This window comes from Myroides sp. WP-1, assembly GCF_014145635.1.
Classification (GTDB): Bacteria; Bacteroidota; Bacteroidia; order Flavobacteriales; family Flavobacteriaceae; genus Flavobacterium.
In genome coordinates this window covers 1-57,671 of record NZ_JACHTC010000008.1, presented here as the reverse complement: position 1 = coordinate 57,671, position 57,671 = coordinate 1, and the positions used below count along the sequence as shown (strand labels likewise).

The 57,671-nt window shown below is 35.1% G+C and carries 42 protein-coding genes (1 of these 42 running past the window's edge); 33 read left to right on the top strand and 9 right to left on the bottom strand.

All coding sequences use genetic code 11. From position 1 onward, the window contains the following. Positions 1-347 carry the 5' portion of an AAA family ATPase gene (locus H4K33_RS09365; protein WP_182648232.1) on the bottom strand. It extends 187 nt beyond the left edge of the window, so only the first 347 of its 534 coding nucleotides appear in the window; the start codon lies at positions 345-347; its stop codon lies off the left edge, out of view. 594 nt (positions 348-941) lie between these two features. Between H4K33_RS09365 and H4K33_RS09360 the strand changes: the two genes are divergently transcribed. The 3 genes from H4K33_RS09360 (at position 942) to murA (ending at position 3,333) form a co-directional block, all read left to right on the top strand. After that, a complete protein-coding gene (locus H4K33_RS09360; RefSeq protein WP_182648230.1) occupies positions 942-1,226 on the top strand; it encodes a DUF493 family protein in 285 nt (94 codons plus the stop codon). A gap of 74 nt (positions 1,227-1,300) precedes the next feature. Further along, a complete protein-coding gene (locus tag H4K33_RS09355; protein WP_182648228.1) occupies positions 1,301-2,023 on the top strand; it encodes a DUF4290 domain-containing protein in 723 nt (240 codons plus the stop codon). Further along, on the top strand, positions 2,020-3,333 hold the full coding sequence (murA, locus tag H4K33_RS09350) for a UDP-N-acetylglucosamine 1-carboxyvinyltransferase (RefSeq protein WP_182648227.1): 1,314 nt from the start codon (positions 2,020-2,022) through the stop codon (positions 3,331-3,333). The genes H4K33_RS09355 and murA overlap by 4 nt, the downstream gene beginning before the upstream one ends. 199 nt (positions 3,334-3,532) lie before the next feature. Here murA and H4K33_RS09345 read toward each other — a convergent pair whose 3' ends face one another. Beyond that, positions 3,533-5,953 (bottom strand): S9 family peptidase, encoded by a 2,421-nt coding sequence (locus H4K33_RS09345; protein ID WP_182648226.1) that lies wholly within the window; start codon positions 5,951-5,953, stop codon positions 3,533-3,535. A 128-nt stretch (positions 5,954-6,081) separates the two neighbouring features. Between H4K33_RS09345 and H4K33_RS09340 the strand changes: the two genes are divergently transcribed. Together H4K33_RS09340 and H4K33_RS09335 are read left to right on the top strand one after the other, a co-directional pair. After that, complete coding sequence (locus H4K33_RS09340) at positions 6,082-7,086, top strand: 3-oxoacyl-ACP synthase III family protein (protein WP_182648225.1); 1,005 nt, start codon at positions 6,082-6,084, stop codon at positions 7,084-7,086. 36 nt (positions 7,087-7,122) lie between these two features. Beyond that, positions 7,123-7,797, top strand: a complete 675-nt coding sequence (locus H4K33_RS09335; protein ID WP_182648224.1) for a sterol desaturase family protein — start codon at positions 7,123-7,125, stop codon at positions 7,795-7,797. Between the two features lie 1,018 nt (positions 7,798-8,815). Here the strand turns inward: H4K33_RS09335 and H4K33_RS09330 are convergent. The 5 genes from H4K33_RS09330 to H4K33_RS09310 form a co-directional block, all read right to left on the bottom strand. Further along, positions 8,816-9,703: an endonuclease I family protein gene (locus H4K33_RS09330; RefSeq protein WP_182648223.1), complete on the bottom strand. Its 888-nt coding sequence runs from the start codon at positions 9,701-9,703 to the stop codon at positions 8,816-8,818. A gap of 22 nt (positions 9,704-9,725) precedes the next feature. Continuing rightward, the gene (locus H4K33_RS09325; protein WP_182648222.1) at positions 9,726-10,940 is read right to left on the bottom strand and encodes an RsmB/NOP family class I SAM-dependent RNA methyltransferase; all 1,215 of its coding nucleotides are present in this window, start codon (positions 10,938-10,940) and stop codon (positions 9,726-9,728) included. 83 nt (positions 10,941-11,023) lie between these two features. After that, positions 11,024-11,458, bottom strand: coding sequence for a hypothetical protein (locus H4K33_RS09320; RefSeq protein WP_255493635.1), 435 nt, complete (start codon positions 11,456-11,458; stop codon positions 11,024-11,026). A gap of 5 nt (positions 11,459-11,463) precedes the next feature. Continuing rightward, the gene (locus H4K33_RS09315; RefSeq protein ID WP_255493634.1) at positions 11,464-11,880 is read right to left on the bottom strand and encodes a hypothetical protein; all 417 of its coding nucleotides are present in this window, start codon (positions 11,878-11,880) and stop codon (positions 11,464-11,466) included. A gap of 50 nt (positions 11,881-11,930) precedes the next feature. After that, positions 11,931-12,479 carry an RNA polymerase sigma factor gene (locus H4K33_RS09310; RefSeq protein ID WP_182648219.1) on the bottom strand — a complete coding sequence of 183 codons (549 nt, stop codon included), beginning with the start codon at positions 12,477-12,479 and terminating at the stop codon, positions 11,931-11,933. Between the two features lie 166 nt (positions 12,480-12,645). On the opposite strand from H4K33_RS09310, the gene H4K33_RS09305 reads away from it, so the two are divergent. The 4 genes from H4K33_RS09305 (at position 12,646) to ung (ending at position 15,943) form a co-directional block, all read left to right on the top strand. Further along, the gene (locus H4K33_RS09305; protein ID WP_182648217.1) at positions 12,646-13,317 is read left to right on the top strand and encodes an HAD family phosphatase; all 672 of its coding nucleotides are present in this window, start codon (positions 12,646-12,648) and stop codon (positions 13,315-13,317) included. Between the two features lie 475 nt (positions 13,318-13,792). Continuing rightward, positions 13,793-14,308, top strand: a complete 516-nt coding sequence (locus H4K33_RS09300) for a DUF2892 domain-containing protein (protein ID WP_182648215.1) — start codon at positions 13,793-13,795, stop codon at positions 14,306-14,308. 223 nt (positions 14,309-14,531) lie between these two features. Beyond that, positions 14,532-15,272: a hypothetical protein gene (locus tag H4K33_RS09295; RefSeq protein WP_182648214.1), complete on the top strand. Its 741-nt coding sequence runs from the start codon at positions 14,532-14,534 to the stop codon at positions 15,270-15,272. Beyond that, a complete protein-coding gene (ung, locus tag H4K33_RS09290) occupies positions 15,272-15,943 on the top strand; it encodes a uracil-DNA glycosylase (RefSeq protein WP_182648212.1) in 672 nt (223 codons plus the stop codon). Before H4K33_RS09295 ends, ung begins: the two co-directional genes overlap by 1 nt. Before the next feature lie 45 nt (positions 15,944-15,988). Here the strand turns inward: ung and H4K33_RS09285 are convergent, their stop codons facing one another. Both H4K33_RS09285 and H4K33_RS09280 read right to left on the bottom strand, forming a co-directional pair. Then, entirely contained in the window at positions 15,989-17,764 is a 1,776-nt protein-coding gene (locus H4K33_RS09285) for an aminopeptidase P family protein (RefSeq protein WP_182648210.1), read from the bottom strand. A gap of 98 nt (positions 17,765-17,862) precedes the next feature. Beyond that, positions 17,863-18,771 (bottom strand): lysophospholipid acyltransferase family protein, encoded by a 909-nt coding sequence (locus H4K33_RS09280; protein WP_182648208.1) that lies wholly within the window; start codon positions 18,769-18,771, stop codon positions 17,863-17,865. A gap of 101 nt (positions 18,772-18,872) precedes the next feature. On the opposite strand from H4K33_RS09280, the gene H4K33_RS09275 reads away from it, so the two are divergent. From H4K33_RS09275 to H4K33_RS09160, 24 genes are all read left to right on the top strand, one after another. Then, positions 18,873-19,520, top strand: coding sequence for a rhomboid family intramembrane serine protease (locus tag H4K33_RS09275; RefSeq protein WP_182648206.1), 648 nt, complete (start codon positions 18,873-18,875; stop codon positions 19,518-19,520). A gap of 91 nt (positions 19,521-19,611) precedes the next feature. After that, positions 19,612-20,307, top strand: coding sequence for an SIMPL domain-containing protein (locus H4K33_RS09270; RefSeq protein ID WP_182648204.1), 696 nt, complete (start codon positions 19,612-19,614; stop codon positions 20,305-20,307). A 939-nt stretch (positions 20,308-21,246) separates the two neighbouring features. Continuing rightward, positions 21,247-21,885: a helix-turn-helix domain-containing protein gene (locus tag H4K33_RS09265; RefSeq protein WP_182648201.1), complete on the top strand. Its 639-nt coding sequence runs from the start codon at positions 21,247-21,249 to the stop codon at positions 21,883-21,885. A gap of 834 nt (positions 21,886-22,719) precedes the next feature. After that, on the top strand, positions 22,720-23,358 hold the full coding sequence (locus H4K33_RS09260) for a helix-turn-helix domain-containing protein (protein ID WP_182648198.1): 639 nt from the start codon (positions 22,720-22,722) through the stop codon (positions 23,356-23,358). Between the two features lie 485 nt (positions 23,359-23,843). Beyond that, positions 23,844-25,457: a hypothetical protein gene (locus tag H4K33_RS09255; RefSeq protein WP_182648196.1), complete on the top strand. Its 1,614-nt coding sequence runs from the start codon at positions 23,844-23,846 to the stop codon at positions 25,455-25,457. A gap of 37 nt (positions 25,458-25,494) precedes the next feature. Next, positions 25,495-27,153, top strand: a complete 1,659-nt coding sequence (locus H4K33_RS09250; protein WP_220485310.1) for a hypothetical protein — start codon at positions 25,495-25,497, stop codon at positions 27,151-27,153. 11 nt (positions 27,154-27,164) lie between these two features. After that, positions 27,165-28,031 (top strand): hypothetical protein, encoded by an 867-nt coding sequence (locus tag H4K33_RS09245; protein ID WP_182648192.1) that lies wholly within the window; start codon positions 27,165-27,167, stop codon positions 28,029-28,031. A gap of 153 nt (positions 28,032-28,184) precedes the next feature. Then, a complete protein-coding gene (locus H4K33_RS09240) occupies positions 28,185-29,621 on the top strand; it encodes a hypothetical protein (protein WP_182648190.1) in 1,437 nt (478 codons plus the stop codon). A gap of 20 nt (positions 29,622-29,641) precedes the next feature. After that, the gene (locus tag H4K33_RS09235; RefSeq protein WP_220485309.1) at positions 29,642-32,314 is read left to right on the top strand and encodes a hypothetical protein; all 2,673 of its coding nucleotides are present in this window, start codon (positions 29,642-29,644) and stop codon (positions 32,312-32,314) included. A gap of 211 nt (positions 32,315-32,525) precedes the next feature. Continuing rightward, positions 32,526-35,162, top strand: coding sequence for a hypothetical protein (locus tag H4K33_RS09230; RefSeq protein WP_220485308.1), 2,637 nt, complete (start codon positions 32,526-32,528; stop codon positions 35,160-35,162). A gap of 312 nt (positions 35,163-35,474) precedes the next feature. Next, positions 35,475-36,782 (top strand): gliding motility-associated C-terminal domain-containing protein, encoded by a 1,308-nt coding sequence (locus H4K33_RS09225; protein WP_182648188.1) that lies wholly within the window; start codon positions 35,475-35,477, stop codon positions 36,780-36,782. Positions 36,783-37,177: 395 nt separating this feature from the next. Next, positions 37,178-38,734, top strand: coding sequence for a hypothetical protein (locus tag H4K33_RS09220; protein ID WP_182648186.1), 1,557 nt, complete (start codon positions 37,178-37,180; stop codon positions 38,732-38,734). A gap of 724 nt (positions 38,735-39,458) precedes the next feature. Beyond that, a complete protein-coding gene (locus tag H4K33_RS09215) occupies positions 39,459-40,049 on the top strand; it encodes a PKD domain-containing protein (protein ID WP_182648184.1) in 591 nt (196 codons plus the stop codon). Between the two features lie 40 nt (positions 40,050-40,089). Next, positions 40,090-41,646, top strand: a complete 1,557-nt coding sequence (locus tag H4K33_RS09210; RefSeq protein ID WP_182648182.1) for a PKD domain-containing protein — start codon at positions 40,090-40,092, stop codon at positions 41,644-41,646. A 31-nt stretch (positions 41,647-41,677) separates the two neighbouring features. Continuing rightward, a complete protein-coding gene (locus H4K33_RS09205) occupies positions 41,678-42,409 on the top strand; it encodes a hypothetical protein (protein WP_182648179.1) in 732 nt (243 codons plus the stop codon). Positions 42,410-42,433: 24 nt separating this feature from the next. Next, entirely contained in the window at positions 42,434-43,174 is a 741-nt protein-coding gene (locus H4K33_RS09200; RefSeq protein WP_182648177.1) for a hypothetical protein, read from the top strand. A gap of 1,058 nt (positions 43,175-44,232) precedes the next feature. Further along, a complete protein-coding gene (locus tag H4K33_RS09195; protein ID WP_182648174.1) occupies positions 44,233-47,520 on the top strand; it encodes a hypothetical protein in 3,288 nt (1,095 codons plus the stop codon). A gap of 38 nt (positions 47,521-47,558) precedes the next feature. Next, positions 47,559-48,287 (top strand): hypothetical protein, encoded by a 729-nt coding sequence (locus tag H4K33_RS09190; RefSeq protein ID WP_182648173.1) that lies wholly within the window; start codon positions 47,559-47,561, stop codon positions 48,285-48,287. An 8-nt stretch (positions 48,288-48,295) separates the two neighbouring features. Then, a complete protein-coding gene (locus tag H4K33_RS09185; RefSeq protein ID WP_182648171.1) occupies positions 48,296-49,003 on the top strand; it encodes a hypothetical protein in 708 nt (235 codons plus the stop codon). A gap of 4 nt (positions 49,004-49,007) precedes the next feature. Next, positions 49,008-49,733: a hypothetical protein gene (locus H4K33_RS09180; RefSeq protein WP_182648170.1), complete on the top strand. Its 726-nt coding sequence runs from the start codon at positions 49,008-49,010 to the stop codon at positions 49,731-49,733. 53 nt (positions 49,734-49,786) lie between these two features. After that, positions 49,787-51,088 (top strand): gliding motility-associated C-terminal domain-containing protein, encoded by a 1,302-nt coding sequence (locus tag H4K33_RS09175; protein WP_182648167.1) that lies wholly within the window; start codon positions 49,787-49,789, stop codon positions 51,086-51,088. Between the two features lie 11 nt (positions 51,089-51,099). Next, positions 51,100-52,032 carry a type IX secretion system membrane protein PorP/SprF gene (locus tag H4K33_RS09170; protein WP_182648165.1) on the top strand — a complete coding sequence of 311 codons (933 nt, stop codon included), beginning with the start codon at positions 51,100-51,102 and terminating at the stop codon, positions 52,030-52,032. Positions 52,033-52,044: 12 nt separating this feature from the next. Then, positions 52,045-53,997, top strand: coding sequence for an OmpA family protein (locus H4K33_RS09165; RefSeq protein WP_182648163.1), 1,953 nt, complete (start codon positions 52,045-52,047; stop codon positions 53,995-53,997). Positions 53,998-54,779: 782 nt separating this feature from the next. After that, positions 54,780-57,671: hypothetical protein (locus tag H4K33_RS09160; protein ID WP_182648161.1), on the top strand; the 2,892-nt coding region annotated here is incomplete at its 3' end.

Sequence of the window (57,671 nt, the reverse complement as noted above, 5' to 3'; positions counted from 1 at the left end):
TGATGATATAAGTGGTTTTTACAAGCCAAATCAAAGCTTTCGGGATAAACATCCCCCTTGTAATGCATATAAGCGAGTACATCGGGAATTCCGCGATCAATGAAAACAATTGAAGCTTCTTCTTCAACGGCATTTTTATGCTGATCAATTCTACCTTCTAGTAATAGTTGACTAAATAACAACGGTTCTGTTAAGAAAAGTTGATCAATTCCCTTCTCCTGTGCTTTTTTTGTAACCTCTCTTGATATTTCAGGATAACAAGTATAACCCTTCGCAATTAATTCATTGATTATGGTTGTTTTACCAGATCCTGGGCCACCGATTATTAAAACGAGTTTTGTATTCATTTCTACTTAAAAATAAGAAAGGGGCAAAAGTAGTACAAAAAGTCGGGATAACATGACGTTTCTGAGATTCTTTATTATAAGATAAGGTTAAAATAGGGTGATGAGGTGTTGAGGTGATGAGGTGATGAGGTGATGAGGTGATGAGGTGATGAGGTGATGGTGATGGTGAAATCGAAACGCAGTGTAGATTCATCGAACACCAAAACAAATATAAACTAGGTGAGATAGGTGATGAGGTGTTGAGGTGATGAGGTGTTGAGGTGTTGAGGTGATGAGGTGTTGAGGTGTTGAGGTGAGGTGAGGTGAGGTGAGGGTGAAATCGAAACGCAGTGAAGATTCATCGAACACTAAAACCAATATAAAATAGGTGAGATATATTCATCGAACACCAAAACAAATATAAACTAGGTGAGATAGGTGATGAGGTGGTGAGTAAGTGGTCACTGCGTTTCGATTTCTTTCTTTCTTCTTTCCTCTTTCTTCTTTCATTCCTCTTTCCTCTTTCCTCTTTCCTCTTTCATTCCTCTCTCCCTTTTCCCTTTTCCCATACACTATTTACCAATCAAAATACATATATTTGCATCAAAATATTTTATGGATACGAAGACGAAAGAATTTTACGAGAGCTTGAAAGAAAAGCTTGAGTTTGAAAGAACTTGGCCAAACGAATACTTGTTTAAATTTATTGTTCCAGCAGATGAGCGTAAGATTGCTCAAATTGAGCGTGCTTTTGATGGAATGAATCCCGTGATAAACTTCAGAAATTCAAGTAAAGGAACGTTTACTAGTGTATCGATAAAAGTTCATATGACAAGTGCACAAGCGATTGTAGATAAGTATATTGAACTATCGACAATTGAAGGGTTATTGTCCTTGTAAAAATTGCTTTATCCTAGAAACTTTCTTACTTTTATAGCTAGGACAATGAGCCAAACTTAGTAAACACCAATTAGATGAAATTCAACTCCGCAGAAGCAGTAACACACTTAGGCTATAATACAGCCTCCAATAAATTAGTAATTCCCGATTACGGTCGTCATCTTCAGTTAATGATTGAGCATATCATGTCAATTGAAAACAGAGAAGAACGAAATAAAGCGGCAAATTTTGCTATCCGAATTATGGGAGATATGAATCCTCATTTACGCGATGTGCCTGATTTTCAGCATAAATTATGGGATCAGCTTTTTATGATATCAGATTTTAAATTAGATGTTGATTGCCCATTTCCTATTGCAACAAGAGAAACGGTGTACGCAAAACCGGAGGTATTGCCTTATCCCAAAAAACAGCTAAATTATCGTTATTATGGGAACAATATCAAGAGTATGATTGCAGAAGCGTTGAAATTTGAAGAAGGGGAGATGAAAGATGCATTGATTATTGTTATTGCAAATCACATGAAAAAAAGTTACCTCAGTTGGAACAAAGACAATGTAAAAGATGAGGTTATTTTTGAGCATTTAAGTGAACTTTCAGGAGGGAAAATAAATTTATCTAAACAAGAAGAGGAGTTGTCTACTACGGCGAATTTGATTCAAGTAAATCGAAAACAGTCGAATAAAAGTAATTATTCCAATAATACAAATGCGAATAATAACAACCAGAAAAACAACAACAATAACAACAAGAAGTATAATAAGCATAATTTTCAAGCAAAAGGTAAAAAGCAATGAGTACATTTAGAATTGAAGGAGGTCATCAATTAAAAGGTGAAGTGCATGCACAAGGTGCTAAAAATGAAGCTTTACAAGTACTTTGCGCAGTATTATTAACTAAAGAAAAAGTTGTAATTTCCAATATTCCCGATATTATTGATGTCAATAAATTAATTGAACTATTGGAATCTTTAGGGGTGAAAATTGAGCGTTTAGCCCCAAATAAAATGTCTTTTCAGGCAGATGAACTCAATATGGATTATTTGACTTCTGACGATTTTAAAGCAGGAGGAAAAGCATTGAGAGGATCTATTATGATGGTTGGTCCACTATTAGGGCGTTTTGGTAAAGGTTATATTCCTAAACCAGGCGGTGATAAGATTGGAAGACGTCGTTTAGATACTCACTTTGAAGGGTTTATTAAATTAGGCGCGACATTTCGATACAATAGAGAAGAATATTTTTACGGCGTTGAAGCAGAACAATTAGTGGGTGCAGATATGTTGTTGGAAGAAGCGTCTGTTACAGGAACAGCTAATATTGTGATGGCTGCCGTATTGGCAAAAGGAATAACAACAATTTACAATGCTGCCTGTGAACCTTACCTGCAACAACTTTGTAAAATGCTAAATAGCATGGGAGCAAAGATCACAGGCGTAGGGTCTAACTTCTTAACTATTGAGGGAGTAGACGAATTACATGGTTGTGAACACGGAATCCTACCTGATATGATTGAAATTGGGTCGTGGATTGGATTAGCTGCTATGACCAAAAGTGAATTAACCATTAAAAATGTCGGCTGGGAACATTTAGGAGTAATTCCAAATACTTTTAGACGTTTGGGTATTCAGTTGGAAAAAAGAGGAGATGATATCTACATTCCAGCTCACACACAAGGATACGAAATACAAAGTTTTATCGATGGCTCTATCTTGACCATTGCCGATGCACCATGGCCAGGATTAACACCAGACTTATTGAGTGTTATTTTGGTAGTGGCAACTCAAGCAAGAGGAGAAGTATTGATTCATCAAAAAATGTTTGAAAGCCGTTTGTTCTTTGTAGATAAATTAATTGATATGGGAGCGAAGATTATCTTGTGTGACCCGCATAGAGCAGTTGTTATCGGTCATGATTTTAAATCACAACTAAAAGCAACTCGTATGTCATCACCCGATATTCGCGCAGGGATTTCTCTGTTAATTGCTGCCCTATCAGCGCAAGGAACAAGTGTTATTCAAAACATCGATCAAATCGATCGTGGATATGAAAGAATAGACGAGCGTTTACGTGCTTTAGGTGTAAAGATAGAACGCGTTGACGAATAGGTTAATGGAGAGAAGAAAGAAGAAAGATTAACAAGATAAAAAAAGCTTGCGTTTTTTAACGCAAGCTTTTTTTTTATCTTGTGGTTTGTTGAGGTATTGAGTTTTTGTTTAAAGGAAGTTTCTTCTCTATTCGTAAAATCTACTCTTCTCTTCTTTCCACTTTCCTCTCTCCAAAAAAAGACCCTTTGGGGTCTTTTCGTTATTTATTTTTCAAGTATTTTTCCAAGAATTGATCTTGTTCCCATAAAAGGTGGAAGATGTTTTCTTTGGCTACATAACTGTGACTTTCTTTAGGTAGGATCACCATGCGAACTGGAGCTCCCAATCCTTTTAGCGCTTGGAAGTAACGCTCTGTTTGTAGCGTAAATGTACCTGGATTGTTGTCTGCTTCTCCGTGAACCAATAGCATTGGCGTTTTCATCTTATCTGCATTCATAAAAGGAGACATCGTGTTGTATACTTGTGGAACTTCCCAATAGTTTCGTTGTTCTGTTTGGAATCCAAAAGGTGTTAACGTTCTATTATATGCCCCACTTCTCGCAATACCTACTGCAAATAGATCTGAATGTGTCAACAAGTTTGCCGTCATAAAAGCACCATACGAATGTCCGCCAACTCCAACTTTAGAACGGTCAATATAACCCAATGCATCAACAGCATCAATGGCTGCTTTACCATTAGCAACTAATTGTTCAATATAGGTGTCGTTGGGTTCTTCTGTACCTTCACCAACAATAGGGAATGCAGCATCATCTAATACGGCATAACCTTTAGTAACCCAATAGACAAACGATCCGTAGTAAGGAAAGGTAAACTCACTGGAGTTAGAAGTAACCTGTCCAGCACTGTTTTTGTCTTTGTATTCTGTTGGATAAGCCCAAATCAATAAAGGTAATTTTTCGGTTTTATTCTTTCTGTCGTAATTGGCAGGTAAATATAAAGTTCCCGATAGTTCTAAACCATCCGCTCTTTTATAAGTAATAACTTCTTTGTACACGCCCTTCAAGCTTTCAAATGGATTTTTGAATGCTGTAATCGGTTGAATGTCATTTTTCTTTTTGATGTTTCTAAAGTAGTAGTTTGGATATTCAGTAGGTGACTGAATAGAAACCAAGACCAATCCTTTTTTGATATCTTCAATCGATTGAATGTTTTCTTTTTTAGTTGTGTACGTAGATTGATATAAACGTTTTGTTTTTAATGTAGTTAGATCGAACTCGTCAATAAACGGAAATTGCCCTTTAGGGGTATATCCATCACCAATTAAAAACATTTTGTTGTTGTCTATCGCTAAAGTATAACGGCCAAATTCGTTTCGTTTCGTTTCGAATGTTCCCGGATCACTATACACGTCTTGTTCATTTCTATCCTCTATTTTGATCGGACTCGGGTTGTTTGTTGATGGATTGATTAAGAATTTTCTTGTGTTTCTCGTATCATACCATTGATCAGAAACAAGAGCTACTTGGTCATTACCCCACGTAATTCCCGCATAACGTTGACCTAGTTTTACAAGCGATTTAGGAGCCGTATTGAATGGAGCTTCCCAAGTGAATACTTCATCTCTATATTGTGATTCTTTGGCAGGATCACCACCATCTAATGCCTCAACAAAAGATAGCGTAGCTGGTTGATCTGCACGCCATTGCATACTTCTCTTGCCTTCTCTAACAGCCATAAATCCTTTAGGCATGATTTCGTTTAGAGGAATATCATTTACTTCCTTCACAAGAGTCCCATCCATGTTGTATACAATTGTTTTCATCGGAAAACGATTCAAAGGTACAAGGTAAGAGAAGGGTTTTTCAAGTGTAGTTAACATTATGTAGTTCCCGTCAGGCGAAATAGATTCACTAGCGTACATCGCTGCTTCTTTGAATAGCTTTTTATTGCCATTTAAATCAACAAGATAGAGCTCAGAAGTTACTAATGTTTCAAAATTAGCTTCATCCGTTTTGTTTTTTAGTAAATCTTGATAAGTTCTATTTTGAGAAACAACACCTTCTTCGCTAACTGAAACGATAGGTCCGGTTGGTAAGTTCTTTTTCGTATCTATTAAAGCAGCTCTATTTGCTGGAATTACACTAACTAAGAGCTGTTTATTATCTCTCAACCAAGTAATAGGATTACCTAAATTGGCATTTAAATTAGCGTCCGTTAGCTTTTTGGCTTCCGCAGTACGGAAATCAAGGACCCATAATTCAACTCCAGTGGCAACGGTGTTGGTAAAAGCAATTTTTGTTTGATCAGGCGAAACGGTTAAATTCGAGATTCTCGCATTAGCGGGTAAACCTTTAACTTGAATTTCATTTTTGTCTTTTACCTTTCTAACTTTTAAATTGTCAATATAGGTTAATGTACTTGAAATGTTTGTGTTTACATCGATTCGTAAACCACCTAATCGCATCTCTTCAACATTCAAATCATCCAATGTTTTGTAGGTACTTCTGTAACTCAAAAGCATGTATTCCATTTTACTATCCATAAAAATAGAAGGGGCACGTTCAAACTCTGCCAGTTGCAAAATTTCTTGTGAAGGCTTTTGATAGGTTACATTTTCTTGTGCATACATAGATGTAATTAAAAAAAGAGAGAATAAAGAAGTTTTTAAAATCTTCATTTTTGTTTGTTTTAGTTTATTTGGGCAATATACGTGGAATATTTAAAAAAGATAGCGTTTTTTTAGTTGATGTTTTTTAAAATACACAAAAAACTTACCTTTGCTTTAACAAATTAAATCAGATAAATATGTTTAGATCAAAGATTTCGGGTCTAGGTTATTATGTGCCCGATAACGTAGTAACCAATGACGATTTGTCAAAAGTGATGGATACGAATCACGAGTGGATTGTCGAAAGAACAGGAATTCACGAGCGTAGACACAAAGTTTTGGAAGAAGATACTACTTCAGGAATGGGGGTGAAGGCTGCAAAAATAGCAATGGAACGTGCTGGAGTAGAAGCAAAAGATATTGATTTTGTTGTATTTGCAACACTGAGTCCTGATTATTATTTTCCAGGACCAGGGGTCATGTTACAAAAAGCATTAGGTTTAAATACCGTTGCAGCCTTAGATATTAGAGCGCAGTGTTCTGGATTTATTTACGCCTTGTCTGTAGCTGATCAATACATTAAAACAGGAATGTATAAAACGGTTTTGGTGGTAGGTTCTGAAGTGCATTCTGCAGGATTGGATATGACAACAAGAGGAAGAGCGGTGTCTGTAATCTTTGGTGATGGAGCAGGAGCAGCGATTTTAACGCGATCTGAAGACGAGACAGGAATTCTATCTACTCATATTCACTCACAAGGAGAACATGCAGAAGAATTGGCTCTACTAGCACCAGGTATGGGAGGAAGATGGGTGTCGGATATTTTAAAAGACAATGATCCGGACGATTTAAGTTATATGCCTTATATGAATGGACAGTTTGTATTTAAAAACGCAGTAGTACGCTTTAGTGAAGTTATTATGGAAGGATTAGAGGCTAACAAACTACAAGTTTCAGATATCGACATGTTGATTCCACACCAAGCTAATTTGAGAATCTCTCAATTCATTCAACAAAAATTTGGTTTATCAGATGATCAAGTGTACAGCAACATCCAAAAATACGGAAATACAACAGCTGCTTCAGTGCCTATCGCTTTGACAGAAGCTTGGGAACAAGGTAAAATCAAGACAGGAGATGTTGTGGTTTTAGCTGCTTTTGGAAGTGGTTTTACTTGGGGAAGTGTTGTGTTAAAATGGTAATTTTTTATATCTTAGCTAGAAAAGTAGTTAAGACATATGAAATTTGATAAGATAAATAACAAAGGACAGGCAAGACTATTTGAGAATTCTTATTTAGAAATGTTGACTAAAGGACATCCCGCAATAATATGGGGAATGTATCTTCCGATCTTGTCTTACATCCTATACATCGGTTACACAGACTATAATTTATCCGTTCAGAACCTCGTATTTCTTTTTATCGGAGGTATGTTGTTCTGGACGTTTTTTGAATATTTAGCACATCGATATTTGTTTCATCTGATTAGCGAGAAATCAAGCTTACAGCGATTGGCTTATATTATGCATGGCAATCACCATCATTATCCAAGAGATAGACAACGTTTGTTTATGCCTCCCGTACCGAGTATTGTTCTAGCTTCTTTGCTTTTTGGTTTACAATATCTTTTTTTAAACACATACACCTTTGGCTTTTATCCCGGTTTTATTATCGGTTATCTTCTTTATGCTTCGATGCATTACGCTATACACGCGTTTGCCCCTCCTTTTAAGTTTATGAAACCTCTTTGGCGCAATCATCACTTGCATCACTACAAAGATGAAAACCTCGGTTTTGGAGTCAGTAATACGTTTTGGGACCGCATTTTTGGTACAATGTTCGACCTGAATAAAGAGAAAGAAGATAAGGAAAAGGTAAAGGAGTTGATGTTTGATAAAGGAAAAAGGAAATGAAATGGTTTACGGTTGACAGTTAACAGTTGACAGTTAACGGTGATTTTTCTATACTAAGAGAGTACCTTTCACCACCTATCTCACCTCAACATCTATCTCACCTATTTTATATTGGTTTTTGTGCTCGATGAATCTTCACTGCGTTTCGATTTCACCACCTCAACATCTATCTCACTTAGTTTATATTTGTTTTGGTGTTCGATGAATATATCTCACCTAGTTTATATTTGTTTTGGTGTTCGATGAATATATCTCACCCATTTTATATTGGTTTTTGTGTTCGATGAATATATCTCACCTATTTTATATTGGTTTTAGTGTTCGATGAATCTTCACTGCGTTTCGATTTTCACTGCGTTTCGATTTCACCACCTCACCATCTCACCACCTCATCGTCTCAACATCTCAACATCTATCTCACCTAGTTTATATTTGTTTTAGTGTTCGATGAATATATCTCACCCATTTTATATTGGTTTTTGTGTTCGATGAATCTTCACTGCGTTTCGATTTTCACTTCGTTTCGATTTCACCACCTCAACATCTCACCACCTCAACACCTCAACATCTATCTCACCTAGTTTATATTTGTTTTGGTGTTCGATGAATATATCTCACCTATTTTATATTGGTTTTAGTGTTCGATGAATATATCTCACCTATTTTATATTGGTTTTAGTGTTCGATGAATCTTCACTTCGTTTCGATTTTCACTTCGTTTCGATTTCACCACCTCAACATCTCAACATCTCAACATCTCAACATCTCAACACCTCATCGTCTCACCACCTCACCACCTCATCGTCTCATCGTCTCATCGTCTCACCACCTCACCACCTCACCACCTCACCACCTCATCACCTCATCACCTCATCACCTCACCACCTCATCACCTCATCACCTCATCACCTCATCACCTCACCACCTCATCACCTCACCAAACACCAAACAAAAAAAAACCACCCCTAAAAAGGAATGGTTTATTTATATCGATAATCTGCTGTAAACCGTTAACCAATTACCATCTATTTTCCGCTTCCGGGCCACCCCAGAGTAGCGTAGCAAGATGAGGGTTATCGATAAAAGGGTTTCGATTCCCTTGAACATCAGGTTTACTCAAATATTCATTGCGTTGAATTTCAAGCGAAGATACAGGATCTTCGGCGTTCCATTGGAGCAAGAGATTGATCATGTGTTGATCTTTATTGTTTATTTCTCCCACAGCAACATTAGAAGGTAAGCATTGCGTTGGATAACGCAAGTACATATAAAGCATCATACGAGCTACATCTCCCTTCCATTCATCTCCTGGATACCAACCATCTTTGACATCACCAGCGCTTCCTGAGCCTTGAGCGAATTTCTTATTGCCGCGTTGAGCATTCCACTGTACATCAGCGGGTCTGATGTGATGAGCATCTTCATTGGCGCCAGAACTCGATTGCTCAAGTTTAGGTGTTCCTAGTGATCGAGCATAGGTGTGTTCTCTATTCCATTGATTTTGGCGTCCTCCATTTTGATTTTTACCTCTTGTATAGGCTTGTTTTCCTTTCAGTAAACCTTTTTCTCCATAGAGTAAATACACCTCGTTGGCTGCAACAGTTAGATCTGTAGCTTTCAATACGTGCCATAAATCATTATAGGTGAGATAATGGCTGTGTTTTTGAATAGTTAATGCACCTAGATCTTTCTGTAAGCTAGCATTAGAAGTAGAGAAATCAATCCCATTATAGTAGGATTGTACCGTTTTGGGAATCGTATAATGAACGCTTTGATTCTCCTCCGTTGTTGAGGTTTGCGTCGTGTTTTCTTGACTAAAACCTGTGATGGGTTGCGTTTTGTTCTTCGTACAGCCACAACTCAAAAAGACGGAAGCTAATAAAATAACAACCAGATTCTTTCTCATATCCTAATTTGAATCCCTTTAATTACTTGATACGCTCTAATAAAGCCATGTAAAAACCATCAAAACCAGATTGGTGAGCCAATACTTTGTGGTCTTTGATGAATTTAAACTGTTGTCCTTGTTCTGATGCTAAGAATTTTTCAATTTGTTTTTCATTTTCAGATGGCAAGATTGAGCAAGTCGCGTATACAACCTGTCCACCTACTTTGACAATTTTGGTATAATCTTGTAGGATTTGTTGTTGTACTTTTTTGATTTCTTCTACAAATTCGGGTTGTAATTTCCATTTTGTATCTGGATTGCGCTTGATTACTCCTAAACCACTACAAGGCGCATCGATCAATACGCGATCTGCTTTTTCGTGTAGTTTTTTTATGGTTTTCGTTCCTTCGATAATGCGGTATTCAATGTTGAATGCGCTATTTCTTTTCGCTCTAATTTTTAGTTGTTTTTGCTTGCTTTCATAGATATCCATGGCAATGATTTGTCCTTTGTTTTCCATTAAAGCAGCCATGTGAAGTGTTTTTCCTCCCGCACCAGCACAAGTGTCTACAACGCGCATACCTGGTTGAATCCCCAAGAAAGGAGCCACAAGTTGAGAAGAGGCATCTTGTACTTCAAACAATCCTTCTTTAAAAGCATCAGTTAAAAATACATTTGCTCTTTCTTTTAAGATTAAAGCATCGGGGTATTCTTCTGGTTGAATGGTTTCAATGTCTAAATCCATTAAAATAGCATGCAATTTTTTGCGTGTTGTTTTTAACGTATTGACGCGTAAAATAACTTGAGCTTGTTGATTTTGAGCCGCAATTTCTTTTGACCAAAGTTCTTCACCCAATTCTTTTACCCCCAATTCATCCATCCAATCCGGAATAGCTTCTTTGAATTTTCTAATTTTACTTAGTTCGTCAAATCTACCTTTGATTCTGCGAAGTGGAGCATTCTCAAAATACTTCCAATCCGGTAAGTTATATCCTCTTAATACAGCCCAAACCGTAAAAATACGCCAAGCATCATCGCGTGTATAAGGCTCTTTTACCTCGGCGATTTCAGTGTATAACCTCTTCCAACGCACAATTTCATAAATCGTCTCTGCAACAAATTTACGATCTGCACTTCCCCAACGTTTGTCCTTTTTTAAGGCTTTCGCAACTACTTTGTCTGCGTATTCTCCTTCGTTGAAAATTAATAAGATAGAGTCAATAACGGTAAAAACTAAGTTTCTGTGTAATCTCATTATATAATTAAATAAAATAGCCTACAAATATAGGTCTTTTGTAGGCTAGGTTTGGTAGGTTTTATTATTTTTTATTTTATCGCTTATTTTTTGTCCTTGTACTTCTTGAGTAACTTGCGATTAAATTCATCTTCTGCTTTCTTTAGTAAGAGTATCTTTTTGTTCGATAGTATCTTTTTACAATCAATAATAAACTGATTTCTCAAAGTGTAATACTCTTCTTCGAAAGAAACTAAATCCTGAACTTTTTCCGTTGCTTGTTTCTCAGTTAACTTCTCAATGTCTTGAGTTTCATGTGATTTAATGTAGTGAATAACCTCTGAATGTCTCAGTTTAGAGAGTTTGTTGTCGTATGTATTGTAAATAGGCCAAAATTTCTCTGCTTCTTCACTTGTCAAATTTAAGACAGAAGAGATATGTGCTATTTTTAAGGATTTTATTTGATCCGATGAGTGCTGCGCATAACCGAAGAATGACGCACTAAGCAAGAACAGTAACAATAGATATCTTTTCATCATGATAATTAGTAATTTAAGTAATACTCAAGATCTATATTGGTTTGAACGTATTCATTGATCTCCTTTTGGTTGATTTGAATTCCTTGCTCGAGTTCTTTGATATCACTTTCATCAAAGGCTTGAATAAATTCATTGGATAACGTGTAGGAAGAAGGATTGTATTCAAGATAATATTCCAATGCTTCTTCGCTTAGCGAAGCAGTTAGCTGTGTTTTGATAAAGACTCCCAAACCTACTAAAAGAACAATAGCAGCAGCGATACGCATTAATTTTTTAGGCGTCAAGGAAATGATATCTTTAGATCGGGATACTTGTTTTTGCTTGGCATTTAATCGCTCACAAAAACGTTCATCAAAGGATTCTAGATAACCTTCGGGTATCTTGAAACCATCTTTTCTATTGTTTTGATCCTTGTGATTCATTGTCATTTTTATAAACTTCTATTACTTAGACTGAATTTTAATACAAAGGTTTAATGTGATTGCAAAAATACTTCGATTTTTTTTACTGCGTGATGATATGAAGCTTTTAATGCGCCAACAGAAGTATTGAGAATAGAGGCTATGCTGTTGTAATCTAGTTCTTGAAAATAACGCATCTTAAAAACTAATTGTTGTTTTTCTGGCAAACTAGCAATGGCCTTATGCAATAAGAGTGTGGCTTGATCTCCGTTAAAAAAGGGATCAGCCTCTAATTGTTCCGCCCTTTGTTGACTGTATTGGTCTGAGGTGAGGTTTTGTAATTTGCTTTTTTGTTTTAGAAAATCTAAAGCGTGATTGGTAGCAATGCGATACAACCAAGAAGAAAGCTTGCTATTGCCTTTAAATCCCTCTATGTTTTCATACGCTTTAATAAAGGTTTCTTGTAGGATATCATCCGTATCATCATGATTCAAAACAAGGGATCGAATATGATAGTACAGTCTCGCTTTGTTTTGAGTAACAAGCTCTTGAAATGCACGATCTTTCGTTTTAGCGTTTTGCAGTTCTTCGACAAATTGTTCTTCTTCAGCTACAGACAAGGTTGTGAGGTATTAATTTTTAGGTAAGGTGTAAACGTAAAAATACTAAAAAGCACGGAAGCAACATCGATAATTTACGTATTATTTAATTAATGTTTTTGCAATTCAAGACTGTGTGCGATTAGATGATAAAAAACAACTTACCTTTGCACAAAAAACAGAAGATATGTTACGTACGGTTATTTTTGATATGGATGGGGTGATTGTAGATACAGAACCTGTTCATCGTTATGCTTATTTTCAACATTTTGATGAATTGGGAATTGATGTCTCAGAAGATATGTATACCTCTTTTACGGGGTTCTCAACTAAAAATACTTATCAAAAAGTAAAAGATCACTTTCAACTTAACCAGGAGGTTGCAGATTTGGTGTTGCGTAAACGAGCTATATTCAATGAATCTTTTGATACAAAACCAGATTTAGAACTTATTGATGGAGTAAGAAAGTTGATTGTCGATTTACATCAACAAGATATCGAGTTAATCTTGGGATCGTCAGCTTCTAAAAGTACAATTAACCGTGTGTTTAACCGTTTTGAATTATTTCCCTATTTCACTCATATTGTCAGTGGAGAGGATTTTCCGCAGTCGAAACCCAATCCTGCAATTTTTAATCACGCCGCTTCTTTAGCGAAGATGAATCACAAAGCGCATTGTTTGGTGATTGAAGATAGTACCAACGGAATAAAAGCAGCCAATGCCGCAGGAATAAAAGTACTGGGATATAAGAGTCAGCATTCAAAACAACAAGATTACAGTACGGCAGATTTCGTAGTAGAATCTTTTTTGGATGTAGATACACGCGAATTATGCCGTCTCATGAATTTTGAGAAGTAAGAGAAGGTTGTTGTTTGTACTTTGTGAGGTTTGTACTTTGTGAGGTTTGTACTTTGTGAGGTTTGTACTTTGTGAGGTTTGTACTTTGTGAGGTTTGTGCTTTGTGAGGTTTGTACTTTGTGAGGTTTGTGCTTTGTGAGGTTTGTGCTTTGTGAGGTTTGTGCTTTGTGAGGTTTGTACTTTGCAGAGAATTTACGACTTCACAAAGAGCAAAGAACAAAGAGCAAAGAACAAAGAGCAAAGAACAAAGAGCAAAGAACAAAGAGCAAAGAACAAAGAACAAAGAGCAAAGAGCAAAGAGCAAAGAACAAAGAGCAAAGAACAAAGAGCAAAGAGCAAAGAGCAAAGAACAAAGAGCAAAGAACAAAGAGCAAAGAGCAAAAAAACAGAAAAGCAAAATAGGTTTTTGAGGAATAATTTTTATACTACGCTTATTTTTTTAATTTTGCATTCTTAATGAAGTTAATTATAGCATATGTTTCATAGGTATATTAAATTAGGTATCGCAGCACTATTATTGGCAATGGCTGTTTGGCAATTTTCGGAATCAAATATTGGAAATGGAATTTTCTTATTGTTCTTAATGGGGCTTGTAATACTGTTGTATTTTAAAAATGAGTTCATCCTATTGTCTTTTTTAAAGTTGAGAAAACAAGATTTTGAAGGAGCAGAGAAATGGTTGAAGAAAATTAAAAATCCTGAAACAGCTTTAGTTAGAAAGCAAAATGGATATTATAATTATCTAATGGGAATTATGACTTCTCAAACGAATTTAAATGCTTCGGAAAAATACATGAAGAAAGCAATTGAATTAGGTTTGAACATGGATCAAGATTTAGCGATGGCCAAACTGCAATTAGCGGGTATATCGATGACAAAGCGCAGAAAGTTAGAAGCGACGAAGTTATTAGGAGAAGCGCAGAAATTGGATAAACAAGGCATGTTGAAAGATCAGATCAAAATGATGAAAGAACAAATGAAACGCTTGTAAGCGTCTGAAGATAAAAGAAAAACCACATGTTGAGAAGCATGTGGTTTTTTTGTTAACAGTTAATAGTTGACGGTTGACAGCTTGTTGTTATCTGTAAGATTACTCACAACCAACAACCAACGACGACCAACGACCAATTCCCATTAAAATAAAATAAATCGCATAAAGTAAATAATATTTAAAAAGTTTTATATTTTTGATTTCTTAATAAAATATTAAAAACATGAAATTATATCTGTCGGTCTTTTTACTTTTTTTAAGTATTGTGAAAATAAATGCGCAATGTTTAGATGAAAGTAAGGTAAAAATAGGGGGGAGTTATCAAAGTGATTTGTTTATAGATCCATGTCCTTATTACAATTACTTTGTTGATGCTGAAAAATCTTCAACAGGTTATCACTATAGTAACAGACCGATCGATTTAGTGCCGACGGGTTTTGCTGAAATTAAGAAAAACCTTGAAGATTTACTGGTTACTAAAGTGGGAGCGGAGATGGTTAGCAAATTAAAGTTTAAAGGAGTTAGCATTAGTGCTTACGATAGTATCCGTAAATTTGAGTCGAGATATCCTGTTGTTGATATGGGAAAATGTTTGACGAAATACTTCTTTTACTATGACTTTGAACCTGCTAAAGGAGTGAGTTATTGTTTAGGGATTGCATTAAATGATTATCAACAAATCATTTCACCATTGCTTTTACCCGAAACACAGGAGAAGTTAGCCTTAGATTATTCATTGGATGTCTGCAAGATTTTGCAAATTGCCAAAGCAACAGAAACAAAATTTGAGCCTGTTGATTTTGTCTCTTTTGAGTTCGATCCTGATAAAAAGGAATTTTTCTGGGTAGTTCGTCAGAAAATTGTAAATCCAAAGAAAGGATTAAACGAATACAATCAAATATTAATAGAAGCGAGAGATGCAACACAAGTTGTATCTTATAGAAGAACGGTTTATATAGAATAATGAGTTTTAGATTACAACATACAAGTTGGAATAAGGTTTTACAAGGAGAGTTTGAAAAACCTTATTTTAGCGAATTACAGAAATTTGTTGCCCAAGAGCGCCAAACAAAAACAATTTATCCACCTGAAGAACAGGTGTTTAAAGCTTTAGAGGTAGTTGACTTTTCAGCGGTTAAGGTAGTGATCTTAGGACAAGATCCTTATCATGGTGAGTTTCAGGCTAATGGACTAGCTTTTTCTGTACATAAAGGAGTGAAATTTCCTCCGAGTTTAAAGAATATATTTAAGGAATTAGAAGACGATTTAGGGATTCGCAACATTCATAACGGCGATTTATCCCCTTGGGCAGAACAAGGCGTTCTATTACTCAATGCTACCTTAACAGTTGAAGCATCAAAAGCGGGATCTCATCAAAAAAAAGGATGGGAAGTCTTTACAGATCAAGTGATTGAATGCGTGGCAACACAGCGAGAGCATGTGGTGTTTGTTTTGTGGGGGAGTTATGCACAAAAGAAAGGAAAAATGATTGATAGAGCAAAACATTTCGTTATAGAAACAGCTCATCCTTCTCCCTTATCTGTTTATCGAGGTTTTTACGGGAGTAAGCCTTTTTCAAAGATTAATGAATACTTAGTTAGCGTTGGTCAAGAACCCATTGATTGGCAAGTATAATATAGTGTATAAAAAAAACCGTCTATGTAGACGGTTTTTTTTATATTAAATAGCTTTTGTTTTCTCTCTTAACCAAGAAGCTTCTTCTGTAGATAACAATGCTTTTAGGCTGTTGTATACCCATTCATTGTATTGGTTTAACCAATCGATATGGGTTTGTTCTAGCCATTTTTTGTCTACTAAGTCAGTAGCAATATAGCAAATCGTCAAGGTCTCGAAATCCATGAAATCACCAAATTGGTTTGAATCTAGCTCTTTTGCAAGTACTAAGTTTTCAATTCGAATTCCGTGTTTTCCTTCGCGGTATAAACCTGGTTCGATAGAGGTAATCATTCCTTTTTCTATGGCAATATCCGTCGGAGTTGGGTTGAAGACATGAGGACCTTCGTGAACATTTAGGAAAAATCCAACACCATGTCCAGTACCATGTCCGTAATTTCTTAAGGTAGCCCAAATAGGTCTTCTTGTAATGGCATCAATTTGGTAGCCACGTGTACCTTTCGTATAGATTGCCATTGAACCTTCAATTGTGCCTCTTAATACGATTGTATAATCGTCTTTTTCCTCTTGTGTAGGCGTACCTAAAGCAACGACACGTGTAATATCTGTTGTTCCTGTTTCGTATTGCCCTCCTGAATCAACCAAGAGTAAACCTTCTGTTTTTAGGTCATAACTACTTTTCTCATCTGCAGAATAGTGAGGTAAAGCCCCGTGATCTTTATATCCTGCAATTGTGTTGAAGCTAATATCTTTAAAACCAGGTTGAGCAGCGCGTAAATCGAGTAAGTGATCTGCAATATTCAATTCAGTTAAAGTGCCAGAAGCTACATTTTCTTCAATCCACTTAAAGAATTTTGTCATTGCAACACCATCATTGATCATAGCTTGTCTTTCATGGGCAATTTCAACTTCGTTTTTAATTGCTTTTAGCAAAGTTGAAGGATTCATGTCTTCCTTGATCGTTACCGTTGCAGGTACACTGTCATAGGTTGCAAAACACGTGCGTTTTGGATCCAATAAAATTGTACTTCCCGCAGGAATAGCTGCAATTGCTTGAGGTACACTAGTGTAGTCGGCAATTGAAACCCCAAAACTTTGAAGTTCTTGTTTGGTTTTGTCGTCTAATTTAGTGGCATCGATAAATAAGGTAGCTTTTTCAGCATCCAAGTAAACGAAGCTTAGAGTTACGGGGTTACAAGGTACATCCGTTCCTCTTATATTCAATAACCACGCAATATCGTCTAGGGAAGATACAAGATGGCACGTTGCTCTTTTTTGTTTGAGCATGGCGCGTACTTTCGCTAATTTATCGGCTGTATTTTGTCCTGTAATTGATACAGGAAGCGTATAAGCAGGTGCTGTAGGAAGCGTAGGTCTATTGTTCCAAATCGGAGACAATAGGTCTACATGTCCGTTGATTGTAAATCCAATAGGAGATAACGTAGATTGAATAGCATTAGCAACTGCTAAAGAGGCCAAATTCCCATCAAAAGCAACAACACCCGTTTCAAATTGGGTTGCAATCCAATCAACATATTCTGGCATATGTTGAACTTTCAATTTTACCAATTCGAAACCACTCTGTGCTAATTGATCATTTGCCTGAACGAAGTAGCGAGAATCTGTCCATAAACCTGCAAAATTTTGAGTAATAACTAGTGTTCCTGCAGATCCAGTAAAACCAGATGTCCACGCAATACACTTATAGTATTCAGGAAGATATTCACTAATATGAGGATCCGAAGAAGGAATAATATAAGCATCTATCTTTTGTTCTTTCATTAAAGAGCGGATAGCGCTAAGTTTTTCTATATGTGTCATAATAGGTGTAATTTCAGTTAAAGGTACGAAATGCAATTTTTAAACCAGAGATAATTAACGGGTTTTTGAAGTTAAAATAAATACAGTAAGCGGTGTTTCTAGTGGAAAGATTTAATATTCGCAGGTTTTTTTCCGCGGTGTTTCCATCGTTTATGCGTCCAAAAATAGTACGCAGGAGCTTCATTGATTTGTTTTTCTACCTCTTGTAAAAAGCGATTCGTCAATTCATAATTAGGTACTTCTTTCACTTGTTCATCTGCTTGAAGAAGCGGCACAAAAGTAGCTTGATAGTGTCCGCGTTTGATGTACTCCACTTTGAGATACATGGGTTCCATAGTAAATTTCTTGCACAAAGCTTCCCCACCCGTAAAAACGGGTACTTCGATGCCCATAAAGTTTTGCCAGTAATTAGCATCGCCAATCATGGGTGATTGATCGCTAATAAAGGCATAAATTCCATGGTTTTTATTGACCTCATTTTGACGAATTACGCGAATCGTCTCTTTCATTTCGATCAAGCGCGTATTAAATCGCGTTCTTATTTTCAAAAATAAATCGTTGAAATGAGGATTGGCTATTTTTTTATATACCGCATAGCCCTGAAAACTGATGAATTTATCTAAAATAATCAACCACTCCCAATTGGCGTAGTGGGCGCAAAAAAGCATGACGCTTTTTCCTTGCTTTTCTACGTTTAGGATGGTATCTAGATTGGTAAATTGAAAGCGCTTTTTTAATTCTTCTTCAGAAATGGTAATGGTTTTGATCATTTCTAAGAAAATGTCACATAGGTGTTTGTAGAATTGCTTGACAGTTTCTTTTACTTCTTGATTTGACAAATGAGGCATCGTTAATCGGATATTTTCAGTAACCGCTTTACGGCGATATCTCACGATATAATATAGAAGTACGAAAAAACAATCCGATACAAAGTAAAAGACTGGAAAGGGTAATTTAGAAATAAGCCATAAGATAGGATAGGCGATATAGTAAATTAGTAACTTCATTATTTAGGATTAATTTACTAGCAAAGATAAGGGATTTAGACTATTTTTAACCCGCTAATCGATACATAAATTACAGTCGATAGCATGTAAAAACGTTCAGTATGGATATAGCCCCTATTATTTTAGTTATTTTAATTGGAACAGGAATTGTGACCTATAAAGGTTTACAAGACTATTCTTTCTTCGCCAAGTACAATTTTGATTTGGATCAGATTCGTCAAGGAGCGTGGTATCGCCTTTTTACATCAGGATTTTTACATGTTGATTGGATGCATTTTGCGTTTAATATGTTTACGCTCTATATGTTTTCGAGTATAGTCGTTATGCTTAGTGGAAGTTTTTATTTCGTATTGATTTACCTATTAAGCATCGTTATTGGCAATGTTTTGACCTATCAATTATACAGTAAACGAAGACAGTATTACGCCGTAGGTGCATCTGGAGGAGTAACAGGTATTGTTTATGCTTCCATCTTGTTGTATCCTGATTTAGAGCTCTACTTGTTCTTTATTCCCATTGGAATAAAAGGATATATTTTCGCTTTAGGTTATTTGCTATATAGCTTGTATGGAATGAAAAAGAACGCAGATAATATTGGTCATGCGGCTCATTTTGGAGGGGCAATAGGAGGTTTAGTACTCACTTTAGTGCGCTATCCTGCACTGTTTCAACAGCAAGCTTTTTTAATCGTTTTATTGCTGATTCCCATTGTTTTGCTTCTGATTTTAGCTAAAACAAACAAAATATAGTTGTTAAAGGTTTATTATAAAAAAGAATGGAATCTTTTTTTTGTGAACGAGATCGTTATATTTGTTTGAAATGATTTAGAAAATTAATAAAATGAAAAAGAGTTTTATAGTAGCGAGTATGTGTTTAGCTTTGGGTGTTGCTGCTCAAGCACAAACAGCAGGAACGAGTGTTCCTCAAATTCAAGTACAAGGAGTTGGAAAAGTAAAAGCTGTGCCAGATCAAGTTGTTGTTCGATTGGGAATTGAAAACAAAGGAAAGACTGCAGAAGAGGTGAAAAATACAAACGACGCCATTGTTGCTAGTGTTTTGAAATATTTGAAAGAAGCGAAAGTTCCTGAAAAAAATATTCAAACGCAACGAGTTAGTTTTTATTCTTACAAAGACTATACGGATAAAAAAGATTATTATCAAGCGAGTCAGACCATTACCTTGACTTTAGAAGATTTATCGAAGTATGAGACTTTAATCGCAGGGGTTATGAGTAAGGGAGTAAATCGAATTGATGGAGTGGAGTATAAATCTTCTCAAATAGCAACTTATCAAACTGAAGCTAGAACTTTAGCTGTACAGGAAGCCAAGAAAAAAGCGACAGATTATGCTAATGCTTTAGGACAAAAAGTAGGTAAGGTAATTTTAGTTGCAGATGGAGGAGGATCAACCCCTCCTGTATTTAGACCCATGTATTCATTAAAGAGCTCAACTGCGGATGAATCAGGTGACCAAACACTTGCAGTAGGTGAAATAGAAATTAACACATCGGTTTCTATAAGTTTTGAATTAGAATAAAAAAATAAATGTATTTTTACAAACGTCAGGTGATTTTAGCCTGACGTTTTTTTTTATTCGAAAATTGAAGGGAAAAAGGGGCTAAAAAAACGTTTTTTGAAAGGCTTCTTTATTCTCTAAAATGAGTAAAAAAGATAAATGTAATTGTCTTTTTAGCACTATTTCTGCCTCCTTTTACGAGGAATTTATCCAAAAGTAATTTTTTTTATCCCAAATGGGGTTGTATTTTCTTTAAAAACCCTTATTCAGTTATTTATCTACAAAACGTCATATTTAAACTATTTATATTCAATAAAATAGAAGAAACACTCAATACGAGAAAATCAAACGTATAAAAGTGGTGAATCTAGTGTTCTTAGAACAGTTTTAAATTGTTTGATTTGAGTATTTAAAGTTAAATTATATTTATTTATTGTATTTTTTTATCTTAAAAAAAGACTTAATAGTAAAAGTATCAGTTATATTCCGTTTCTTTTGTGTAAAGTGTAAATTTGCTTTATTGCACTTGAAGACGAAATTAATTGTATCCTATACAACATAAAGTGTGGCTGTTCTGAATTTGTATTAGTGAGCGTATAATAAACCCTCAAAATAGGAATTCTAGTTCTTTAATGGACATTGAATGACTGTTTCTGAACAAACCTTATACTACAATTTGAGATTTTTTTCAAGTCAATTATATCCTTTTTTGAGGTTTTCAGTAGTACTAAAGCCTGATTTTTTATTTGATAATTTAAAGTTTTTTGTTAATAAAAAGCTAAATAAGAAGACGAAAGTTTTTTTGTTATGTATCACTATGTCAGGTTGTTATGTTATTATTGGTCGCTAATAGAATAGGTTTTTTTGAATAAAAATAAAAATTGCGATTTTTCTGGCAAGATAATTGATTTTTGAGAACAGAAGAAGATGTAGAATTAAGAAAAAAGAAAGAAGAAAGTTATGTTACAAGCAAACGAAGTAATTAAAAGACTGAAGCAACTACTTGGCTACAAGAATGATTTAGAGTTAGCCAATTTATTGGAGATTAAGCCCAATACCTTATCGTCGTGGAAGGTTCGTGAAACCATGCGTTATGATAAAATTATAGCTATTTGTAAAAAGCATAAAATCGATTTGAATGATTTGTTTTTAGCACACCCTAATTCAGTTTTAAATGTTGACTTGGAAAACAGAAGAGTAAAAATGATTTCTGTTGATCACCATATTGAATATTTCTTGAATCCTGAAAAATGCTGTGGAACATCTCCAACTTGTGTTTTTCCAACTGAAGAAGAAATAGATATGGCTTTTCAGATTGGCGTGGAAAATATGTATCCGACAATTAAGGTAAGTTCTTATGTGTTAACGAAGCAGATTGATTTAAGTGAAATCAAACCTTGGCACATCTATTTATTAGTTGTGGAAGGAAAAGGAATTCTGTGCTATCGCTTTAAACGTTACACACATGAAGGCGAATTATTGTTTATTAGCGATAATCCGGCGTTTGATTCCTTTTTAGTTGATCCTAAAGATGTGCGTGAAGTATTTTGTATTCGCGGAGCATTTTTACCTAATATTAAAAATCTTACCGATTATTAAGTCATACACATGGGGTATGCGAAGTGAATTACTTGTGTTGTATCAGACAACAGTAAAAACTCACTCAGGTCAAAAGAAAAAATAGTTAATGAGCTGGATAATGGAAGTACTAAACGGAAGTTTCACAGCAGAAGAAAGGGAGTATTCCTTGTGTAAATAAAAAGCGATTAAGCTTATCTATAGTGAAAGGCTTACTAGTAATGCACAACGAAGAATACTCCCTTTGTTACATATTTTTGAATCACGTTAGTTAATCTAACAATATTTCCAGCTAGGATAAAGAATACTTCTTCTTTATCCTAGCTGTTTTTTTTTGTTCATTTCTGACCTTTTTGAAAACACAAGAAAAATAAATTAATTCAATAGAGGTATATAGGGAGACTCTTGAATATTAAAAACAAACAAGAGAATTTCCTCACCATCTATCTCACCACCTCACCAAACAACAAACGACAAACAACAATCATCAAATACCACCTCACCATCTATCTCACCACCTCACCACCTCACCAAACACCAATCAAAACAATTGATCAGGAAAAAAATAGAATACAGAATAAAGAAAAAACGTGTTTTTCGCATGATGAGAATTTTCAGTTGAAAAACATAGACCTTATCTAGTGCTCTGGTGTATAATTTAGTTTTGTATTTGGATAATTAAATTTTTTTAAAAAAAAGATAAAAAAATTAATGTATTTAAATAATTGATTTTCAATACATTATGTTTTTATTGTTTAATTTTTTGGGAAAAATATTTGTTTTGAGAACTTTTTGGCAAGGTAGTTGATTTTTGGAGAACAGTTAAAATTGTTTGTATATAAATAAGAAGATATTATGTTAAAAGCAACTGAAGTAATTAGGAGATTAAAGCAAATGTTAGATTACAAAAATGATTTACAGTTGGCTCAAGTGTTAGAAATAAAACCCAATACATTATCTACCTGGAAGAAAAGAGAGTCCTTAGATTACAATAAAATAATGGAGGTATGTCGAAATCACAAAATTGATTTAAATACGTTGTTTTTGGCTGAATCAAATAGTAGTCTGACTAAAAACATGGAAACTCGCAGAGTGAAGATGATTGCTGTGGATCAACATCTCGCTTATTTTTTGAATCCAGAAAAATGTTACGGTACTGCACCTGCTAGTGTGTTTCCTCTCGAAGAAGATATCAATATAGCCTTTCAAATTGGAATCGAAAATATGTATCCAACAATTAAAGTTAGCTCTTATGTATTAGCTCAAAAAACAAAAATTGAAGAAATGCAGCTGTGGCAAATCTACTTGCTTGTAGTAGAAGGTAGAGGAATTATATGCTATCGTTTCAAAGAGCTCAACGCCAAAGGCAATTTACTTTTACAAAGTGATAATGACGTTTTTGGACAATTAGAACTTAATCCAAGCGAAATTCGAGAAGTTTATAGTGTGCGAGGTGCATTTATGCCTGCAATTAAAAATTTGATTGGAAACTAACTTTAGTTACACAAAAAAACAAACAAAAAAACAGGCGCATTAGCGGCAATAATAGCCCTTTTTAAAGGGCAGAAATTTGCAGGTTTCTATTGTAAACAGTCAACGAGCTGACGTTTTTACACTACTTTTTTTCTAATAAGGATTCTAAAAAGAAAAAATGGAGGTGAGAATAACACAATGTTTGGTATGAAAGACCTAATTCGCTAATTGTGAATAGTAGTTTTTATTCTAATTCGATTTGTTTCGAAAAATTGATCATTTAAGAAGTATTTAGAATTAAAAGGTATTATTTGAGATTTTAATCTGAATAATTAGAATGACTTTTATTTGTTTAAAGTGTTTGTTTTTTAATTTTAATTCGTATAATTAACGCTTATTGTTTCGTTATTCTTAATAATATAGGGTATGTTTTAGAATTAATGTAAAGTTCGCTAATTTTGTTTTACTAAATTTTAATTAAATAAATGATAATAAAAAGAATCGTTATGATGAATAAAACTTTACTAACAATTGGCCTAATCAGTTTAGGTGTTTTAAGTGCTCAAGCGCAAGAATTGGGATTTAGTATTGGAGGTCACGTACCTAATCCTGCTACAGTCTTAGATATCCAAGCAACAAACAAAGGGGTATTAATACCTCGTATCAATTTAGAAGAATCTACAGTATTACAAGGAGGAACGAATCCAGAAGGGGTTATTGTTTACAATAGCGGTACTGTTTTAGCGCCAGGATTTTACTACTGGAATGGTACAAAATGGGATATGCTAACGAATACAGGCTATGTTTCAAATGAATTATCAGAATTAGAAACAAGAATTGATACCCAAATTAACAATATTATCAATGGAGGTCAAACAGAAGAAACTGACATTAGTTACCTCGTTTCTTACAGCCCTGATACAAAGGTTTACAGTTATCTTAAACCCAATGAAAACGGTGGATACGATAAAATGAATATCGACCTTATTGAAGCGGTACAAGTAGCAGAGACCAATACGTTTATTAGACCCGTTTACACGATTGTTAACGAAGGTACTCCAGAAGTAAAACAAGTTGTGTCTGCTTATGTGTATTTCTCAGAAGACGCAATTAAAGCTTGGAAACTCTTACACCCTGAAGGAAACCCTCAAGACGATATGGATGTTGATTTAGGAGTTAGAATTGATGTTTTAGGTGTGGTAAACAACAACTTCCGCGAGATTTTTGAAAATGCAACCAACAACGAAATTATCAACGAGATCATTAAAGAATCTCCAAATAACGTTTGGGTTGAAGATAGAGGAGATCAAGGGAAGTTTTTAGTGTATTTTGATGCAGATAAAGTAAAACACGAAGTGAACTTAGAACACCAAGAAACGCAAACAGAAATGTTTAAACACGTTGTTACTGCAGATGGTACACCTGGTGATCCTCAAGTGATAGAAACATTAAACACGGCTGAATTAAAAGATGGTGGTATTTACTACTCTTACAAAGCAGAGCACGGAAAGACGTTCTATATCAATATGACCAATGACGTGATCAACTCGATTCAAAATAGTGAAACCTTGAAAAAGGAGATCTTCAATACGATCAATGAATACAATACAACGGGTGGAAACGTGTATTACGGAAAGATAGAAGAAAATGGAGAAGATGTATTGTATGTAATCAAAAACGATGTGCCAGAGCGCATTGATATTTCTCAAGATATTTTGAAAGTAATTGAAAACGTAACTAATGAGGCAATTATTGAGAAAATTTTAGAGCGTACAGAAATTAAAATAGTTACTGGAAGTGAAACTAAATTAAATGAAACGATTGACGGATATGTTGTATACAAAGCAAAATACGATGCTGAGGTAGTGGCTTTTTCACAAGCAGCACCTTACAACACACATTTTGATACAGGGTTTAGAATTAAGAACTTAAAAACGTTGTTGAATGTAAAAATTTTAAAAGGAGTTGAATTGGTTCAAAGTTCTGTAACAGAAGTAAAATATGAAGGAGACGCGTTGAGCTTTAAGTTTGGAATGGGAAGTCTTTGTTCAACACTGATGAGTGGAGATTATCAGGTGATCATTGAGTATGTTTCAAACGAAGTAAAAGTAAACGAGTAATTTAAACCAAACACATTGTTACATTTTAAAAGATAAGATGATGAAAAAAAGAGTATTTTCTATATTGTTCCTGACTGTATCAGTAGTCATGTTTGCCCAAGATAAACCAGGTGTTGGAATCGGAGGAAAGAGAATTGACAAAGCAGCAATGCTTGATATCCAAGCGACAAACAAAGGGGTGTTAATACCTCGTATCAGCTTAGAAGAAACGACAGTATTACACGGAGGAACAAATCCAGAAGGGATTATTGTGTACAACAATGGTACTGCTTTAGCACCAGGGTTTTACTACTGGAATGGTACGAAATGGGATATGTTAACCAACACGGAGTATGTTTCAAATGAATTATCAGAATTAGAAACAAGAATTGATACCCAAATTAACAATATTATCAATGGAGGTCAAACAGAAGAAACAGACATTAGTTACCTCGTTTCTTACAACCCTGATACAAAGGTTTACAGTTATCTTAAACCCAATGAAAACGGTGGATATGATAAAATGAATATCGACCTTATTGAAGCGGTACAAGTAGCAGAGACCAATACGTTTATTAGACCCGTTTACACGACTGTTGGCGAAGGTACTTCTGAAGCAAAACAAGTTGTGTCTGCTTATGTGTATTTCTCAGAAGACGCAATTAAAGCTTGGAAACTCTTACACCCTGAAGGAAACCCTCAAGACGATATGGATGTTGATTTAGGTGTTAGAATCGATGTTTTAGGTGTGGTAAACAACAACTTCCGCGAGATTTTTGAAAATGCAACCAACAATGAAATTATCAACGAGATCATTAAAGAATCTCCAAATAACGTTTGGGTTGAAGATAGAGGCGATCAAGGGAAGTTTTTAGTGTATTTTGATGCAGATAAAGTAAAACACGAAGTAAGCTTAGAACACCAAGAAACGCAAACAGAAATGTTTAAACACGTTGTTACTGCATATGGTACACCTGGTGATCCTCAAGTGATAGAAACATTAAACACGGCTGAATTAAAAGATGGTGGTATTTACTACTCTTACAAAGCAGAGCACGGAAAGACGTTCTATATCAATATGACCAATGACGTGATCAACTCGATTCAAAATAGTGAAACCTTGAAAAAGGAGATCTTCAATACGATCAATGAATACAATACAACGGGTGGAAATGTGTACTACGGAAAGATAGAAGAAAATGGAGAAGATGTATTGTATGTAATCAAAAACGATGTGCCAGAGCGTATTGATATTTCTCAAGATATTTTGAAAGTAATTGAAAACGTAACAAATGAGGCAATTATTGAGAAAATTTTAGAGCGTACAGAAGTGACCATCAACGTAGATGTGGCAGATGTTGCAATTGGAACTTCAATTGATGGAAGTAAAATTTACAAAGGAAAAAGAAGTGCAACGGTATTTCATGAGGATGGATATGACGTAACATTTAAAGCGCCTATTACGGCAAAACCAGCTAAAAAAGTACACGTACAAGGTTCGGATCAAGTAACATATGAACCGACAAATGAATCAATAGAAACGCTACTTTCTGCAACAATTATCGATAAAACAACCAAACAGGTTGTATCAACAAATATAACGGATGTTGTAATTGGAGCGAATAATACGGTAACCTTTAATTTTGGGTTAGGTACGATGTATACGGCTTTAGAAAATAAAGATTATGAAGTTGTGATTGAGTATACAGCGAAATAAAAACGTAAAGGATGAGAAAGCTATTATTTGTTTTGTTTTTACTATGGGGGTGCTTTAGCGGGTACTCCCAAGTAGGAATAGGAATCAAAGATCCATCGCCTTCGGCTATGTTAGATATTTATAGCGCACGTGGAAATAGAGGGGTATTGATGCCTAAAGTTGAATTGCTCGACAAACAATCGTATGCACCAATTTTAGGAGACGGAAATGATCCTCATAATATCGGACTGATAGTATATAATATGACGAAGAATATATCCGAAGAATTGACACAAGGCTACTACTATTGGACTGGAAGTACTTGGACAAGGTTAGCAGATGTAGATACAATTATGGATTTGATCGGTAAGCCAACCGCGAATGAAGGAGGTGTTTACTACGGTAAAATTAATGGAGGAGCAAAAGAAGTGCTGTACTTCAAGAAGAAAGAGGCTAATGGAACCGTGGTAGATGTTGAAATCGATCTTGTTGGTGCTTTGCTAGACGACTTTGCGAATCTATCCGAAGAAAATATTTTCAATCTGCGAAAAGTCTTTGGCTATGATATTACAGAACGAGTTGTTTTTACAGGAAAGCGCATACAAGGAAAATATCATTACAGTGTTTACGGTAGAACAGCAATTGAAGACGGAAATGCTGAAGTTCAAGGGATGCGATTAAATCCCAGCTCTTTACAGTTGTTAGAAGAAGGGAACGTATTTAAGATTTACTTGTTAAATCAAAATCAACAAGTTATCGATATGGGAATTACGGATATAGAAGTTACTACTGGTGGAATGTTGAAATTTAGTTTAGGGTCTAGTAGTGTGTATTATACTCTACCTGCAGGTCAGTATGGTGTAATTGTTGAATTTTTAAGCACAAGAGAACTGTTTTAATTAACTAGTTGCTTCAAATGCTTTAGATATAAAATCTCACAATTGAAAGTAGTACAGTAAGTAGACAATGGACAGACTAAAAATATATAGCAAAATAGGTAAAAATTGTCTACTGCGTATGCAGGAGAATAAAATGTGAAAAAAAAAGAACAAATGAAACAAAAGTTAACAATTATTATCGCCTGTTTGTTTTTCGGACTTGGAGCTAAAGCTCAAAAAGGCCAAAGTATCGGTATAGGTGTGTCTATTCCTGATCCGAGTGCGGTACTACACATAGAATCTGATACGAAAGGGGTTTTGATTCCTCAAGTAAAAATAACAGATTTAACGCAAAAAACACCTATCGAAGCGGAGGCAAAAGAAAGCTTGTTGGTGTATAATATTGCAGAAAGCGAAGGAATTTCTAAAGGATATTACTATTGGACAATAACTCCTTCAAATCCAAAAGGAAAATGGGTGAGAGTATTGACAAGCGAAGATCACGATACGATTCTTGAAGGACAAATTCAAGAATCATTTGTTGAAGAAACAACAACAGAAAATGGGGAAGAAGTAGGTACAGGAGTATTTGTTTATACACCTGATAAAACAATGGCAACAGATCCCAATGCCCCTGGACGATTGGTTCTAGATATTCCCGATTTAGTGGTTAAAAACCAAACCGTAACTAGTTTTGAATTGAAACAATTTGAATTATATCACTATTCGAATGGAGATGTAACTCGCGAACCCAAAACGGATCAAGAATTAATTACCGAAAACATTCGACTAAATAAAAAGACAACAGAATTAGAATTGGTATATACAGATGAGGATGAAAAAGTATTCAATTTTGCCGTTAAAGATTTATTAGGAGGAAGTAATGATAGTATTCCAGCTATCACAAATCTAAAACTTAATAGCAGTTTAACGGGATTAGTGTATACAAATGAGAAAGGACAAAACACAGATATCGATTTAGTTGATGTAATTAAGAAAAATGAAACGGTTACTAGTATGACTATTGATGCGGATGATAATCTGATTTTTATCAATGAGAAAGAGGCAAGACAGCAAGTAAACATCAGAAGTGTGGTAAAAGAACCTTGGAGAGTAGCTGAAGACAATACAGAATCAACCAAAGTAACAGATAATATTTTTCACAATGGTTGGGTAGGTGTAGGGCTTACTTCAGCGCAAGCTAGTACAGCAATAAACAGTTTGAAACCCGATGAAAAATTACGCGTCAATGGAAGTATTTATGCCCGTAATAGCTACTATGCGGATTATGTATTTGACAACTATTTTACCAACGAAGTTTCAGCCTTACATGCGGACTATAATTTTAAAGATTTGGCAACCGTTGAATCTTTTATCAAAGCAAATTATCACTTACCGGGTATTACTCCTATTGGAGATTTGGAACAATCTAAAGAGGAAGGGTATTTGATTAATGTATCCGAACTTTCTATTCAATTACTAGAAAAAGTAGAAGAATTGTATTTGCATACGATTGAACAACACAAAGTTATTGAAAGTCAAAAAGCGGCATTAGATAAACTACAGGAACAATTTAACCAACTAGAAAACTTGGTCAAAGGAAACAAGTAATTAGTATAATGGACGAAGTTATGAAGAGAATATTACACTATACAATCCTAATCTGTTTACTCGTATGGAATATTGGTACCGGATATGGACAAATAACAAAATCAGTAGGGACGCGTATTACAGATAATACTGCGGAAAAAGAGTTGAGAACCAATGCTATTTTAGACTTGGAAAGTACAAGCAAAGGGTTTTTCTTACCTCGTATGACCACAGTACAACGCGATGCCCTCGTACAAGATAACAACAAAGACAACGGATTGTCTATTTACAATATTGACAATGATTGTGTAGAATACTGGAGTGCCCGCGTCAATAAGTGGATGAGCCTATGCGGAAGTTTACCACCAGCAACCATCGAAATTGAAGCGGGAAGCTGTGACAATATTTCGTTTGGTGGAGGCTTTACAATGGTAGGGGATAAACCCCAACTTCAACAAGGAACAGCTTTAACGCCCGATACACAGTTTATTGCACTGCGCGTTAAGGTTGATCAAATTGGAACCTATGACATTTCAGCCCTAACCGATAACGGATATTTCTTTTCTGGTGAAGGTCAATTTCAGGCTATAGGTACTTATCAAATTGTATTGAAGGGAATGGGAACTCCGGTTAATGGATATAATAACGGAGGTAGTGATACTTTGAAGTTTATGATTAATGGAAAAGAATCTACGGTTTGTACAAATACGCAAATCTTGGTGATTCCAGCGGATTTGAAATTTAAAATTACATCGAGTACACATCAAGCGCAAGGGAAATACTATGTAGGAGTAGGTGCGAAAACGGCAAATAACAATAAAATTGTAGTAGATATTCAAGTATTCAATGGAGGTACAGCCACGATTAAGGCGAGTAATCCAACCGTTGGCTTGGCGTTTAAGGGAACAAAAGAGCTAGAAAGTAATACAACTACGCAAATGGTATTAGAACCCGTAAGTGGGGAAAATATACCAAGTGAAAATACACAGACAAGCTATCCCTTAACCTTTGAAGTAAATACGCTAGATCCTGCGGAGACAATTGATAGCAAACAAGCTAGTGTAGTGATTGAACAAACGAAGATTCAGGCTCAATATGCTGAGGCTACTTTTGGTTTAGAACCCTATTATCAAGATGGGGTATTAACAGAAAATCACAGTATTGAACTACCTCTAAAAGTGCTTGGATCAGGAAAAACCAATTTGTTTCTCAAAGGAGCTGGAGGTATTGAGTTCAAAGCTGAAGAGGTGATGTTAAAAATGCCTGAAGAAGAAGATGAATTGCAGTATGTCGTTTTCAAAGGTGTAAGTGGAGCACTCCCAGAAACAACGGGAATTGAATTAACGTTAAGCGGAGACGCTGCGAGATTCTCTGTTGAAAATGGAAACAAAATGCAGCTGCCGATTTCGAAAAAACCAGTAGAATACACGATGGATTGTTCGACGATAAAAACCAATAGGCAAGCCATGCCATACAATAAACCCATTGGTGAAAGCTATACCATTAGTTTGACTGTAGATGTCGTAGTACCAGAAGAATACGAAATTAACACTAGCACACCCATTGATGGTATCGTATTTAGTACAACTAGAGGAGGTGTAAAACAAGTATTTACACAAACGGGTAGACAAGAAGTAACACTTTATGCCGTAGATGGAGCGAAAATTCCAACGAATAAAGGAGAATATACGGTTGATTTAGTTGCCAACGATGCTTCAGAAAATAGATGTAGTCAAGTGAAATTGAAAGTAGGCTATAGTGAGATTAATATTTTAATGATTATTGGAGGAGGAAGCAGTAGTAGTAAAAATGCGCAGATTAATGAGAACTTGTTCTTTACAGCTAAAAATAGTGATGGAAAATATCGATTTGGAGAAGGTGGTGTATTTGCAGAAACAGGTGAAGTAAAGTTAAAATTAGTGAATGTTTTGGATAGCAATTACCCTACAATTCGAACACAGCTTGTAACAGAAATTACTGAAGGAAAGTATAACTTTATTTCCATTTCTGGTCGATCTGCTTCTTATGCAATCGATCGCCCTTTAGCTGATGCGCTGTACAATTATGTAATCAATGAGGTGGGAGTTTTCTGGTTTCAAACCTTGTATTATCATGCAAATGGTACTAAAAATATTGATTATGTAGACCATATGAAACGACAAATTCCATTTATGCTGAATAGACCTGGAGGGGGGATTCAATTTGAAGGATATGAGTTAGTTAAGCGATTTAATAGTGACAGAGATCTTAAATTTTATAATAGAGGAAGTGACCGCGCCTATAATATGATTGTTGTTGATCCAACAGATAAATGGACCAAACCAAGAAATGGATACAATTATGTTGCTAACGGTAGTGGTGGTTATTTGGATATTCACTGGTATTTATCTCGTGATTTAACCAATTTTGGTTCTATTGACGCTAGAAATACTGATTTTAGACCTTTGGTAGCTGATAGAGGTACTGAGTTTGGAGATGAAAAAGGTCTTGTTTTTGTACATCGTACTCATGAGAATTTGTTTTGGGCTCCTGTGGTTGGAGATTGGGACGAAGGGATGTTAACGATTGATTCGAGTATTGATGCAAATGGAACTCCGTTTACTAGAGATAAAGCAAAACAGCATAACGGAGTTTTAGTTGATACCAATACAAATAATGGTGCTTTTATGGCGAATATTTACACCGCTATTATGGAGTATTTGGCCAATAAATAAAACGAATTTGAAGTGAACAAACACTGTGTTTGTTTAGCTGAAATCGGAGAAACGAAACTAGTATTACGCCTTACAGGAATGTTTGTTTTTGAGATATGAAATGAAAAATGAAGATGTAGTGCTAGTTGTTTCTTTTGTTCTTGTTTTAATCGAAGATTTTTTTTTAAATCTTTAATTAAAAGAAATTAGAACTAGTATAATTGAAGAAGTTATGAAGAGAATAATACAATATACAACTTGGATTTGCTTGCTCGTATGGACTATGGGGCTTGGATATGGACAAGTAACCAAATCAGTAGGGGCGCGTATGACAGATAATACGGTTGAAAAAGAGTTGAAAACCAATGCGATTTTAGACTTAGAAAGTACGAGCAAAGGTTTTTTCTTACCGCGTATGAATACAGCACAACGTGATGCGTTGTTACAGAATATGACTGATGATAACGGATTAGCAGTATACAATGTTGACAATGATTGTATCGAATATTGGAGCGCTCGTGTCAATAAATGGAGGAGCTTGTGCGGTAGTTTATCTCCAGCAACCATAGAAATTGAAGCAGGAAGCTGTAATACTATTGCCTTTAGCGGTTTTACTATGGTAGGTGGCAAACCACAAGCACAACAAGGAACAGCGCTATCACCAGATAAACAATTTATTACGTTGCGTATTAAAGTAGATCAAATCGGAACCTATAATATTACAGCGTTAACGGATAACGGATACTTTTTTTCTGGCGAAGGTCAGTTTCAAGCTACAGGAACCTATCAAATCGTCTTAAAAGGGATGGGAACCCCCATCAATGGATACACAAATGGAGGTGGGGATATGTTGAAGTTTATGATTAACGGAAATGAATCTACGGTTTGTACCACCACTCAAGTATTGGTGATTCCTGCAGATTTGAAGTTTAGAATTACGTCGAGTACTCATCAAGCGCAAGGAAAATATTATGTTGGTGTTGGAGCGAAAGCAGAAAAAGACAATATAATTGTAGTAGATGTAAACGTTATCAATGGAGGTATGGCTACAATTAAAGCAAGTAATTCTGCCGTTGGTTTAGTGTTTAAAGCTACAAAAGAGCTAGAAAGTAATACAACTACGCAAATGGTATTAGAACCTGTAAGTGGAGAAAATATACCAAGCGAAAATACACAGACAAGCTATCCTTTAACCTTTGAAGTAAATACGCTAGATCCTGAGGAGACAATTGATGGTAAACAAGCTAATGTAGTGATTGAAGAAACAAAGATTCAAGCTCAATTTGAGCAGGTTGATTTTGGAGCAAAACCATATTATCAAGGTGATGGTTTAACCGAAACACATACCATTGAACTACCAATAAAAGTACTCGGATCAGGAAAAACCAATTTATTCCTCAAGGGAGCTGGAGGCATTGAGTTCAAAGCAGAAGAGGTGATGTTGAAAATGCCTGAAGAAGCAGATGAATTACAGTATGTTGTCTTCAAAGGAGTTAATGGAACACTTCCTGCAACAACGGGAATTGACCTGACGTTAAGTGGTGACGCAGCAAGACTTAGTATTGAAAACGATACTTTATTGCATTTGCCGATTTCAAAAAAACCAGTAGAATACACCATGGATTGCTCGACAATCAAAACAAGCAGACAAGCCATGCCATACAATAAACCCATTGGAGAAAACTATACCATTAGCTTGACTGTGGACGTTGTTGTAGCTGGAGAGTATGAAATTACAACTAGTATGCCTATTGATGGTATTATTTTTAGTACAACAAGAGGGGGAGTAAAACAAGTATTTACGCAAACGGGTAGACAAGAGGTAACACTTTATGCCGTGGATGGAACAAAAATTCCAACGAGTAGAGGAGAATATACTGTGGAGTTGATTGCTAATGATGGCTCAGAAGCCAGATGTAATCAGGTGAAGTTGAAAGTGGGTTATAGCGATATTAATATCTTGATATTAAAAGGAGCAGGAGATAGTATGTTTGAGTATACAATTAATGAAGACTTGTTCTTTACGGGTAAAAACAGCGATGGAAAGTACCGCTTTGGAGTAGGTGGAGCATTTACAGAAACCGGAGAGGTAAAAGTAAAAGTAGTAGATGTTTTAAGTGCTAATTTCCCATCCGTTAGAGCGCAGTTAGTCACAGATATTAGGGAAGGAAAGTATAACTTTATCTCAACTTCCGGACAATCTGCTGCTTATGCCATAGATTCTACTTTAGCGAATGCTTTGCATGAGTATGTTGTAAATAAGCAAGGTGTCTTATGGTTGCAAACAATCTATCACTATGCCAATGGAGAACATACGATTAACTATGTACAAGAGCATACAACGAATGTGCCTTCTTCTTTGAATTCTCCAGGAGGTGGAAAGGAAAAAGAAGGGTACCGATTGATTCAGCGATTTAATGACAATAGAGATTTGGAATCCTTCAATCAACCAAGCGAAAGGAATTATAATATGATTGTAGTGAATGAAAATGACAATTGGACTAAACCGAGAAACGGATACAACTATGTTTCTAATGGTAGAGGCGGTTATCTCGATATTCACTGGTATTTGGTTAGAGATCTAGGTGCTTTAAGTTACATCGATGCTAGGAATACTAATTTTAGGCCTTTAGTTGCAGATAGAGGCGCTCAGTTTGGCGATCAAAAAGGATTAGTTTTTGTACACCGTACTTATGAAAATCTATTTTGGGCTCCTGTTGTAAGGATATGGCCTGAAGGTATGTTGGCTGTTGACTTTAATATAAATGCAAATGGAACTCCATTGAATAGAGATGAAGGAGATACCAATACTGGAGCTTTTATGGCGAATATTTATACCGCTATTATGGAATACCTGGCTAATAAATAATAATTTTAAGTGGATGATTGATATCCACACCAACCAGAGAAACCAAAGCTAGTATGACATAAAAATGAAGTTGCACTTAATGTGTAAAACCAACATAAAGATGGAATACTAGCTGTTTCTTTTACCAACCATTTGAAATGGAATCTGCATTTACTTAACGATACGGAATCGAACTTTATAGTTAGAATGATGTTGTTTATTAGCTATTTAGTAGTGTATCTATCCTTATATCTTGTCATTCAGTATTGAATGCCTTTTGAATAGAGGAAGATAGAAGATCAAAGAGAAACGCAAATCTAATTGAATATCAGCATGAAAAAGAAAAGAAAATATAGTGTACTACTTTTGAGTATTTGCAGTGCGTTACTGTATGGGCAAGAATCTATATCAGTTGCCAATAAAGGTATCTTATCTGTGGTTTCTGATGAAATTGTCTCTTTTCAAGGAACTTTTGAAAACAGAGAAGAAGGAGATGTGACTAATGATGGAACTGTATTTTACTTTCGCGATTTTATTAATGAAGGAGCTTATGGAATCACGACGAATAAAACCACCTCTACTACCGTTTTTACGGTAGGCGAAAGAAATAAAAGAAAGAAGCAAATCGCAGGAAATGGAGTTAGTTCATTTTATAACATTGTCTTTGATAGCCCTGTAAGTCAGGTTGCTTTTGATTTGAAAAACAATATTGATGCCTCAGGAGTAGTTGAGTTTAAAGACGGGATTGTTCAGGTTGATTCAACTTTTAATCCTACAACATCGCTGTCCAAGGGGATGTTTACCTTTAATAAAGATGCCACTGCATTATATGCTAATGACGCTTCTCATGTAGATGGTTTTGTTGAAAAAGTAGGTAAAGAATCTTTTACTTATCCCCTAGGACATGACGGAAAGTATCGCCCTGCTCGTATTTCAGGATCTAAAAACAAAAGAGATATTTACCTCAGTCGCTATGTCTACAACGATCAAGCTTTTTTTGAAGGACGATCTCATGCAGTTGGAGTAATTAACAAGATTAATACAAGTGAATATTGGATCATCAACAATGCCGCAAGTAATAAGAGCGATGTATTAGTAACCTTAAGTTGGGATGATGAAACCACTTCTCCGAATGTTTTAACGAATCCAGAGGAAGAATTACACATTATTCGCTGGGATGAAGAGGCTCAGTTATGGGTAGATGAAGGAGGTGTTGTTGATATGTCTACAAAAGAAGTTACCACAATCGGCACAGTAAAAGGATACGGAATTTTTACTTTCGGAACCGTAAAAAAAGATTGGATTTTAGATGGAGATATTGTCATTTACAACCTAGTAACTCCAGATGGAGATGGAAAAAACGACTATTTTATTATAGATCACATCAAGAATTACCCGAATAATAAAGTTGAAATTTACAATCGATGGGGCGTTCGCGTCTATGAAACAACAGGCTATGATCCTGAAGGCGACGGAAGTAGTAACGTTTTTAAAGGATATTCAGAAGGCAAAAGAGTAGCAAATCAAGGAAACAAATTAGCCAATGGAACATATTATTATGTGATTACTTATGAGTATACGGATGCTAATGGAAGCAGAACAATAAAAAAAGCGGCGAACTTGCATCTAGAAAGCAACTAGTTTTTTATCTACATAAAATACCCGAAGACTATACAAGGGTACTAGTGGTAAGAATTTTCCTATCAATCTTGAATAGGTGAATTCTTACCACTTTTTTTATTATCTATTACCTTCTGATTTTTTATGAGTTTTGACTTTTCTTGAAGAAATAAGGCAGAAAAAAATATCGCGTATTGCGTATTTAGCAGCTGCTTACAACTTGCTTCAGTGTATTTAAATAAGTTACCTGTTTAGTTGTTGATTAAAAGCGAATTATTTTTATTTTTTAATTATTGATATTTTATTTTTATTACTGTTTATTGTTTTTATGTTTTTAATTTTGGTTAAAAATATGTTTTAAAAAAGCTAAATTTGTGTTTTTGTTTGTGATATATTAATAAATAAAATTGAGAAAAATGAAGAAAATGTACCTGTATTGTAGTATAATTTTTATGCTTAGTTTTAGTACTTACGCACAAAAAGAAGCTAATAATTGGTTTTATGGTTATGGACAAGGAATTACTTGGAATTCTACCCAAACATTCGAAGGAATACCAATTGATGCTCCTAATACGAGAGTTAATTTAACGGGAATACCCACGCGTTATGAATCACAAAGTGTTCGTCCACAAATGTATCCGATACGCGCCGCAGAAGGTTGTTTTTCTCTGTCTGACGAAAACGGGAAATTGTTGTTTTATTCGGATGGAACAACGATTTACAACGCAAAACACGAAATCATGGAAAATGCTACCAGTTTAAGTGGAAACAATAGCTCTACCCAATCGGGAATCATTATTCCTTATCCTAATAACAGAAAAAAGTATGTAGCTGTTTCCATTGGTATTAAAGGTGCAGGTAGTCTATCTTATAATATCCTTGATATTGAAGCCAATAATGGATTAGGAAAGCTAGAATTACCTAAGAAAAGACTCTTTACTCTTCCTGTTGGAGCTCAGTTAAGTGATTTTGTAGAATCTGTATCTGCAACAAAACATGCCAACGGCATCGACTTTTGGATTATATCAGTTCAACGTTCTGGCGCAAATAGTAAAATGGTCGCTTGGTTACTTACGGAGAATGGAATCTCTACCAGTCCTGTAACGTCTAGTATTCCGAATATGACATTATTAAATAGCCATGAGTTTTATGGTTATTTGAAAATATCACCCAATGGGAAGTATTTTTCCTTACTGTTTAAAAAGGAAAGGAATTTTTTATGGGGAGAATTTGACAATAGCACGGGTGTATTTACAAATATACGCGATTACTATTCTTTCACTCGCACTGCTTTTGATTGCTATGGGGGAGAGTTTTCTGCTAATAATCAATATTTATACCTTAGCTCTGGAACTAAGTCAAATAAAAGGGTTTATGTTTTTGATTTTCAACAACTACTTCAACATAATATCATTCCCTTAAAAACGTATGAACTTCCTGAAAGTGTTCATACAGCAGGTACACTTCAATTAGGGCCAGATTATCGAATGTATATGACGATGCTTGTGCCTATACAAAATAATGAAAGACTTCCATCACTTCTCTATCTATTTGACACACCTAATGATCCTTTAAATACCAAAGTGTATGGCTTAGAAAATTTATCTCTAAGATCAGATCAAGGTGGTGGTGGTATCTTTGGTACTATGTTGGGACTACCGAGCTTCGTGTCTTCTTTTTTTATGGATGCTAAGGGATCTTCAACTATTTGCCTTAGTGAAGAGGCCGTCTATACGATCAATACCAATGCGCAAAGACTTGAAATTGATTTTGATGAGGGAGATCGACCAATTATTGTAAATAATGTAGCAGAGCTCAAACACATCTTTAAAAAACCAGGGAATTACCTGATCAAAATTCGCCCGTTAAATAGCGCGGGATTAGTTATAGAAGATGAGGTGAAGACAGTTTATACCACAGTTTATAGTTGTTCCTTACCGGTGAACCACAATCTGTTAAATGCTGATTATTAAAATAGCAAAAAGAGCCTGCTTTTTGTCGAAAAAAGAGATGAAAACCTGTAGTTTTTATAGCGTAAAGCGCTCGCTGAAGCATATATTTTATCAGCTGTGTATAAGAAAGCTGCCAGATTGCTTGCCACTCATAAAAGGGAACGAAAAGAATTAAATTTTTCTCTTTGTTACTCGCTAATCAATTGATTAGGTAAGTTTTGTACAGGAATATGAAAAATGGACCTCGTTGATAATGTTGTGTTGTAGATTGAGCATTGATGTGCTTTTTTGTATTTAATTAACTGAATTTTAGTTATTTGTATTTTTTTAAGAAGAAGAAAGTGTTAGTACAGGAGATTATTTGTTTTTTGTTAATTAGTGTTAATTATTGGTTAAATAAATCGAAATAAAAGTATAGTAAACAGAAGTTGAGGCTGACTTTATTCAGTCGCGTTTTGAGGGGGTGTCTAAAGTTTTGTTTTACCAGAAGTGTTTTTTAGAACTAAATGAAAATAGTTTTTTGATTAAAAGCGAAATTTTAAAAATATGTTTTTAATAAAATTAGATTAAAATAAATGTATTTTTTGAGAATTGTGTATTTTATTTATTGAAATGGAGTATTAAAAAAGTTAACTTTACACTTTTTAGTAAAAAATGTTATTTTGATTTTTTTAAAAAATGCTGAAAATAAGAAGAGAAACCAACATCGATTGCCTTGCAATCAACATTTAAGATTTTAAGAAAAATGAAAAAAAAATTGCCCAAATTACTGTTTAGTATGGTGTTTATTTTTTTTGTGCTTCAAAACGCGAGTTATGCACAAGAAAATGATTTTAGTATTGTTGTTGTACCAGTTAAATCAAGTATGCTTAGTGAAGGTGTATTGAAGAGACAAGCACAATTAGAAGTACAACAAATAGAAGTATTAGATGATGCAGCACGTGATTCTTTATACCAAAGTTTGCCTGATCGTTTTTTAGGCAATGTACAAAGTAGAATAGTAATTTATGAAGATGATAAAGCATGTAGAGGAGTTGCTAAACTATTCAAATTCAACATTCCAGGTATTAACCCAAACACAAAATATGCCGTTTGGAGTTTCGGAGACGGAAGTCCGAATGAGAGAGAAGATATTTTGGGGCATCAGGGAGAAACGACATTTATGCATGTTTATCAAACACCTGGTATATACACGATAACGGTTGAATTTTTTGATAACCAGAATCGACCAAGTGGAGAAGAATCGAAACAAAGGAAAGTCATTGTTGATGTGTGTGCTCCTCCTGTTCCTCCTCAATTTTCTGTCAATCCTAATATTCACAAAGTTAGGAGATAGAAAAAAAAAGAAAAAAAGAAGAAGGTGAAAAAAGAAAAGAATGAAAAAAATATATCTATACTGTAGTATTTTATGTATACTCAGTTTAAGTGCATATGCACAAAAAGAAACATACAACTGGTTTTACGGGTCAGGACAGGGAATTACTTGGAGTAGGACTCAAGATTTTGCAGGTGCACCAATTAGCAATCCCAATACAACCGTAACGTTAAGAGGAATCCCTACGCGTTATGACCCTGTAAGTGTACATCCGAAAATGTATCACTTAAGTACAAGAGAGGGTTGTTTCTCTTTGTCGGATGAAGATGGAAATTTACTGTTTTATTCCAGCGGTACGCAAATCTACAATGCCAATCACGAAATAATGGAAAATGCTACTGGATTAAGTGGAGATACTAGTTCGGCTCAATCTGGTATTATTCTACCCATGCCGCGTAATAAAAAGAAATTTGTTGCTGTAACTATTGGAATACATCAGGGAAGAGGAGCTCTTAGATACCAAGTTCTCGATTTAGAACCAAACAATGGGCTAGGTCGTTTAGAGTTACCTAAAAATAGATCTTTTGTTCTCCCTCAAGGTGCACTGGAAAAACATTTTGTCGAATCTTTAGCGGCAATTAAGCACGCGAATGGTGTAGACTATTGGATTCTGGCTGTTCAGAGAAATGGAACAAATTCAAAAATGGTGGCTTGGCTCCTTACAGAGAACGGGGTATCAAATACACCTGTAACTTCTGTAATTCCCAATGTAGAAATGAGTTACAATAGTTCAGTTTATGGTTATTTGAAATTTTCACCCAATGGAAAGTACTTTGCTTTGATGATGTTTGAATCAGATAATATGTTGTGGGGAACATTTGATGATCGTACGGGAATATGTTCAAATATGAATGATTTTCAAACACTAACGTCAAGAAAAATAGGCCCTTATGGAGCTGAATTTTCTCCGAATAGTAAATATTTATACGTAGGCTATGGAGGGTTTTACAACAGACAGATAGCAAATGTTTTTGAGTTCCAAGAATTACTTAATGGAAATGCAGTTTTTTTAAAAACATACATAGATGATACGAATAGAAATGAGATAGGGGCACTACAGTTAGGACCTGATTTACGTATTTATATGTCGACATACCCTCCAACCGCTTCCTCTGATACTTCTAAATTATACGTTTTTGAAAATCCAAATGAACCTTTAAGTACAGAGGTATATGCTTTGAGAAATTTATCTCCTGGTACGGGTTCCGGAGCAGATGGAAAGTCTGGAACACGATTTGGTCTTCCTACTTTTGCAGCTTCTTTCTTTGTTGAAATTGAGGGTACAACCTCTCTATGTGTTGGAGAAGAAGCCGTATATGAACTTGTGTCTAATGCCTCAAGAATAGAAATTGATTTTGACGAAGGAGATGGTCCTACTATTATTAACAATGTACCAGAACTGAGACATACATTTAAAAAACCAGGGAATTACCTAATTAAACTGCGCCCATTGAATAACCTTGGAGTGCCTATTCCAGATCAGGTGAAAACGATTTATACAACCGTATATAGTTGTTATTTGCCTGTAAATCACAATTTAATAAATGCTGATTATTAGCCAGTCGATTATGAAGCAAAAAAATAGAATTATGAAATATTTTGTATTGACTCTTTTGTTCGTATTGAGTTTTACATTTGCCGAAGCACAAGTGGTTATCGGGTCGGATTTAGTAAATGAAAGAGCAGCAATCCTCGATTTGAAAAGTCAAGAATCTGCAGCAAATAATATAACGGCCACAACCGGTGGATTGTTATTACCTCGTGTAGCTTTGGTCAATCTCAACACCCTCGAACCTTTTATCGCTACTACCGATGCTGAATGGATAAACCCTAGTGAAAAAGAAGCTTTACAAAGAGGTCATATCGGATTGGAAATTTATAATACAACCGATAATGGTGATATTAAACCCGGAACCTTTTTGTGGGATGGAACCAAGTGGAGACGCGTGTTTCGCCAAACCATACCTGGTGAAAACAATCGAATTATTTTTCCACTACCTGCGTTTAACCTGCCTTTAATTGATAGTAATGATCCCGAAAATACCCGACTTACTGTCAATTTATACCAAGTTTACTCCAATAACATGCTGGCGAACAATTTTATTACCAACATGGCTAATAAAAGTGATTTTGTTCGCAATAATCTCTATGGAGCAAGTGAATTGGATTACGTAGTAACCCATTATGATAAGGAAATTATTGATATTCATAGTATTAGTAATACGGGAGTAATGGAGTATACCGTAAAAAATATTAATCCCGGACCTGATGCATTCCTCAATGTTTATTTGGTTGTGCACAAAGGAAAAGAAAAGAATTAATAATATTATAAAAAACTGATAATCATGCAATTAATTAGCAAAATATACATTGCCATATTGCTCTTAGTATGGGCTGGTATTTCAACAAAAGTTGTAGCACAAGTAACCATTGGTTCTGAAGGAATACCCAATAGAGCCGCTCTTTTGGATATTAAAGATCGTACTAATCCCGGAACTAGCAATGAAACTGCCACTAAGGGAGGGCTTTTACTTCCGCGTGTTTTATTGGTAGATCAAACAACCCTAGAGCCTTTTATTTCCAGAACTGATGCAGATTGGGTGAACGCAAATACATCCAAAATAAAAGAAAAACACATGGGATTGCAAGTGTATAACTTAAGTGAAACTAACGGATTTACAAAAGGAATGTTTGTTTGGAATGGAACCAAATGGGAAAAACAAGATTTTAGACCTCTGAATGTCAACTACTTTTTCTATTTGCCTTCTTTCAATATTGAAATACGAGGAACTGTAAGACATGAAATTGATCTATATGCAGAATATGAAAGACAATTTTCTCGACGATTGAATACCAATTTTGTTTCCAATTCAAATTATACCCTAGATGTATTGCCAATGGCAGGAACAAATCGATTGTATGAACGCACTGAATTGGATTATGTAGTTACCGATTTTGATGAAACAACTATTAATCCAAGTACAATTTCAGTCTCAAATGATGGAAAACTGTCTTTTGACGTTACTAGTATGAATACATCTAAAAAGTCATATTTCAATATTATGTTCGTGATCAAACACGAGTAATATAGACGTTGGATAACCCTATTGGAAATGATTATGCAAATGTAAATCAGGTAAATGAGATAGTGTTAAAGTATTGATTAGTCAAATACTAAATATAGAGTTAAAGAGAATAAGTTAGTACGCATTAGTTTCGAAACATTGTAGAAATTAATACCTGTTTTGAATAGCATCCTACATACGTGGGATGCTATTTTTTTTGGAAGTCGGTGTAAAAACTATTTTCTCCTTTTGTCAAACTAAATTGGACTATGAGTAGACAAAAAAGATTCACGTAAAGGAGTAAGAATACAATCCTTTTTTCTTCTGTTGTGCAAAGAGCAAAAGGCGGTAGAGAAAAGGGTGTTCTGAGATGTTGTGTAAGTGATCGTTTAAAAGATAATTACGAGTTAAAATACAGCTGATTTAAGCCTTTTTTCTGTCTTGTTCTCTTATAGAGCAAGACGAGAAAATAACGCGTAAAAGTAGGGAAAATGAGAACAAAATGACGCGTATATTCTAAGTAGAAGCATTAAAAATGCAATCATGAGTCTTTGATAGGGTACTTAATTTCTACCTGAAGGTATTGATGAAAATTGGCTTAAAAAAACATAAAAATTAAGAGTTGTTTACGTTGTTGTTTTAGGGGATTAGTAGAAAAGAAATTTACGGTATTTGATTTAACGCTTAACTAACGTTTATTTTTAAAAAAAATATCCATACTTCTGATAATGAGCGAAAAAGCAGATGCGAATAATTTATTTTATTTTTTTTAATAGAAATTTGCATTTAGAGAATGTTTGGGCGTATGAAGAGGTGTTTGATAAAAATATTCCTATAGATAGAATTTCTGACCTAAAAGGTGTGATTTTATGCGAAAAAAACATTAATTGTGAATTTTATTTTTAATACAGTATTAGTATAATTACACAAAATATTGTATGTTGTTTTGGTTAAAAAGTGTGATTATATTTAATAATTTGTTGACATTGTTGTATATAATTTATTGATTGTATTTTTGTGAGGAAAAATTTTAAGAGTTATATAATTCACAAAATAACCGATTAAAAAATAAATGCAATATGATTAGAAAAGTTATTCCATTGGTAGCACTTGTTTTAAGTGGCTCAGCTATGGCGCAAGTAGGAATTGGTACTAAAAAACCCGTAAGTTCAGCACAGTTAGAAGTATTCTCATCAAAAAAAGGAGTTTTATTACCTCGAGTAGAATTAGTAAGCCTTGATAGTTATGCTCCGATTGAGGGAGACTATGAAGAAAGTCTTTTGATATACCACGTAGGGAATAGCAATATCAAAGCAGGGTTCTATTATTGGAAAGATTTCAAATGGACGGCTTTAATTTCTGGTGATGTAGTAACGGATCGAAAAAATAATACATTTAGAATTGGGCCAAATCCAACAAGAGGAAATGAAGAGTCATTAATTGTTACAGATACTCAAAACCACAGTGTTTATTTAGCAGTAGCAGATATCGCAAACAATAGCACGTTTATTAAAAACCTAACGGAAAACAGCGAGTTTATTACTAAACTAGGAGATAACGTTGAGTTTATTGAAAACATCATCAATAAATTAAGAGGCGTATACGGAAATGTTAGCTATAAGAGCACAACCAATAAATTCTACTATTTTGATGAGCATGGTGTAGAGCAAGAAATTGATTGGTCTGCCTTAAATACAACCAACGTTAGCTTTACTTTAGAACAAGATTTCTTGATTGTTAGAGATAGCGATCAAAACGAAGTGAAATTAGCTGTTGCAGAAATTGCAAACAATAGCACGTTTATTAAAAACCTAACGGAAAACAGCGAGTTTATTACTAAACTAGGAGATAACGTTGAGTTTATTGAAAACATCATCAATAAGCTAAAAGGCGTATACGGAAATGTTAACTATAATAGTGTTACTAAGAAATTCTACTATTTTGATGAGCATGGTGTAGAGCAAGAAATTGATTGGTCTGCCTTAAATACAACAAACGTTAGCTTTACATTAGAACAAGATTTCTTGATTGTTAGAGATAGTGATCAAAACGAAGTGAAATTAGCTGTTGCAGAAATTGCAAACAATAGCACATTTATTAAAAACCTAACGGAAAATAGCGAGTTTATTACTAAACTGGGAGATAATGTTGAGTTTATTGAAAACATCATCAATAAGTTAAAAGGAAAATACGGAAACGTAGGTTATGATACGGTAAACAACAATTTCTTCTATTACGATGAAAATTACAATCCAGTTGTAATTAGTTGGGATTTACTGGGTAATACAAAAATCAAGACGTTTGAGGTAAACCAAACAGAGTTGGTAATTACGGACACAGAAGACAATAGATTTGCTGTTCCCATCGACGAATTAGGTAAAATTATCGCCAATAACGATGTGTTTGTTACCGAGCTGACAGAAAACAGTGAGTTTATTACCAAACTAGGAGATAACGTTGAGTTTATTGAAAACATCATCAATAAGTTAAAAGGAAAATACGGAAACGTAGGGTATGACACAGTAAACAACAATTTCTTCTATTACGATGAAAATTACAATCCAGTTGTAATTAGTTGGGATTTACTAGGTAATACAAAAATCAAGACGTTCGAGGTAAACCAAACAGAGTTGGTAATTACGGATACAGAAGACAATAGATTTGCTGTTTCCATCGATGAATTAGGTAAAATTATCGCCAATAACGATGTGTTTGTTACAGAGTTGACAAATAACAGCGAGTTCATTACTAAATTGGGAGATAATAATGAATTTAAAGAGATTATTAAAAACAATTCAGCAGAAGCAGCGCTTACCTTAACTGATTCTACAGTAAATACGGGTGGTGTAAAAGGAGGTTTTACCTTTAACAACGGAAAAACTACCGATCTTGTTAAATATGCTGAAACGTTAACCGAATTAGCAAAAGGAAAAGACGCGGACCAAATGATCGAATATTCGTATATCGATGAAACAGGCGCTGCAGCTAATACTAAGATTACAGTTACGAAAGACATCATTAATGATTTTGAATTAATCTTAAATGACAATAGAGTAAAACAGTTGTTAGAACAATTTATTTCTGTTGCTTCAGGAGATATCTCTATCACGCGTAATCCTGCAGGAGATTTAATTATCAAAACCGCTACAGCTGAGTTTAACTTAAGCCAAGAGATTAGAGCAAAACAAAGTATCACTACTTTAGTTAATCTAGGTCAAGGAGTTTACGAGTATAAAAATGAAGATATCATTGTAAATGGTGGAGTAGGAGTTAAGATTAACGTTGTAGAAGACGTACAAAATAATTTCGAAGAAATCATTGATAATTCAGAAGTAAAAAATATTCTTAATGAGTTTTTAACCAAAAACATTTCCAATGTTACGGTTACAGATGCACCTAATGGTGACATTATTCTTACAGTAAAAGAACCGAACAAACCAGCAAGAGAAATTAATCTAACGCAATTAGTTCAAAATGAGTCTTTTGTTGCCTCTATTGATTTAAAAGATGGAACAACCAATGCAAATAGCGTACTAGCTGGATTTGAATTTAAAGATGGTAAAAACGCTGGTTCTAAAGTATTTGCAGAAACTTTAACGAAACTGAACAAAGGTCAAGATGCCAATCAAATGATTGAGTATTCATACATGGATGAGACTGGTGCAGCAGCAAATACTAAGATTACAGTAACTAAAGATATCATCAATGATTTCGAACTGATCTTAAATGACAATACGGTAAAACAATTGTTAGAACAATTTATCTCTACTACTTCAGGTGAAGTTTCTGTAACGCGTAATCCTGCTGGAGATTTGATTATCAAAACTGCTACCGCTGAGTACAACTTAAGCCAAGAGATTAGAAACAAACAAAGTGTTACAACTTTAACTAGTTTGGGTGAAGGGGTATACGAATACAAAAATGAGAATGTTATTGTTAATGGAGGAGATGGAGTTAAGATTGATGTAGTCAAAGATGTACAAAATAACTTCCAAAAAATTGTTGATGATAGTAGTGTTACCAATATTTTAAACACATTTATAAAAAATAATGTAGTTGTTAATTATTCTTATGATGAACAAATCAAACCTGAAAAATGGTTGGATACTGCAGACAAGATTGCATTGAGAATGTTTAACATCACGTTGAATACAAAAACAAATGTTATTGAAGTACCTGGAGATTTCGCATCAGTAATCCTTAATGCCCGTCTAATTCATACAGCGACAAATTCAATTACGGAAGGAGTAATTAGAAAAGAAGTTGTAGGAGGAAATACTCGTATCATTTTAGGAACAGCAGGATCATTTACCGTTGCACATCCGACAGGAACATATTATTTGATTTTAGAATATGTAAAGAAGTAACGAGGTAAGAATAGATTGTAATAATTATGAAAGATTTTATGAAGAAGCAATTAAATCTACTCGTAAGCTTCTCTCTTTTATTCTTTAGTGCTATTTCTTATGCTCAAATTGGAGTTGGTACAGAACAACCAACCTATGAATTTGAAGCAAATGGTTCAGTGCGCTTTAGAGATTTAGAAAAAGTTACCCCGTACACACATTATAGACAAGTTCGCAGTGATGATGAAGGACATTTAACAGCTATACAGATTTTTGAAGGTTATTTGACATTCAAAGATTTAATCAGACAGTTAATGCCTGCAGCTGTTCCTGTTCCCATTGGATATTCAACTGATCTAGGCTTAAAATTAAGGGTAGAACTTGAACCTAAAAGTGAAACGTATATTGTATTAACCTACAATATTCCGATCTATATGCACACAAATGTTGCAGCTGTTAAACCGCATTTTGCCGGAATGCAGTTGATTAGGAAAGAAGGTGGTAATACACAAATTTTATACGGAGGTTCAAGAAAATTTTCTTTTCCAAATACCTATCCAGGTGCTTTGGATGACACAAAAAGAGGAGTTTTTATTGACGGAAAGTATGTAGATGTAATTAAAAATACAGGTACGACGAAACGGATAGTTGAATATACGTTGACTGGATTTACAGAAGGTCCTGATTTTACCGCCATGTTTTTTGGCGATAACATGGCTGATCAAACAATGAAGAGTATGGGAGTTGGCGTTTTCTCGGCCATGATCTTTGACCAATTTAGTTTTTAATAAGAAAGATGAAACATATTTTTTTATTAGTCACCTTGTTTATAGTAAATATAGGTGTGGCTCAAGTGGGAATCGGAATTGAAAGACCAGAAGCAGATTTGGATGTCAACGTGAAAATGCAATTGAGCAATCTGCCCAATGTAAGTACACAGTTGGATAAATACAATAGAATCATCTATGCAGATGGGTATGGAAACTTAGGCTATATGGAAAGAAGTGCTGATAGTTATGTTTATGGAACAAGTTACTTCCAAACAATGAGCAATCCAGTTTCTGTAGGAACTACGTTAACTCCACTTAATTTGAGTTTGACAATTGTGATTTTACCGATGAAAAAAATGATCGTTGAAATTAACTATAACATTGTGGTGATCAACGGTGGAACTGGACTAGGGTCTATTTTATTAGGGAAAAACGAAAGCAATAGCGTAGAACTGATTTACAATTCCATGCGATCGTTTTCTTTTGCCTCCAACTATTCTACAAGAGCTAGTGCGCAGGGTAGATCTATATCGAATGTGTATTATGATGAATTAGAAAACAACACCAATCAGGTAAAATACGTCACTTATAACGTGTATGGCATGTTAAGTCAACCGAGAACGCCGAGTTCTAATACCGCTTATAATTTATTTGGTATGTGGACAAGACCTGGTGAACCCAAAAATTTAAACTGGGGAAAAGGTTCGTTGAATATTAATGTTTATGATTACTAAGACTATGAGATTACTAAAAATATGTAGCATAGGCTTGTTCGCTGTAACAACTGCCTTTGGACAAGTCGGAATCAATAATGAACATCCAGAGGCAGACTTAGATATTAAAGGAGATATCCGCATGCGCTATTTGGGTAATCCAATTCAATATAATCGATTAATCTTAGCGGATGAAGAGGGAAATTTAGGTTATAACGATTTAGGACCTAGCTCCTACTCGTTGAAGAGTATCTATTATAAAAACTTGTCTCAGAGTGTTTCTACTCAACTTGTAAATGCTACGGGTGCAGTTAATTCACCAATAGAGCTGAACATGGAAATTGAAATTAAAGTAGATTCTCGTACAGCAGTAGCAATTTCAATGGAGTATAACCTCCCCGTTACCGCAGTTTTAGCGGGTACATCTAACGATATACCGGGCTATTTGGGTGCAACTCTGTTTCGTAGAGAAAATAATGTACAATCAGAGTTAGAAGAGGGATCTCGTAAGTTTACCTTGTATAATGTACCTAAAAACTATGGGACAACTAAACATATTACAATGCCCATATCTGGAAGAGCAACAGAAATGATTACCAATACGACATCTAATGTTAAAACGATTGTCTATTCGGTTAAAGGATATGTTGAAAATGGAAGAGGAACAATGCATTTTGGTAACTTTTTGAACCCAAGCGAAAATTACGGTGAAGGAGTGTTTGTTATTCACGTATATGAAAAGCGACTGTAATCTCTTTTTAGAGAATGGACAAGAGAAGTTAAGTGATAATTTAAAAGAAAAGCATGAAAAAAAGAAAGATATACTGCACGCTACTAGGATTGAGTAGTGTGCTAATGTACGGACAAAGGTCTTCGGATATGATTAATGAAGGAGTATTCTTCGTTTCATCAGAAGACGTGGTTTCTGTTGTAGGAACTTTCGAAAATACAGACTCTGGTGATGTAATCAATGATGGTACAACAATTTACTATCAAAATTTCATTAACGATGGGTTATATGGTATTAGCCATAATATCAAAACAGGAAATGCATTATTTCTTGCAGAGGGAGTTCCCTACGCCCCAAAACAAATCACCGGAAATGGAATAAGTTCCTTTTATAATGTCGAATTTAATAGCCCTTTGCGTAAAGTAGCTTTTGACTTGAAAAACAATATGGAGGCTTCTGGAATAGTTGATTTCAAAAAGGGAATCGTTTTAGTTGACTCAACGTATAATCCAGTGACCGAAGTATCGCACGGAATGATGACCTTTAAAAGAGGAGCTCAAGCACTCAATGCAAATGAAGATTCTCATGTGGATGGCTTTGTAGAAAAAATTGGAGACGACAGTTTTGTTTTTCCTATAGGACATGACGAAAAGTTTCGTCCAGCTAAAATTTCAGCCTCAAACGAGAGAGGAAATGTTTTTGTTGGCCGTTATGTTTACAATGATACTTCCTACTTTGAAGATCGCATCAATAGAGTAGGAGCATTGAATAAAATAAGTACTTCGGAGTATTGGATTGTAGAAAATTCAGATGCTAATGAAAGTAGTGTGCTCTTGACCTTAAGCTGGGATGAAGAAACTACATCAGACGAAGTATTAACCAACCCAGAAGAAGACTTACACATTGTACGTTGGGACGAACAACAAAAAATTTGGGTCGATGAAGGAGGTGTAGTGGATATGTCAAGACAAGAAGTAACGACTATCGGTACGGTAAAAGGGTATGGGGTTTTTACCTTCGGAACGGTAAAAAAAGAATGGCTATTGGATGGCGATATCGTGGTTTATAACTTGGTTACAGCAGATGGAGATGGAAAGAATGATTACTTTATCATTGACCACATTAAAAACTATCCCAATAAAGTTGAGATCTTCAACCGTTGGGGAGCTCGCGTATACGAAACCACCAATTACGATCCGTATGGCGATGGTAGTACGAATGTTTTTAGAGGATATTCTGAAGGAAAGGCAACCGTAGACAAGGGCACAAAACTCCCAAGTGGTACATACTATTACGTCATTACCTATGAGTATACGGATGCCAATGGCAGTCGTATGATTAAAAAGGCGGCAAACCTGCACCTTGAAACCAACTAAAAACACAAGTAATGAAAAGAAAAAACACAATAAAGCAGGTATTGCTGTATGGACTAGGTTTGCTGAGTATGCATCAAGCTTTTTCCCAACAAGATCCGCAATACACCCAATACATGTATAATCCCGCAGTCATAAACCCCGCTTACGCCGGAAGTGTAAGTAATCTGCAAATCTTTGGACTATATCGCACCCAATGGGTAGGCCTAGAAGGAGCACCAAAGACAGCGTATCTCTCTGCAACAACTCCCATTTCTGATAATGGCTTGGGTATGGGTTTTCACTTTAGAAACGAGAGTTTGGGGATTATGGATGAGAACAGTTTCTCGGTAGATTTAGCCTATAGCATAGAATTAAATCACCAGTATAAACTAGCTTTCGGATTAAAGGGAAGCGGATCACTTTTGGATGTAAACTACGATAAATTATACATCTATGACGGATCAGATCCGGTTTCTGAAAACAATATCAGCAATAAGTTTTCGGGTAATATCGGGGCAGGTGTCTTTTTGTATTCTGAAAAAGCGTATGTAGGATTATCAGCACCGACTATTTTGTCTAGTAATATCTACAACGACAATGATTACAAAGTGATGAAAGAGAAAACGCAGTTTTACTTGACTGGGGGTTATGTCTTTGACATCAACTATAAACTCCAGTTTAAACCCGCAATTTTAGTAAAGGCCGCTACAGGAACACCACTAGAAGTTGACCTTACAGCCAACTTCCTGTTGTACGATAAATTTACCTTAGGAGCGGCTTATCGCTGGGATTCTTCGGTGAGTGCGTTAGCAGGTTTCCAAGTTAGCAAAGGATTATTTGTAGGATATACCTATGATGCAGACACCAGTAAATTGTCTAAATACAATTCAGGCTCTCATGAAATCTTCATGAAATTCGAACTATTTAGCAACCACAGACGAAAATACGCTCCGCGCTTTTTCTAAATCCGAACTATTATGACTAGAAAAAACATAGTACAAGTGCTGCTGCTCTTTTTTCTCTTGTCCAGTGTTCTTAGCTTTGGACAGACAAAAAAGGAACGCAAGGCCGATCGCAACTTTGATACGTACGCCTATATCGATGCAATCAAAGCCTATGAAGATATGATAGACCAAGGAGAGGCTAATACCTCTATCTTGAGTAAATTAGGAGATGCCTATTATTTTAATGGCAAATACGAAGAAGCCTTTAATGCCTATGACGAATTGTTTCACGGTCATTATGGCGATAAGGATTTATCCACACTAGATAAAGAATACTATTACCGCTACGCTCAGACCTTAAAAGCAGTCAACGAATTTGCTAAAGCAGATGAAGTTTTACAAGAATTTGGCCAACGCAATGCTTCAGATTCCAGAGCTATATTGTATATAACTCATGAAGAATTAGTAGAGAAAACGTTGACTGCTTCTCGTTACACATTAGTAAACATGTCTTCGAACAGTGCCAATTCAGATTACGGAGCCACCTTATTAGATGGCCGTTTGATTTTCACTTCTTCACGAGAGAGTGAAGAGATGAAAAATAAAGTGCACAGTTGGACCAACGAGCAATACACCAAGTTGTATGCATTGAGTATAGGTGAGGATGGAAGCTTTGGCGAACCTACTTTGTTTGCTCAAGAAATAGCTTCGAAAGATCTGAATATGGGTTCTGCAATTTTCACTAAAGATGGAGGGACGATGTATTTTACCAGTAACAAAGGAGCCTTGAAGGGCGGTAAACGCACGCAGTATAACGCAGAAGATTCTTCTGTATTGAAGATTTATCGCGCAAAGAAACAAGCCAACGGAAGTTGGGGCTCTCCTGAAGAATTGGCGTTTAACTTAGAAGAATACAATACAGCCCATCCCGCGTTAACTCCAGATGAAAAATGGTTGTACTTCGTTTCAGACCGTCAAGGAAGTATAGGTCAATCGGATTTATTTCGGGTGAGTCTTTTTGAAACAGGTCGCTTTGGCACAGTAGAACACTTAGGTGATAAAGTTAATACAGCAGGCCGCGAAACCTTTCCCTTTATATCGGACGACTATATGCTTTATTTTTCAAGCGATGGTTTACCTGGTTTTGGAGGCTTGGATATCTATCGCACCAAGATTAATCGCGATGGTCAATTAGGCGTTCCCGTAAACCTTGGACCTGATATCAATAGTAGTTACGATGATTTCAGTATTTACCTAGATGCAGCCACCCACAAAGGATTTGTAAGTTCGAACAAACCTGGAGGAAATGGAGGAGATGATCTCTATTTATTTGTGGAAGAAACCTGTATTCAATTACTAGACGGAATAGTTTCAGATATCGATACCCACGAAGGTATTGCAGAAGTTGAACTATCGCTTTACGATCGCAATCACAAATTGATTGAGACCGTTTACACCGATGAAAACGGATATTACCAAGCGAATAAACTAGCCTGCTCTCAAGGGTATAAGATGCAGGTTCGAAAAGAGAATTACTTTGATCGCGATTTTGATATTGATACAGATCGCGGCGCACATCAGCGATTTAATGTTGAGTTAGAAAAGATTAAAAAAGGAGATGATTTATTTAAGAAATTAAAATTATCGCCAATTCACTTTGATTTTAATAAGTGGAATATCCGTCCGGATGCTCAAGTTGAATTGCAGAAAGTAGTGGATGTTATGTTACAACACCCAGATATTCAGGTAGATGTTCGTTCACATACAGATAGTCGAGGAAATGATGCTTACAATATGCAATTATCAGATCGTCGTGCACAAGCAACAATCCAATGGATGATAAGCCGAGGAGTAGATGCAAGTCGCTTAACTGGACGTGGCTATGGTGAGAGTCAATTAGTTAATCACTGTGGTAACGGCGTAGACTGTACAGATGAACAACATCAAGAAAATCGACGAAGTGAGTTTATTATTATGAATATGTAAGTCGTTTTAAATAGCAGATTCATATATTTTTTTCAATGAAAAGAGGGTTAACCTATTAGGTTAACCCTCTTTTTTTATGTGGTTTATAGCTGTCTTGAGACAAGAATAAATATTAACTAATCAAATAATTTGCGCAAGATATCGCTGTTTTATCAACTTGAAAAGTAAAAAGTAAAATTTTTTACTTTCAAAATATCACTTTTTTTATTTAAGTTAAGATATTTATTATCAGTATGTTATAATTGTTTTTTTTGTAAAAATTAAGTAGTAGTTTCATTTTGAGACTTTTTTGGCACAATACTTGTTATTTTGAGAACAATAAGATTTATTAAAAAAACAAATAAATTCTACGATTGAAGTTTGAATAAAAGAGAAGGGGGGGGAGCATGAAAAGATAGATAACAGAGAAAAGTATAGCCTTTGTTTTTCGTTTTTAATGCTTTTAATCATAAAATTACACTAGTGAGTTTGTCAAAAATTTAATTTTGTAGTTTTTTTAAAAAAAACACCTGTTGAGATATTGTTAAGAAATTAAAGTCAGTTGGTGTACTAGTATTCCTTTTTAATCTAAAATTAGTAATTTTAAAATCGAAATTTGAGAATAAATTGTTTTTGAGTGAAAAGAATATATATTTCTTATTAGTAAAAAAAGTATAATATTATTAATTGTTTTTATAAACGTCTGAATTCTAGTTTAAAAGTGAATGATATTGCAGATTTTTGCAAGTAGTAATTAGATTTTTGAGTTGTTTTTTAAATGATTAGAAAAGAAACATAGTAGTATGATAAAAAGAGTAATTCCATTAGTAGCTTTAGTATTGAGCGGTACCGCATTTGCACAAATTGGTATTGGAACACCAAAAGCAGCTGATGTAGCACAGTTGGATATCGTAGCAACCGATAGAGGAATTTTAATCCCACGTATTCAATTAACAGCATTGAAAGATCATGCTCCCATCAAAGGAGATATGGTAGAAAGTTTATTAGTTTATAATACAGGTTCTTCTACTTTAGAAGCAGGTTTCTATTATTGGAAATCAAACGCATGGACGCGTTTACTATCTGGTGATAGTGTGTCAGATCGCAAGAATAATACATTCGCAATCGCAGGAAATCCAAATAAAAATGGGGAAGAATCATTAGTTATTACAGATACAGAAAATTCAAAAGTTTATTTAGCTATTGCTGATATAGCAAACAACAAAACCTTTGTTGACAATTTAGCGAACAACAACGAATTCATTTCCAAAGTAACCAACAACAGCGAATTTGTAACCAACATCATCAATACGTTAAACGACAAATACGGAAACGTGGGGTATGATGCTCAACAGAGAGAATTCTTCTACCTAGATGCTAGTGGACAAAAACAAAACATCGTGGTTGAAGATTTAAACACAACCAACCAAACATTTGCCTTAGTAAATGACGAGTTAGTTGTAACCGATTCAGACGGAAACGCAGTAAAATTAGCAGTAGCTGAGATAGCAAACAACGAAACATTCGTTACCAACTTAGCAGGAAACAATACGTTTGTAACTAAGTTAGGAGATAACAATGAATTCATTTCTAAAGTAACAAACAACAGCGAATTTGTAACGAACATCATCAATACGTTAAACGACAAATACGGAAACGTAGGATATGAAAATGGGAACTTCTTCTATATCGATGCGGCTGGAAAACACGAGATTGCAATTGAAGATTTAAACACAACCAACCAAACATTTGCCTTAGTAAATGACGAGTTAGTTGTAATCGATTCAGACGGAAACGCAGTAAAAGTAGCAGTAGCTGAGATAGCAAACAACGAAACATTCGTTACCAACTTAGCAGGAAACAATACGTTTGTAACTAAGTTAGGAGATAACAATGAATTCATTTCTAAAGTAACGAATAACGAAGAATTTGTAACCAATATCATCAATACGTTAAACGACAAATACGGAAACGTAGGATATGAAAATGGGAACTTCTTTTATATCGATGCAACAGGAAAACACGAGATTGCAATTGAAGATCTAAACACAACCAACCAAACATTTGCCTTAGTAAATGACGAGTTAGTTGTAACCGATTCAGACGGAAACGCAGTAAAAGTAGCAGTAGCTGAGATAGCAAACAACGAAACATTCGTTACCAACTTAGCCGATAACAGTACGTTTGTAACTAAGTTAGGAGATAACAATGAATTCATTTCCAAAGTAACAAACAACAGCGAATTTGTAACGAACATCATCAATACGTTAAACGACAAATACGGAAACGTAGGATACGAAAACGGAAACTTCTTCTATATTGATGCAACAGGAAAACACGAGATTGCAATTGAAGATCTAAACACAACCAACCAAACATTTGCCTTAGTAAATGACGAGTTAGTTGTAACCGATTCAGACGGAAACGCAGTAAAATTAGCAGTAGCTGAGATAGCAAACAACGAAACATTCGTTACCAACTTAGCAGGAAACAATACGTTTGTAACTAAGTTAGGAGATAACAATGAATTCATTTCTAAAGTAACGAATAACGAAGAATTTGTAACCAATATCATCAATACGTTAAACGACAAATACGGAAACGTAGGATACGAAAACGGGAACTTCTTCTATATTGATGCGGCTGGAAAACACGAGATTGCAATTGAAGATCTAAACACAACCAACCAAACATTTGCCTTAGTAAATGACGAGTTAGTTGTAACCGATTCAGACGGAAACGCAGTAAAATTAGCAGTAGCTGAGATAGCAAACAACGAAACATTCGTTACCAACTTAGCAGGAAACAATACGTTTGTAACTAAGTTAGGAGATAACAATGAATTCATTTCTAAAGTAACGAATAACGAAGAATTTGTAACGAACATCATCAATACGTTAAACGACAAATACGGAAACGTAGGATATGAAAATGGGAATTTCTTTTATATCGATGCAACAGGAAAACACGAGATTGCAATTGAAGATCTAAACACAACCAACCAAACATTTGCCTTAGTAAATGACGAGTTAGTTGTAACCGATTCAGACGGAAATGCAGTAAAAGTAGCAGTAGCTGAGATAGCAAACAACGAAACATTCGTTACCAACTTAGCCGATAACAGTACGTTTGTAACTAAGTTAGGAGATAACAATGAATTCATTTCCAAAGTAACGAATAACGAAGAATTTGTAACCAACATCATCAATACGTTAAACGACAAATACGGAAACGTAGGATATGAAAACGGGAACTTCTTCTATATTGATGCAACAGGAAAACACGAGATTGCAATTGAAGATCTAAACACAACCAACCAAACATTTGCCTTAGTAAATGACGAGTTAGTTGTAACCGATTCAGACGGAAACGCAGTAAAAGTAGCAGTAGCTGAGATAGCAAACAACGAAACATTCGTTACCAACTTAGCAGGAAACAATACGTTTGTAACTAAGTTAGGAGATAACAATGAATTCATTTCAAAAGTAACAAACAACGAAGAATTTGTAACGAACATCATTAATACGTTAAACGACAAATACGGAAACGTAGGATACGAAAACGGGAACTTCTTCTATATTGATGCAACAGGAAAACACGAGATTGCAATTGAAGATCTAAACACAACCAACCAAACATTTGCCTTAGTAAATGACGAGTTAGTTGTAACCGATTCAGACGGAAACGCAGTAAAA

Coding starts and splice junctions, on each gene's coding strand:
- H4K33_RS09260 (WP_182648198.1), top strand. CDS start 22,720: ATGTTAAAAGCAACTGAAGTAATTAGGAGATTAAAGCAAATGTTAGAT.
- H4K33_RS09235 (WP_220485309.1), top strand. CDS start 29,642: ATGAAGAGAATATTACACTATACAATCCTAATCTGTTTACTCGTATGG.
- H4K33_RS09210 (WP_182648182.1), top strand. CDS start 40,090: ATGAAAAAAATATATCTATACTGTAGTATTTTATGTATACTCAGTTTA.
- H4K33_RS09315 (WP_255493634.1), bottom strand. CDS start 11,880: ATGAATCACAAGGATCAAAACAATAGAAAAGATGGTTTCAAGATACCC.
- H4K33_RS09285 (WP_182648210.1), bottom strand. CDS start 17,764: ATGACACATATAGAAAAACTTAGCGCTATCCGCTCTTTAATGAAAGAA.
- murA (WP_182648227.1), top strand. CDS start 2,020: ATGAGTACATTTAGAATTGAAGGAGGTCATCAATTAAAAGGTGAAGTG.
- H4K33_RS09240 (WP_182648190.1), top strand. CDS start 28,185: ATGAAACAAAAGTTAACAATTATTATCGCCTGTTTGTTTTTCGGACTT.
- H4K33_RS09265 (WP_182648201.1), top strand. CDS start 21,247: ATGTTACAAGCAAACGAAGTAATTAAAAGACTGAAGCAACTACTTGGC.
- H4K33_RS09335 (WP_182648224.1), top strand. CDS start 7,123: ATGAAATTTGATAAGATAAATAACAAAGGACAGGCAAGACTATTTGAG.
- H4K33_RS09275 (WP_182648206.1), top strand. CDS start 18,873: ATGGATATAGCCCCTATTATTTTAGTTATTTTAATTGGAACAGGAATT.
- H4K33_RS09175 (WP_182648167.1), top strand. CDS start 49,787: ATGAAAAAAAGAAAGATATACTGCACGCTACTAGGATTGAGTAGTGTG.
- H4K33_RS09245 (WP_182648192.1), top strand. CDS start 27,165: ATGAGAAAGCTATTATTTGTTTTGTTTTTACTATGGGGGTGCTTTAGC.
- H4K33_RS09230 (WP_220485308.1), top strand. CDS start 32,526: ATGAAGAGAATAATACAATATACAACTTGGATTTGCTTGCTCGTATGG.
- H4K33_RS09255 (WP_182648196.1), top strand. CDS start 23,844: ATGATGAATAAAACTTTACTAACAATTGGCCTAATCAGTTTAGGTGTT.
- H4K33_RS09295 (WP_182648214.1), top strand. CDS start 14,532: ATGAAATTATATCTGTCGGTCTTTTTACTTTTTTTAAGTATTGTGAAA.
- H4K33_RS09360 (WP_182648230.1), top strand. CDS start 942: ATGGATACGAAGACGAAAGAATTTTACGAGAGCTTGAAAGAAAAGCTT.
- H4K33_RS09325 (WP_182648222.1), bottom strand. CDS start 10,940: ATGAGATTACACAGAAACTTAGTTTTTACCGTTATTGACTCTATCTTA.
- H4K33_RS09180 (WP_182648170.1), top strand. CDS start 49,008: ATGAGATTACTAAAAATATGTAGCATAGGCTTGTTCGCTGTAACAACT.
- H4K33_RS09170 (WP_182648165.1), top strand. CDS start 51,100: ATGAAAAGAAAAAACACAATAAAGCAGGTATTGCTGTATGGACTAGGT.
- H4K33_RS09345 (WP_182648226.1), bottom strand. CDS start 5,953: ATGAAGATTTTAAAAACTTCTTTATTCTCTCTTTTTTTAATTACATCT.
- ung (WP_182648212.1), top strand. CDS start 15,272: ATGAGTTTTAGATTACAACATACAAGTTGGAATAAGGTTTTACAAGGA.
- H4K33_RS09195 (WP_182648174.1), top strand. CDS start 44,233: ATGATTAGAAAAGTTATTCCATTGGTAGCACTTGTTTTAAGTGGCTCA.
- H4K33_RS09330 (WP_182648223.1), bottom strand. CDS start 9,703: ATGAGAAAGAATCTGGTTGTTATTTTATTAGCTTCCGTCTTTTTGAGT.
- H4K33_RS09320 (WP_255493635.1), bottom strand. CDS start 11,458: ATGATGAAAAGATATCTATTGTTACTGTTCTTGCTTAGTGCGTCATTC.
- H4K33_RS09355 (WP_182648228.1), top strand. CDS start 1,301: ATGAAATTCAACTCCGCAGAAGCAGTAACACACTTAGGCTATAATACA.
- H4K33_RS09250 (WP_220485310.1), top strand. CDS start 25,495: ATGATGAAAAAAAGAGTATTTTCTATATTGTTCCTGACTGTATCAGTA.
- H4K33_RS09165 (WP_182648163.1), top strand. CDS start 52,045: ATGACTAGAAAAAACATAGTACAAGTGCTGCTGCTCTTTTTTCTCTTG.
- H4K33_RS09190 (WP_182648173.1), top strand. CDS start 47,559: ATGAAGAAGCAATTAAATCTACTCGTAAGCTTCTCTCTTTTATTCTTT.
- H4K33_RS09300 (WP_182648215.1), top strand. CDS start 13,793: ATGTTTCATAGGTATATTAAATTAGGTATCGCAGCACTATTATTGGCA.
- H4K33_RS09225 (WP_182648188.1), top strand. CDS start 35,475: ATGAAAAAGAAAAGAAAATATAGTGTACTACTTTTGAGTATTTGCAGT.
- H4K33_RS09185 (WP_182648171.1), top strand. CDS start 48,296: ATGAAACATATTTTTTTATTAGTCACCTTGTTTATAGTAAATATAGGT.
- H4K33_RS09305 (WP_182648217.1), top strand. CDS start 12,646: ATGTTACGTACGGTTATTTTTGATATGGATGGGGTGATTGTAGATACA.
- H4K33_RS09270 (WP_182648204.1), top strand. CDS start 19,612: ATGAAAAAGAGTTTTATAGTAGCGAGTATGTGTTTAGCTTTGGGTGTT.
- H4K33_RS09205 (WP_182648179.1), top strand. CDS start 41,678: ATGAAATATTTTGTATTGACTCTTTTGTTCGTATTGAGTTTTACATTT.
- H4K33_RS09200 (WP_182648177.1), top strand. CDS start 42,434: ATGCAATTAATTAGCAAAATATACATTGCCATATTGCTCTTAGTATGG.
- H4K33_RS09280 (WP_182648208.1), bottom strand. CDS start 18,771: ATGAAGTTACTAATTTACTATATCGCCTATCCTATCTTATGGCTTATT.
- H4K33_RS09215 (WP_182648184.1), top strand. CDS start 39,459: ATGAAAAAAAAATTGCCCAAATTACTGTTTAGTATGGTGTTTATTTTT.
- H4K33_RS09220 (WP_182648186.1), top strand. CDS start 37,178: ATGAAGAAAATGTACCTGTATTGTAGTATAATTTTTATGCTTAGTTTT.
- H4K33_RS09340 (WP_182648225.1), top strand. CDS start 6,082: ATGTTTAGATCAAAGATTTCGGGTCTAGGTTATTATGTGCCCGATAAC.